Genomic DNA, 57,671 nt, shown 5'->3' on the forward strand with positions numbered 1-57,671 from the left:
GGACCTGATACCGAGCAGGTGTGGGTTCTCCGGACATTGCCGAACCGGGAGCGGTACCTCTGGCGACCCTCAGCCGTTCTCGAGCTTCACGACGGGTGATGCGCAACGTGTCTACGAGGAAGTCGAGAATGCCGCGATATTGCGGCCTGTCCGGCTCCGCGCTAAAGCCAAAGGAGTCGCCTAAGGGCACGGCAGCGACATGCTCTCGCTCCATCGCGCTCGTCAATGCGAGCTGGGCAGAGTTCAGGGCGCGGGACACGCTTTCAAGTTCGATGGCGAGAGCTGTGAGGTCCTTGCGCGGTGCGCCGTGAGTACGAGTATCTATTTGGTCGGTGAGCCTGAGAAGGGCCTGACGAGTGGAGTCTAGGTCCAGAGCATCGAAAAACTCGGGCTGCGGCTCATTGAGAACTGAATGTCGGAGCCAGGACGTAGGGTCTGTGGTATCGGTTTCACGGGGCACGGAAGTCTCGCCCACGAGGGGCGCTTCTTTCGATTCGGGTGAAACGTCTTCGTCCATAGTTTCATGATATCAGCGGAAGAGGTGAGAAGTGAGATATGGACAACGATTAACAGGTAATTAACAGGAAACAGGTGAGTCACTAATTGCGCATAATTATTGTGATTTGTTGCGCCTAATTCCAGGACATCGCTCTCGGATACACCGGGTGCCGGGTGCCGGGTGGCTCGGGGCGCGGGAGTATCGGCGTGCGAGATGGCTCGGGCATCGGCTCCGCGGATTGCGCGGTCCGGTCTCGGTGAATGCCAATTATCTGTGCGCCAGTGTGCCGATCGTTTTCGCTTAATCATCGGAGCCGATATTTACCAATGCACAGTGCGCCCTGGCAAAGCGGGTAATGTCTCGGAACAGCATTTTACCGCGCACCCGAATTCGCGCCCTAAAACGCGCCCAAAAAACCCTTCAGTTATCGTGCCCGCAATATTGTGGGAACCGAGCCGCGATGCGGGTCAAGATACCATTTAGAGGTGACTGAGAATCAAGGCGAACCCGTGGCTCCGCTCTTGGGCGCTACCGAGATTCGCCGACTTGCCGCCGAGCTGGATATCCGCCCCACCAAGAAACTCGGACAAAACTTTGTGATTGACGGCAACACCATCCGCCGCATCATCGACGCCGCACAGATCGACCCAGGCGAAACGGTGCTAGAAGTGGGCCCGGGGCTCGGTTCGCTGACATTAGGCATTCTCGACGCGGCCAAGCATGTGGTCGCGGTCGAAATCGATACGCGACTTGCCGAACGACTCCCCACGACCATCGCCGAAATGCGCCCGGACCGCGCGGGCGACCTCACCGTCATCACCAAGGACGCGCTGAAACTGAGTGCAGAGGACCTGGGCGCCCTCGGCGGCCAAAATAGCGCCCCCAGCGCCCTCGTCGCGAACCTCCCGTACAACGTTGCAGTGCCCGTCGTTCTGCACCTACTCGCGACCGTCCCGACCCTGAAGCACGGACTTGTCATGGTCCAAGACGAGGTCGCCGATCGCATGGTCGCCACCCCCGGAAACAAGATCTACGGCGTCCCCTCGGTCAAACTCGCCTGGTACGCCGCGAGCCGCAAAGCCGGCATCATCGGCACCAATGTCTTCTGGCCCGCCCCGAATATTTCCTCCGGGCTGGTCGCCTTTGAGCGCCGCGAACCGCCGCGCACCGGGGCGGGCCGGGCCGAGGTCTTCACGGTCATCGATGCGGCCTTTGCGCAACGCCGCAAGACACTGCGCGCAGCGCTCGCCGGTTGGGCCGGAAGCGGCGCCGAAGCAGAACGCATCCTTCGAGCCGCCAACGTCGACCCGAGTGCACGCGGCGAAACCCTGGACATTGCGACCTTTGCCGCCATCGCCGGGGTGAACCATGCCAATGCTTAGGTTCACACCCCCTGACCACCCGCCGACTCCCGGTGAAAAGGTCCGCGTCCGTGCTCCCGGCAAGATCAATCTCGCGCTGGAGGCAGGCCCCAAAGAACCCAGCGGCTACCACGAGCTCGCTACCGTGTTCCTTGCCGTCGACCTCTATGAAGACCTCACCGTCACCCTGACCGAAGAGCCCGGAATCGAGATTGCCATTAGCCCGGCAAGCCAAGCCTATGGTGCCTCTTCCTCCACGCCCTTGGGCGATGACAACTTGGTCGCTCAAGCCGCCCGCGCACTGGATTCCAACGGGTACCTGGATACATTCGGCCTGCACATCGAGATCACCAAGAACGTGCCCATAGCCGGCGGTATGGCCGGTGGCTCCGCCGACGCCGCAGCCACGCTCGTCGCCTGCGATTACCTCTGGCGGCTGAACTCCAGCCGCGAGGACCTTGACGCCGTCGCGCGCGAACTCGGCGCCGATGTCCCGTTCTGTCTCCTCGGTGGCCTTGCCCTTGGCGTCGGCCGCGGCGACCAACTCTCGCCAATTTTGAGCCGTGGACACACCCACTGGGCACTGATCTTTTCCGACAAGGGCCTTTCCACACCCAAGGTCTTCGCCGCTCTCGACCGCCTCCGCGCGGAGCGAGGGGAAGACCCGGGCCGCCCAGAGATTAGCCGGGAGCTCTTGAGCGCGCTCAATCACGGCGATGTCGAAGAGATTGCCGCGTACCTGAACAATGACCTACAAGCCCCGGCCGTCAAGCTGGACCGCAATCTTGGCGGCGTGATGAATTTCGCGGAAGCGATGGGTGCTCTGCGCGCAATTATTTCCGGCTCGGGCCCGACCATCGCGTGCCTCATGGACGGCGAAGAGGACGCCCATGAGTTTGTCGCCGAGCTCCTTGAGCAGAACGTCAATGCCCTCCAAGCGTCCGGACCGGTGCCCGGCGCGGCCATCATCGCCACCAACTGAGGCAGCGGGCCACCCCTGGGCACCGTGCCGTGCCCCAGCCCCAGCCTAAGAGCCCGGCCTAAGAGCCCAGACTAAGAGCCCAGACTAACTGCCCGTACTAAGCGCCCAGGCTCAGCGCCCCACCCGGCCAAACAGCGACGCGATCGGCGCAATCACCAGCGCCCGCGCGGCAAAAACCCCGCCCACAATGACGCCGAGCGAGAGCACAAACAGCCAGAACCCGACCCAACTCACCTCGGACGTGCCGGTGTACATATGGTTCAGGTTGCGCAGCGCTCCGGTTGAGAGCACGAGGAATACGTGCGTGATGATGAACACCACAAAGTAGATCATCACCGGGAAGTGCACGGCTCGCGCGGCCTCGATCGGGTACGCCTTATTGAGCGCAGGTTTATTCGGCCAGAGCCCGGACATCCGCACCCCGGTCACCACCGCGAGCGGCGCCGCCACAAACACGGTCGCAAAATACGTCAGCTGCTGCAGCGAGTTGTAATTGACCCACCCGTCCTCGATCGGCCAGTCGAGGGACACGTACTGCAACCCCGCAGACAGCGCATTCGGGAACACTTCCCAGCTCGTGGGCACAATCCGCATCCACTGCCCGGTCGCGAAAAGCAACACCACAAACACGGCGCCATTGATCACCCAGAGCAAATCCAACGCCTGGTGAAACCACATGGTGAGGCTGATCTTTCGCTTCTTATTCCACTTCGGCGTCCAATACGCCTGCGGCTTCTTCTCGGTCCGAATTTGCCACCCGGACCGGATAATCAGCACCATCAAAAACACATTGAAAAAGTGCGACCAGCGCAGCCAGGCGGGGAACCCCTCGGGCGCATTTGCCGGCAGCTCGTACTGTCCGGGATAGGTCGCGAGGAAATCCTGCATCGCTTCGGTCCCGAGCCACCAGCGCACACCAAACACCGCAATGAGCGCCACCACAATGAGCCCGCCCACGCTCAGCGCACCGAAGCGGGCCCACTCGGCCAGGGTCTTGCCGCGGTACAGTTTGGCCACGGGCTTGGCTTTCTGATGTCCGACGGCGTCTCCCGCACCGGTTGCCCCGGCCCCCTTGGAGGCCGGTACAGACATTCCGCTTCGCCCAGCTGTGCCCGCGGTACCTGTGGGCCCAGTCTGTGCGGCAGTATTCGCGGCAAGTCCATCGGTGGTGCCGGTAGTTTCGGCCGCCGTGGAAGTCTCGTCCTCGTCAGTCGTCGCCGCGGCACGGGTCGTGGGGCTCGCTTCCGGGCGAGACGTGTCGACGCTCCCGGCACCTGGAGAATCTGTGCCCGAGTCCGCCGTCGCATTCCCGGCGGCGGCCGCTGTGCCGGAAAGCGCTCCAGCGCCCGGAAGCGTTCCTGCGCCCGGAACTGCTTCCACACTTGCGGCAATGTCGGAGTCAGTAGGCCACGCCTCGCCGCCGACCTCGCGCGGCAGTCCGCGTCGCATCGCACCGACGCCAGAAGTCGCAATCGCGGCGGCAGCGGCACTCGCGGGGACACCGTCTCCGGCGGCGGTCGCGGCGGTCGTTCCGGAACCATCGGCATCGGATCGGACTGATCCGGCTGATCCGGTCGATTCTGCGGTTACCTGAACATTGGCAACAGAGTTTTCCGTGACGCTGACTGACGAGGACGACACGTCCACGCCGGCCGTACTCCCGGTGTTCGTGGCCGCAACGACGGGCCACGGCTCACCGCCCGGCTCGCGCGGAAGACCCCGTCGCAGGACCGGCACCGAAGGCAAGGAGCCATTCGCATTCGCGCCGGTTGTTCTCGTACTGACCTCAGCCGCAACCCCGGTACTCGGTGCGCTGCGCTGGGGGGAGGCATCGCCGTCGTGCATCTGGGCGGGCGCGCTCACGGTGCCCGCGGGCGGCCACGGCTGGCCGCCGGGCTCGCGCGGAAGGCCGCGCCGGAGTGGGAGCTCGCTCACGCTTGGCCCTTGCCGCCGAGCGCGTCGATGAGTTGCGGGACGACCGTGAAGATGTCGCCGACAATGCCGAAGTCGGCGATCTCGAAGATCGGGGCGTCCGCATCTTTGTTAATGGCGACGATGGTTTTTGCGGTCTGCATGCCGGCGCGGTGTTGGATGGCGCCGGAGATGCCGAGCGCGATGTACAGTTGCGGCGACACCGAGACGCCGGTTTGCCCGACCTGTTGCGAGTGCGGCACATACCCGGAATCGACGGCCGCGCGGGAGGCGCCGACGGCCGCGCCGAGGGTGTCCGCGAGCCGTTCGACCAGGGCGAAGTCCTCGGCCGAGCCGAGCCCCTTGCCGCCGGAGACCACACGCTGCGCACCGCGCAATTCCGGCCGGGTGGACTCCTTTTGCTCCGTCTCGAGAGCGTCAATGGTGGCGGCCGGGATGGCGCTGGCGGTCACCTCGAGTGTGGTGACCTCCGGGGAGGTGGCGTCAAGCCGTTCGTCAACGGCGCCGCGACGCAGGGTCACAATCAGCGTGCCGAAGGTCGGGGCGGAACTGGTCAGGAAGTTGCCGCCGTAGACCGAGTGCTGTGCCGTGACGCCTTCCTCGTCGCGGGCGAGTCCCACCGCATCCACGGCGAGCGCGCTTGTGGTGCGCACCGCGAGGCGCCCGGCAATATCGGCGCCGTCGGGGCCATTGGAAATGACCACGGCGTCCGGGGTTTCGGCGGTGATGGCGGCCGCGAGCGCGTCCACGGCAGGGGTGGTCAGGGTGGTTTCGGCCTCCGGGTTTTCGGCGAGAAGCACCCTTGCCGCGCCGAGTTCGCCCGCCGCTTTAGCGGTGGCCTCGCCTTGGCCTGGCGCGGTTACGATCACGGCTACGGGTGTCCCGGCCTGCGCTGCGGCGGCCATAACTTCGCCCGCGCTGGGTGCCAGTTCGCCGCTCGGGAGCACGTCGAGGAATGCCAGAATTGTTTCGCTCACGATCACACCAACTTGTTTTCTTTGAGGAATGCGGCGAGGCGTTGACCCGCGTCGCCCTCGTCCACGATCTTGACACCGGCTTCGCGCGGCGGCTTCTCGCTCACCGAGAGCATGATCGAGCGCGGGATCTCCACGCCCGCGCTGATGCCGAGGTCCGCGAGAGACAGCGTCTCGACAGGCTTCTTTTTCGCGGCGACAATGCCCTTGAAATTGGGGAAGCGCGCATCCGGCAACTGCTCGGTAATCGACACCACGGCGGGCAGCGGGGCGGACACTTGCTGATTTCCACCGTCCGCCTCCCGGCTTCCGGTGACCTTTCCCTCGTGAAGTTCGACGGCGGTCAGCCGGCTCAGGCTCGGTACCTCCAAATGCTCGGCCACCATGGCCGGGATCGCGGCTGCGTTGCCGTCGGTGGAGGCGTCGCCGGTGATGACGAGGTCAAAACCGTTGTTCTTGATAGCGGCGGCGAGTGCTTCTGCGGTCAGGGTGAGGTCTGCGCCCAGGAATGCCGGGTCGGTGATGTGCACTGCCTTGTCCGCACCCATGGCCAGCGCCTTTCGCATCGCCGTCGGCGCGGTTTCCGGGCCCAGGGTCATGACCGTGACTTCGGTGTCCGTGTCTCCGGCGCTCTTGGCGGCGTCGCTAAGGGTTAGCGCCGCTTCGGTGGCGCGCTCGGTGATTTCATCGAGCACCCGATCATTCGCGTCGCGATCGGCCAACCCGGTTTCTAGGTTGAGCTTTCGTTCCGCGTACGTGTCTGGTACTTCTTTGACGAGCACCACGATCTTCACGCTAGGCCTCCTTGGTCACGTGTTCGGCAACTCTTCGAACTTAGCTCAAAGTCTACGGGGATTTGGTGGCGGGGCCCTTACAGTGAAGTCATGCGGGTGGTGATAGCGCCGGATAAGTTCAAGGGGACGCTCAGCGCGTCCGAGGTGATTGCCGCGCTGTCCTCCGGTATCGAGTCGGCGCGGCCGGGTGCAGAGATTTTTGGGGTCCCGATGGCCGATGGCGGCGAGGGGACCCTGGATGCCGCGCTCGCCGCCGGGTTCGAGGAGCGTCGTGTCACGGTGACCGGGCCCTTGGGTGATCCGGTTCAAACCAGTTTTGGAAAACGTGGCTCGGTGGCGCTCGTGGAAATGGCACAGGCCTCCGGGCTTGAGCTAGTGCCCGAGAGCCGGCGCGACCCGTTGCGCGCGACGTCTTTCGGGACCGGCGAGCTGATCGGAGCGGCGCTCGACGCCCTCGGCGCTGACTCTGAGGAGACCGTGGATATTGTGCTGGCCATCGGCGGGAGTGCGAGCACCGACGGAGGAGCGGGACTGCTTCAGGCGCTCGGCGCGACACTGCTGGATGCTCGGGGCGATCCCATTGCCCCAGGCGGCGTGGGGCTACTTGACCTTGCGCGCCTTGACCTTGCCGGCCTGGATCCGCGACTGGCCCGCGCAAATCTCACGCTCGCCACCGATGTCACGAACCCACTTCTGGGGTCGCGCGGAGCGGCTGCGGTGTTTGCGCCGCAAAAAGGAGCCGACCGAGACCACGTGCGAGAGTTGGAGCGCGGCCTTGAGAACTGGGTCGATGTCCTCGCCGCCGAAATTGGCCCGGATGCGCGTGGTGCCGCCGAACGGCCCGGTGCCGGTGCCGCCGGTGGCGTGGGTTTTGCCGTCATGGCAGTTTTGGGTGTGCTAGCCCGATCTGTCTCGGTGCGGCCCGGCGTGGACGTGGTGCGCGAACTGACCGGACTGGACGCACAGCTCGCGCAGGCCGACCTCGTCATTACCGGCGAGGGATCCTTGGATGGGCAAAGCCTCTCCGGAAAGACGCCCGTCGGCGTCGCGCGCGCCGCTCGCTCGCTCAACCCGGGCGTGCCGGTCCTCGCGGTGTGCGGCCGCAACGCGCTCACCGACGAGCAATCCCGGACCGCCGGATTTGGCGAGGTGTACGCGCTCGCCGATCGGGCCAGCGAAACTGACGCCCTCTCCAACCCGGTACCGCTGCTGAAAAGCATCGGAGCCGACATTGCCCGCCAAAAAAGTTGACGCAGATCACCGAAGTTGAGCGGGATCCCGCACACTTTTGTTAATCTGCGCCAACTTTTCTTGGGGTACCGGTTGGGGTGAGAGGGTCAGCCCTCGATTTGCTCTGCCAACTCCAGCCAGCGCATCTCGAGTTCTTCCGCCTCGGCCAGCGCGGCGTTCAGCTTCTCCTGCAACGCCGCCAGACCCTGGAAGTCGCTCTGATCGAAGGCCGCGAATTCGGCGTGCAACCCCTCAATCCTTGCGTTGACCTTTTCGAGGCGACGCTCCACCGCGCCCGTCTCCTTAGTAGCCGCCCGCAACTGGGCGCCGGACAGCTTCGGTGAGTCACCGCCGTCGTTCTTCCCGGGCGCATCGGAACCGGCGGCACCCCCGGACGCCGCGGCAACCAGCCCGCCACCCGCCTCCTGCTTGGAGCGCAAGTGCAAATACTCGTCCACGCCGCCGGGCAAGTGGCGCAAATGCCCGCCGAGGATCGCGTACTGCTGGTCGGTGACGCGCTCCAGCAGGTAACGGTCGTGAGAGACCACGATCAACGTCCCACCCCAGGTGTCCAGCAAATCCTCCATGGCTGCGAGCATGTCGGTGTCCAGGTCATTGGACGGCTCATCCAACACCAGCACGTTCGGCTCATCCAGCAGCACGAGCAACAACTGCAGGCGCCGCCGCTGCCCGCCGGACAGCTCCGCGACCCGCGTATTCAACTGCTCGCGGGTAAACCCGAGCCGCTCCAGCATCTGCCCGGGCGTGAACTCCTTACCCTCGGCCCTGTAGCTGGTGCGTTTGGATTCGATGACCTCCCGGACCCGGAGCCCCGCGATCTCATCTAACTCCCGCAACTCCTGCGAGAGCGTGGCCACCTGCACGGTCTTGCCGCGCCTGACACGCCCCGACGTTGGAGCCAGGCGCCCGGTAATCAGCCCGAGCAGCGTCGACTTCCCGGACCCATTTACCCCGAGAATCCCGGTGCGCTCACCGGGCGCCAACCGCCACGTCACGTCCTTTAAGACCGGCCGATCGGCAAAGGTCACCGAGGCGTCCAGAATGTCCACCACATCTTTGCCGAGCCGGGTGGTCGCCAAACGCGTCAGCTCCACCGTGTTGCGCACCGGCGGCTCCGACTCGATGAGCCGATTCGCCGCCTCGATCCGGAACTTCGGCTTGGACGTGCGCGCCGGAGCCCCGCGGCGCAACCAGGCGAGCTCCTTGCGCATCAAATTCTGTTCCTTCGCAAAGGTCGCGGCCGCCTGCCGATCCCGCTCGACCCGTTGCAACACATACGCGGCGTACCCGCCCTCAAACTCGTCCAGGGTGCCATCATGCACTTCCCACATGGCCGTGCACACCTCGTCGAGGAACCAGCGATCGTGCGTGACCACGAGCAGCGCCCCCTGATTCGCCGCCCACCGCCGCTTCAAATGCGCGGCCAACCAGGCGACGCCCTCCACATCCAAATGGTTCGTCGGTTCGTCCAGGGCCAGCACGTCCCAGTCGCCAATGAGCAGAGCGGCTAATGAAGCACGACGGCGTTGCCCGCCAGAGAGCGTGGCAACCGTGGCATTCGGGTCAATATCTTTCGCGAGCCCATCCAAAACCTCGCGGATGCGCGGGTTGGCGGCCCATTCGTGGTCATCGACATCGCCGACAAGGGCTTGCTTCACCGTGATCGCGGGGTCCAACTCGTCCTGCTGGGAAAGCATCCCGACGCGTGTGCCGCCGCGGCGCGTGACGCGGCCCGAATCCGGGGTCATCGCGCCGGTGAGCAACTTCATGAGCGTGGACTTGCCGTCCCCGTTCTTGCCGACAATGCCAATGCGGTCGCCCGCATCAACGCCGATGGTGAGGCCGTCAAAGAGGGTGCGGGTGGGAAAGTGCAGGGAAATATCGTGAGCGCCGATGAGATGAACCACCGGATAAGTTTATTTGAATGTGCATGTGAGCGCCGGGCATGGCAAACTAGATAGTCGTGTTAGCAAAGCTCCCGCGAGCAGCGCATACACTCCGCTCTGGTGTAATTGGCAGCACCCCAGCCTTTGGAGCTGTGGAGTTTAGGTTCGAGTCCTAAGGGCGGAACGCGCAAGTGAAGTGCATGAGGTTCCATCCCAGCAGGAGAGAGCGTGAGCCAAGGGGCAACCAACCCGGAGAAGACCGAATCCGAATCCGGCCGGCCCAGAGCGGTCATCCTCCTCGCCGCAGGAGCCGGGACCCGGATGAAATCCAAAACCCCCAAGATTTTGCACCGCATCGGCGGCAACACCATGGTGGGGCATGCGCTGGCCGCAGCCCGCACCCTCAACCCGCAAACGTTAGCCGCCGTCGTTCGCTTCGAACGCGACCTGGTGGCGTCCCACATCTCTGAACTCGACCCCGAAGCGCTCATTGTGGACCAGGACGAGGTTCCCGGCACCGGGCGCGCCGTCGAGGTGGGACTGGATGCGCTCGGGCCGGATGTCACCGGCACCATTGTGGTCACCCAGGGCGATGTGCCCTTGGTCAGCCCGGATCTGCTCCGCCAACTCGTGGCCCAACACGAAAAGGGCGGCAACGCCGTCACCGCCGTCACCACCGTTCTGGACGATGCCGGCATGTACGGCCGCATCCTTCGCGACGAGAACGGGATGGTCAAGGGCATTCGCGAATTCAAGGACGCCAGCGACGCCGAGCGCGAGATCACAGAAATTAACGCCGCGATCTACGCCTTCGACGCTGCAACGTTGCGCGAGGCGCTCACCGAAGTCACCCTGGCCAACGCGCAGGGCGAAAAATATCTGACCGACGTGCTGGCCCTTGCTTATGAAAAGGGTGGGCGCGTCGAGGCGCTTGTCTGCGAGGACAACTGGCAGGTCGAGGGCGCGAATGACCGCGTCCAACTGGCGGACCTCGCCCGCGAACACAACCGCCGCACCCTCGAGCGCGCCATGCGCAACGGCGTCACCGTCCTGGACCCGGCAAGCACCTGGGTTGACGAAACCGTCACCTTCGACCGCGACGTCACGCTCCTGCCCGGCACCCACTTGCACGGGGCCACCCACATTGGCGAGGACGCCGTGATCGGGCCGGACACGACCATTAAGGACAGCCAGATTGGCGAAGCGGCCCAGGTTCGCCGCTCGGAAGTGTATGGTTCGCGCATTAGTGCGGGAGTCGCCGTCGGACCTTATGCCTACCTGCGCCCGGGTACCGAGCTAGGCGAGGGCGCAAAGATCGGCACCTTCGTGGAAACCAAAAATTCCAGCATTGGCGCCGGAACCAAGGTGCCGCACCTGAGCTATGTCGGGGACGCGACGATTGGCGAACAGTCCAATATTGGCGCGGCGAGCGTGTTTGTGAATTACGACGGCGTTAACAAGTCCCGCACGCACGTGGGCTCCCACGTGCGCATGGGAAGCGACAATATGTATGTTGCCCCGGTCACCATTGGCGACGGCGCCTACTCGGGCGCCGGGACCGTGATTCGCAAGGACGTGCCCGCGGGCGCGCTCGCGATCAACGTGGCCCCGCAACGCAATATTGAGGGTTGGGTTTTGGAAAAACGCGCCGGGACCGCGGCGGCAGAGGCGGCCGAGTCAGCTCAGTCCGCGCGGGCGGCTGATGCTACTGCCAGTGAGGGAGAAAAGGCATGAATGAGATCACCGCACACGGTGAAAAGAAGCTAGTTCTCGCCGCTGGTCGGGCGCACCCGGAGCTGGCCACCGAGATTGCCGAGGCGCTGGGCAGCGACCTGCTGCCGATGAACATTTACGATTTCGCCAACGGCGAGATCTACGTGCGCTCGGCCGAGAGCGTGCGAGGCACCGACGCCTTTGTGCTCCAAGCGCACCCGTGGCCGACCAATAACTGGCTTATGGAACAGCTCATCATGATCGATTCGCTCAAACGAGCCTCGGCCAAGCGCATCACCGTGGTGTCCCCGTTCTACCCCTACGCCCGCCAAGACAAGAAGGGCCGCGGACGCGAACCGATTTCGGCGCGACTGGTCGCGGACCTGTATAAGACCGCCGGCGCGGACCGCATCATGAGCGTGGATCTGCACACAGATCAGATTCAAGGCTTCTTCGACGGGCCGGTGGACCACCTGATGGCTACCCCGCTCCTGGCCGATTACATTCGCTCCCGCGTGGACGTTTCCGAGATCACCGTCGTGTCCCCGGACACCGGCCGCGTGCGTGTGGCCGAGCGCTGGGCGGATCGTCTGGGCGGGGCGCCCATTGCTTTTGTGCACAAGTCCCGGGACCTGACCAAACCGAACCAGGCGGTGTCCAAGGCGGTAGTGGGGCAGGTGGAAGGCCGCACCTGTGTGCTCATCGACGACATGATCGACACCGGCGGGACCATTGCCGGTGCGGTGCAGATTTTGAAGGACGCGGGCGCCAAGGACGTCATCATTGCTGCCACGCACGCGATCTTCTCCGATCCGGCCGCCCGCCGTTTGGCCGAGTGCGGCGCCCGTGAAGTGGTCGTCACCAATACCTTGCCGATCCCGGCGGACAAGCGGTTCTCGAATCTGACCGTGCTCTCGATCGCACCGCTGATCGCGCGGGCGATCCGTGCCGTCTTTGATGACGGCTCAGTCACGAGCCTCTTTGACGGGGACGTTTAGCCCCTGCGCGGTGCCGCCTGCTAGAGTAGAGGTTGCCTAGGCGAGGAAGCGCGCGTATTTTGCGCTTCGTTATCGACGAAGGATTTGTGGTTTTGCCCGGCCTGTTTATTGCGCTGTGAAGCGCGGGCGCGTGGCAGTGACTCCTATTCGTGTTGACATCTTGCACTGGCTCACCGATGGATAAAAGGAGAAAAACCATGGCAGACAAGGTTGTGCTTGTTTCCACCACCCGTACCGAATTCGGCAAGGGCCCCGCGCGCCGCGATCGCGCCGCCGGACTTATTCCCGCAGTCATTTACGGCCACGGCGCCGAGCCGTTGCACGTGAACCTCCCGGGTCACGAAGCAATGATTGCTCTCCGCGTGCAGAACGCGTTGATCACCATTGACCTGGACGGCGAAGAGCACCTGGCCCTGGCCAAGGATGTTCAGCGCGACCCGGTTCGCCAGATCATTGAGCACGTGGACCTGCTGACCGTTCGCCGCGGCGAAAAGGTTGAGGTTGACGTTGCGATCGTTCTGGAAGGCGAGGTTGATCCTTCGGCTGCCATGAACCTCGATTCCCCGACCGTCACCATCGAGGCCGAGGCGACGCACCTGCCCGAGGGTATCACCGTGGACATCGAAGGCCGCCAGATCGGCGAGCACGTCTACGCTTCCGATCTGGTTTTGCCGCGCGGTGTTGAACTGTTGACGGACCCGGAGACCCTGATTGTGAACATCTCCGCTCCGGTTGAGCAGGATCTCGGCGAAGAGCCTGAGGCCGAAGAAGGCGCCGAAGGCGAAGAGGGTGCTGAGGGCGCCGAAGAGGGTGCCGAGGGCGAAGAGTCCTCCGAGGAATCCTCCGACGAGAACTAATCTCACCCACTCATGAGTGAAACCTGGTTGGTAGTCGGGCTTGGGAATCCCGGGCCCGACTTCCACCACACCCGGCACAATGCCGGCCAAATGGTTCTCGACATTTTGGCCGAGCGAATGGGGGCACGGTTTAGCCCCAACACCCGCGCACGCGCGGCCGTTGCCGCCGGACGGCTTTCTCCCGGCGGCCCTAAGGTGATCCTGGCCAAGCCGCTCACCTATATGAACCTTTCCGGCGGCCCCACCAAGGCGCTCGCCGCATACTTCTCCATCCCGCTGGATCACATTGTGGTGGTCCATGACGAGGTAGATATCCCCTTCGATACGCTCAAACTCAAGCGTGGCGGGGGAGAGGGCGGACACAACGGCCTGCGCGACATCTCCAAGGCGATGGGCAGCAAAGATTATCTGCGAGTCCGCGTCGGCGTGGGACGCCCGCCCGGGCAACAGGACACCGCCGATTATGTGCTGCGCCCCTTTTCTAAGGCCGAATCCAAGGACCTTCCGCTGCACCTGGATCGCGCCGCGGACGCCGTTGAAGAGCTCATTACACACGGTCTCGCGCTCACGCAAACCAAATTCCACTGACCCGGTCGGTGTGGCGTGGGCGACAAAAGGCGCCAAAACGATACTAATTCGTCTACACTGTTAGTTAGGGTACCTAAGCCCCCAAATTGGGTGCCCGCTGGGGGTCGACGCGGGGTGCCGTTATGGCCCACCCATGTTTTTCGGAGTGGATGCCACGGCAATCCCCCATTCCCGCGTCGGCCCTCTTTTCTATGCCTTCGCTGCCTGGCTCGGGTGCGCCCGCTCAGTCATCGTTTTGTTCAAACTTGTCCGGAATGCCGTCCTGGTTTGCATCAACTTTTTCGGATTCCTCCACCAACCGGTAGTGCCGGTTGCGTGTCCGCAGCACGATCGTGGCCAAGAGCGCGGCGAGAAGCGAGCCCACGAGAATCGCGACCTTCGCGTGATCGTCATGCGGGGATCCGGACCCGTAACTGAGATCGGATACGAGCAGTGACACGGTAAACCCGATCCCGGCGAGCAAGGAGAGCCCGAGCACATCAACCCAGGCGAGGTCCTCATCCAGGTTCGCGCGGGTTGTCTTGGTCACCAGCCAGGTGGCGCCAAAGACGCCAATGAGCTTGCCGAGCACGAGGCCGAGCACAATACCGATCGTGACCCGGTCACCCAGCGCGCTCTGGAAACCTTCCCAGCCGCCCAAGGCCACCCCAGCGGAGAAGAACGCGAAGACGGGTACCGCGAATCCGGCAGAGAGCGGACGGAGCCGGTGTTCCAGCATTTCGGCCAACCCGGGCCCTGCTTCCGGTCCGCCGTTCGCTTCAGAGCGCAACACCGGAACAGTGAAGGCCAATAGAACGCCCGCAACCGTGGCGTGCACGCCGGATTCGTGAATGAAGACCCAGGCAATGAGCGCGAGCGGCACCAGGAGGTACCACTTCACGATGCGTTTTTGCACGAGGAGGCCAAACAGGAAAATTGGGAGCACCGCCAGGAGCAGATACTGGGGCTTGAGGTCGGTGGTGTAGAAAAGCGCAATGATCGTGATAGCGATCAAGTCATCGACGATTGCCAGGGTCAATAAGAAGGTTCTGAGCGCCGAGGGCAAGTGCGAGCCAATGACGGCAAGCACCGCCAACGCGAAGGCAATGTCTGTGGCGGTGGGGATGGCCCAGCCGCGGACGGTGTTATCCGAGGTGCCGAGATTGGTCAGGAAAAAGATGAGGGCCGGAACCATAACGCCGCCAAATGCCGCGGCCACGGGGACGATCGCGCGGGACGGCTTCCTCAGGTCCCCGGCCACGAACTCGCGTTTGAGCTCTAACCCGGCCAGGAAGAAGAACAGTGCCAGCAGGAGGTCGGAAGCCCACGCCCCAATCGACAGCTCTAATTTGAGTTCGGAGCCGAAAAAGGGCACGTAGCCGCCGAGCTTGAAGTCACGGATGCTGAAATAGGAATCCGCAAACGGCGAATTTGACCACACCACCGCAATCACGGTGGCAATGAGAAGCAGTGCGCCGCCAACGGTCTCCAGACGGAGAATCTCGGCAATACGCAGCGACTCGCCGTAGCTGGAGCGGCCCAGTACCGATCGCTTTTTGGGTGGCGGATTGAGCTGTGGGCTAACGGGGTTCTGTGAATCGTTCATGATTCTCCTCGCTGGTTGTATTTTTCACATGCCAGTTCCCTGACATCGCCGACCAGACTTCCCGGCACACCGCTAAAAACTATGACGAGCCGAGCGTGCGAATGCCGATCACTAATGTCGCCACACCCAGGATAAGAGACGTGGACACGAGCATCGCATGCACCCAGAAAAACTTGGTGTAGGCGCCGTTGTCATCTTTGGCCCGGGGGTCCTTCATGACGCGTCGGAAAAACGCCGGCCACACGATGAGGTTCCAGGCTCCGGCCAGCACGAGCACCAGCGCGAGTACGAGCGGCAACTGCATTTACTTGCTCTCCTTAGCGAGCCATTTGCTCGCCTGCTCGGCCTGAATGTTGAGCGCCTTGGACACCATCGGCTCGGCGGCCTTGGCGATTTTCGGGCCCAAGAGCGGAACCGAGGACTTTACTTCGCCTTCGACCTGCACACGCGTCGCGCCCTCTTCGGGAACGAGCACTTCGCGGGCGGAAGCCGATACCGGCACACCTGATACCGAGATCTCAATCTCCGCGGTGCGCGAGCCGAGCGCATCGGGGGCGCTCCAGCGCTCCACCTGGGTGACATTCAGTGTCTCGCCAACGACTTTGCGCGCAATATCGGGCAAACGGTTGGTCGGGATGGATCGCACCAGTTCTACGGTGCATGCGCCCTGAGGATCGCCGGAGAGTTCGAACTTCTGAAGCGAGCCCCCAACCAGCTCCGCCGTGTGTTCCTGGAACGCCTTGTCCACGAGCGTTTCAAAAACCTGCTGGGTCGGGTACGTGACAAGGGTGGACGCGGACATGGCCATAGAGCACTCCAATGGGATAGGGGTTTCCCATCCATCCTAGGTGAGCCGCGCGCCCATTTCACCTTTGCCGTAACACCCCGCCCCTCTCACGGTACGTTTTGGGACGCAGACGCGTAAAGTATTAAAAGTTCGACCCGGGGTCTCAAAAAGACTTCGGGATGTTTGCGTTGCACGCGCGGTATGTGTGAGGGAGTTTGTCGTGTCATTGAATGGGTTGCGTACCGCGCTAGCCGAGGATCAGCCGCTCGCCCGGGTGCGGCGTCTCGCTGGGTCCATCGGGGCCTCCTCTGGTGCGGCCGCGAGCAGTGACGAATCGGAACTGGCGGTCAGCGCTCCTGCCGGTCTGCAGCCTCTCCTCGCCGCCGAGATCGCGGACGCATTAAGCGAGGGCGGCAGCGGCCAGGACCGCGAGCGTACCCCGATACTTTTGGCTGTTACCGCTACCGAACGCGAGGCGGAGGATCTGGCGGCGGCGTTGGAAAGCTATCTGGAGCCGCAAGACATCGAGCTGTTTCCGAACTGGGAGACGCTCCCGCACGAGCGGCTTTCACCGCGTTCGGACACCGTGGGACGCCGGCTCAGCGTGCTGCGGCGGCTCAAGCACGGCAGCCCGCCACGGGTGGTGATCGCGACCATTCGAGCCGTGCTCCAACCCATTGCGGCCTCTCTCGCCGATCTTGCCCCGGTCAGGTTGCGCGCCGGAGAATCCGTGCCCTTTGAGGAGGTCGTCAAAGCGCTCGCCGATGCCGCCTATGCCCGGGTCGACATGGTCACGCACCGGGGCGAGTTCGCGGTGCGCGGCGGCATTTTGGATGTGTTCCCGGCCACCGAAGATCACCCTATCCGCGTCGACTTCTTCGGAGACGAGGTGGAGAGCCTGCGCTATTTCGCCGTTGCGGACCAGCGCACCATTGAAGGCAAGGACGCTCCCGAGGTGCTGGACGCTTCGCCAAGCCGAGAACTCTTGATCACCCCGCAGGTCATGTCCCGGGCGGCGCAACTAGCAAAGACGATGCCCGCTGCCGAAGATATGCTCCAAAAGATTGCCGGTGGAATCGCGGTGGAAGGCATGGAATCGCTGACGCCGCTCTTGGTCGACACCATGGTGCCGCTGGTGGCGGAGTTTCCCGCTTCCAGCATTGTCCTGTTGGTCGAACCGGAAAAGGTGCGCCGCCGCGCCCATGACTTGGTGGCCACCAATGAGGAATTCTTGGAAGCGGCCTGGGCAAATGCCAGCGAAGGCGGAAACGCCCCGCTGGAGGCGGCCAGCTTCGCAAGCCTCGCCGACACCCGCGAGCACGTCAAAGAGCACGGACTGGCCTGGTGGCAACTGACAACGCTCGCCCAAGACGAAGAGCTTGCCACCGACATTGACACGATTGCGATCGACGCCCGTGAACCGCGCGGCTACCAGGGCGATGTCGCCGAAATGATGGAGTTCATCGGCTCCCGGGTCCGGGACGGCTGGCGCGTCACGGTGTGCACCGAAGGACCCGGCCCTGCCGGTCGTCTCGCGGACCTCTTCCACGACGCGGACATTCCGGCGCACCGGATCGAGACCCTGGACTCGCCACCGGACCCCGGCATTGTCGAGATCACGACCGCGCAAGCGGGCCACGGCTTCGTGTTCGACTCGCTCAAACTCGGCCTCTTGACCGAGGCCGACCTGCTCGGCCGATCCAGCGCCGCCGGGACCCGGGACATGCGCAAGCTCCCCAGCCGACGCCGCAACGCGGTAGACCCGCTCACCCTGAAAAACGGCGACTTCATTGTCCACGAGCAGCACGGCATCGGTAAGTTTATTGAATTGGTGCAACGCCGGATTGCCGGAGCCCGCGGCGCCGACGCGAGCCGCGAGTACCTGGTCATTGAATATGCGCCCGCAAAACGCGGCGGACCCGGCGACCGGCTTTTTGTCCCCACAGACCAGCTCGATCAGATCACCCGGTATGTGGGCGGCGACGTTCCGGCACTCTCCAAAATGGGCGGGAGCGACTGGGCCGCCACCAAGAGCAAGGCCCGGCGCGCGGTCAAGGAGATCGCAGGCGAGCTCATCCGTCTGTACTCGGCACGCATGGCGAGCAAAGGATACGCCTTTGGGCCGGACACCCCGTGGCAACGCGAACTGGAACAAGCCTTCCCGTACATTGAGACCCCGGACCAATTGACCACCATTAACGAGGTCAAGGCGGACATGGAAAAGGAAGTGCCCATGGACCGCCTCATTTCCGGCGACGTCGGTTACGGCAAGACCGAAATTGCGGTGCGCGCCGCGTTCAAGGCCGTCCAGGATGGGAAACAGGTTGCCGTCCTGGTGCCCACCACACTCCTGGCGCAACAGCACTTTGAAACGTTCTCGGAACGCTTCTCCGGGTTCCCGATCCGTATCCGCGCGCTCTCCCGCTTCCAATCCGCTAAGGAAGCGAAGGACACCCTGGAGGGCTTAGCAAACGGTAGCGTGGACGTTGTCATCGGGACGCACCGGCTGCTGAGCAAGGAAGTGCGGTTCAAAGACCTGGGGCTCGTCATTGTCGATGAGGAGCAGCGCTTCGGTGTGGAGCACAAGGAAGCGCTCAAAAAGATGCGCACCAACGTCGATGTGCTGGCCATGAGCGCCACGCCCATCCCGCGCACACTGGAAATGAGCCTGACCGGTATTCGGGAAACCTCCACGCTGGCCACCCCGCCCGAGGAACGACACCCCGTACTGACCTACGTTGGCGCGTATTCGGACAAGCAAGTGAGCGCCGCGATCAGGCGAGAACTCATGCGCGAGGGGCAGGTCTTTTTCGTACACAACCGCGTGTCCTCGATTGAACGCACCGCCGCCCACATCGCCCAGCTCGTTCCCGAGGCCCGCATCGCAGTGGCGCACGGGCAAATGAGCGAGTCCCGTCTAGAACAGATCATCGTGGACTTTTGGGAGAAACGATTCGACGTGTTGGTGTGCACCACCATCATTGAAACGGGTCTGGACATCTCCAACGCCAACACGCTGATCGTGGACCGCGCGGATCAGTACGGCCTGTCCCAGTTGCACCAGTTGCGCGGTCGAGTTGGCCGCGGACGTGAGCGGGCGTACGCCTATTTCCTCTACCCCGCCGAGAAGCCGCTCGGCGAGGTTGCCTTGGAGCGGCTCAAGGCCGTCGCCGCCCACAACGAACTCGGCGCGGGCATGCAACTGGCGATGAAGGACTTGGAAATTCGCGGTGCGGGGAATCTGCTCGGCGGCGAGCAATCCGGGCACATCGCCGGGGTCGGTTTCGATCTGTATATCCGCATGGTCGGGGAAGCAGTGGCTAACTTCCGGGGCGATAAGGAAGAAGAAGCGGCGGCCATCAGCATCGAGCTTCCGGTCAACGCGCACCTGCCGCATGACTATGTTCCGGGGGAGCGGCTGCGGTTGGAGGCCTACCGCAAACTCTCCGCCGCGACGACACCGGAAGCCATTGACGATGTTGCCGCCGAACTCACCGATCGTTACGGCGAGTTGGTGCCGGCGGCGAAAAACCTCATCGAGGTGGCAAGGTTCCGGCTGCGTGCCCGCGACGCCGGGCTGACCGATGTGGCAAGCCAAGGGAACTTCATCAAGTTCGCTCCGGCTCAGCTTCCGGAATCGCGGCGCATGCGCCTGTCGCGAATGTATCCGGGGTCCTCCTACAAGGAGGCGATGAATGCGGTGCTGATCCCGAAGCCCAAAACCGCCCGAATCGGCGGCCGCGACCTGCAGGACGAAGAAATCCTGGAGTGGGCCGATCAGGTCCTGAGCGCGATCTTCGCCCCCGAACCCTCAACTATGTAGCGCGACACGCCGAGGGAAAGCGCGTTTCCTCGGCGTGTCGCGCTACACAGACGGGAGGGGTTATTAGTGGGAGGCGGGGATGCCTTCCGGACGGGCGGCCTCCGCAGCGAGTGCACCCTTTTGCACGTCGGGATCCTCGGTACCACCGGTGTCGGAGCGGCCCAAGATGGTTTGCGGGATCCAAAACGCAAGGAACGCCAGGCCAAGGCACACCGCGAACGGCCAGATCACGGTGAAGTTGGCAAAGGAGAGAACCCAAATTGCGGCAAGGAACATGGCAAAAATAATGATGAAGGTGATGGCGTTTTCGGCGCCGCGTCCCTCACCGGCGTGCCTGCGTTGTTGATTGTGAGCCATGGGTGTTTCCGACTTCCGTATTTCGATTGGGGCCAGCGCTAGTAGCTGGACGTTCCTTGTTCACCTTTAACAATAGCGATTCCTGAGCTGGTTCCGATCCGGTTGGCCCCGGCCTGGATCATTTCGATCGCCTTTTCGCGTGAGCGCACCCCGCCGGAGGCTTTGACGCCCAAGGCGTCGCCAACCGTCTCGCGCATGAGCGTGACGTCTTCCACGGTGGCGCCGCCCCCGTTGAACCCGGTCGAGGTCTTCACGAAATCGGCATCCGATTCGGCCGCCGCCTGGCACGCCAAAATCTTTTGATCGTCGCTGAGCAGCGAGGTTTCAATGATGACCTTGAGGATTGCACCGCCCTCATGCACGGCGGACGCAACGGCGGAAATATCCTGAATCAGCTTGTCCCGATCGTTCGCGCGCGCCGCGGCGATATCGATCACCATGTCAACCTCGTTGGCGCCATCCGCGACGGCGCCTTGCGCTTCGAACACCTTGGTCTCGGTGGGGGTCGCGCCGAGCGGGAAGCCCACGACGGCGCAGGTCAGCACCCCTGAGTCCTTGAGCGCATTGTGCACCGTGGATACCCAGATGGGGTTCACACACACGGCCTTGAAGCGGTACTCTTTGGCCTCTTCGCAGACCTTGAGGATGTCTTCTTTGCTGGCCTCGGGCTTGAGCAGCGTGTGGTCAATGTAACTGGCGAGTTCGAGGTCTTCGCTCATTGGGGGTCTCCCGTCGTGGTGTCTTCGCTAGTGGGTGCGCCCAGCAGGGCGCGCAAGTCTTTGGTGATCGCATCGAGACGGCGGCGCGCGTCCTCGCGTGCGGCACTCAAATCGGCGGCATCCGGGCGCCCGGCCACTTCCAAATAGCATTTGAGCTTGGGCTCGGTGCCGCTCGGGCGGATGATGACGCGGGAGTTGGCCTCGGTCAGGTATTCCATGCCGTCGGTGGGCGGTAACCCGTCCGATCCATCTGCCAAATCAATGACCGCCGTGACTTTCTCCCCGGCCAACTCGAGCGGGGGAGAGGTGCGCGCCCGCTCCATCATGTCCTGAATGAGCGCAAGTTCTTGCACCCGAATCGAGAGCTGATCGGTGGCATACAGCCCGTCCCGCAACGCAATTTCGTCCAGAAGATCGCCCAGCGTCTTGCCCTCCGCTTTCGCTGTTGCCGCCATTTCGGCAATCAACAGCGCCGCGGAAATGCCGTCCTTATCCTTCACCAGATCCGGCGCCACGCAATACCCGAGCGCTTCTTCGTAGCCGTAGACGAGCCCGGGAACTCGCGAGATCCATTTGAACCCGGTCAGTGTTTGCCGGGTAGGCATCCCCGCGCCCTGTCCAATGGCCGCCAACTGGCGCGAGGACACAATCGAATTCGCAAACGTCGCCTCGGCGCCGCCGGACGTCTCGTCGGCGGGCCAGGCACCGGCCGCGCCCCGCCGCGCCAGCATGTGCGCACCCAGCAAGGACCCCACTTCGTCGCCGCGCAGCATCCGCCAGGTATTCTCCCCCGCGCCGCCGGCCCCCGGATCGGGTACGGCGACGGCAGCCCGATCCGCATCCGGATCATTCGCAATAATAATGTCGGCACCGACCTCCCGGGCGAGCTCCATCGCCAGGTCAAGCGCCCCGGGCTCTTCCGGGTTCGGGAACGCCACCGTCGGGAAATCGGGGTCCGGCTCTTCTTGCGCAGCCACCATGGTGATGTCCTTAAATCCCGCGCCGCCGAGCACGTCTTGCGCGATCCGACCGCCCACGCCGTGCATCGGGGTCATCACAATCTTGAGATCCCGCGCGCCGAAAGCCGAAGGCATGGCCAGGCCGCGGATTGCCGATTCATAGGTTTGTGGATAGTCGGTGGGCAGCACGTCCCACCCGGACGGCGCCAGTTCAATGTCTCCGGTGTTGCCCTCGGAGTAAATACGGTCCGCAATTTCCTGGTCAAAGGGCGGCACAATCTGCGCGCCGCGTCCCTCGGCCGGAACCGCGCGTCCGCCCAAATACACCTTGTAGCCGTTGTCCTGCGGCGGGTTGTGGCTTGCGGTCACCATGACACCCGCATCCGCGTCCAGATTTCGCACCGCAAACGCCAGCACCGGGGTCGGCAGCGCCGAGGGCATGAGCATCGCGTCGATGCCGCGCGCGGTAAAAATGGCCGCGGTCTCGGCGGCAAAAACATCGGAATTGTGCCGGGCATCGTAACCGATCACGGCTCGTGGCCGGTAAGAGCCACCCGCGCTGTCATTCAAAAAGTCGGCCAGTCCAGCTGCGGCGCGGCGCACCACCACCCGGTTCATCCGGTTCGGCCCCGGCCCCAGTTTGGCCCGTAGCCCGGCGGTCCCAAATTCCAGGCGCCCGCTAAACGCGTCGGCGATCTCCTCACGCGCCGCATCCGCCTCAACTCCGGTGCCGCGCGCCGTGGAAATCAACTCGTGCAGTTCCGTCTGCGTTTGCGGATCGGGGTCCCGCTCGGCCCACTCCTCGGCATGGCGCAATAGCGCCTCGTCCCCCTGCCGGCCCGCGCCCTCGGCGCCGTGTTCGCCCAACTGTGCCATCGCCGTCGTACCTCTTTTCCTAAAGTTTGCCCACAATGTCCGCCAGCAGTGCCGAAATCCGAGGCCCGGCTTCGCGCCCGGCCTCAATGACCTCCTCGTGGCTGAGCGGTTGGTCGGAAATCCCGGCGGCGAGGTTGGTGACCAGCGAGATGCCGAACACCTCCATGCCGGCCGCGCGGGCCGCGATGGCCTCGAGCGCGGTGGACATGCCGACCAGGTCGCCGCCGATGATTTTCGCCATCTGCACCTCGGCCGGGGTCTCATAGTGCGGGCCGGGGAATTGCACGTAAACGCCCTCGTCCAGGCTCGGATCGACCTCCTTGGCGATCGCGCGCAGCCGCGAGGAATACAGATCGGTGAGGTCCACGAAGGTCGCCCCCTCGAGCGGGGAGGTCGCGGTCAAGTTGATGTGATCCTTGATCAGCACCGGGGTGCCCGGCCCGCAGGCCGGGTTGAGCCCACCGCAACCGTTGGTCAGGATCATGATTTTGCATCCGGAGGCAGCGGCGGTCCGGACACCATGTACGACGGCGCGTACCCCCTTTCCCTCGTAAAAATGAGTTCTTGAGCCAATCACCAGGGCGTTTTTTCCCTGCGGGGTGCGAATCGATCGGATGGTGCCGACGTGGCCTTGAACGGCGGGCGCGCTGAAGCCGGGAATGTCGGCGGTGGTGATCGTGGCGGTGGTTTCACCGATCATTTCGGCCGCCCCGCCCCAGCCGGAGCCCAATACCAGGGCGAAGTCGTGTTCGGGGATGCCGGTCGCTTCGGCTATCGCGGCGGCCGCGTCCTGGGCGAGTGCCATGGGGTCGGTGTGCGGGAAATCGAGCGGGGTTTGATCTGCTGTGCTCACGAGTCCAACATACTAGCTTTGCGATCGGTGCGCGCGGTGCGCAAAAATGAAAGGTGTGAGTACACAGAGCGAATTGCGGCGACCACGTTTGGCGATCCTGGGCGGCGGCCCCGGCGGATACGAGGCAGCGAGCGTCGCAGCCGCTCTGGGCGCGGAAGTCACGCTCGTGGAGCGCGCCGGGATGGGCGGCTCTGCGGTGCTCACGGATGTGGTTCCGTCCAAGACGCTCATTGCCACCGCCGACATCATGAACCGGCTCGGCGACGCGAACCGCATGGGCGTGCATTTCCAACACGACGCGCCATCCGACGCGCCCCAAGAAGACTTGGCCCAAGAGGTCGCCAACGCGGATATGGCCGAAGTCAACGGCCGTCTCTTGGAGCTTGCCAAGGAACAGTCCCGCGACATTAAATCCGCGCTGGAGAGGGCCGGAGTGCGCATTGTCCACGGCGAGGGAGTGCTGGTGGACCCGCATCACATTCGCGTGAGTGAGCCGGAGAAATCCGGTGCCGAGGCCACCGACCCGATCACCGAGCAGGCCGATGTCGCCGCCACCGGCGAGGAATCGGGGGAGGTCATCGAGGCGGATGTCATTCTCCTGGCCGTGGGGGCGCGCCCGCGCGAACTTCCCTCCGCGATGCCGGACGGCGAACGCATCTTCAACTGGACCCAGATCTATCAAATGACCGAGGTCCCCGAACATCTCATTGTGGTCGGTTCCGGTGTCACCGGTGCCGAGTTTGCCTCCGCCTACAACGGTCTGGGCGCCAAGGTCACCCTGATTTCCAGCCGTGACCGGGTGCTTCCGGGTGAGGACGCGGACGCCGCGAAGGTTTTGGAAGACGTGTTTGAAAAGCGCGGCATGAGCGTGCTCGCGCAGTCCCGCGCAGAGTCCGTGGAACGCACCGAAGACGGGGTGCGCGTCACGCTCTCCGACGGGCGGACGGTGGATGGCAGCCATTGCCTTGTGGCGGTCGGCTCGATCCCGAACACCGCCGGTATCGGTTTGGAAGAGGCGGGGGTCAAGCTCACCGATTCTGGGCACATCCGGGTGGACGGGGTCTCCCGCACCTCGGTGCCCAACATTTACGCGGCCGGAGACTGCACCGGTGTGCTCGCGCTCGCCTCGGTTGCCGCGATGCAGGGTCGCATCGCGATTGCGCACCTGATGGGGGACTCGGTCAAACCGCTCAAGCTGTTCCAGGTGGCCTCCAACATTTTCACCTCCCCGGAAATCGCGACGGTGGGCGTCACCGAAGCGGACATTGCCTCCGGGCGCTACCAGGGCGACGTGCTCAAGCTCGCACTGAAAACCAACCCGCGCGCCAAGATGATGAACGTGGAGGACGGGTTTGTGAAAATCATTTCGCGCCGCGGCTCCGGCACCGTGATCGGCGGGGTCGTGGTGGGCCCGCGCGCCTCCGAGCTGATCTTCCCGATCGCCATTGCGGTCACCCAGAAGCTGCACGTGGATGACCTTGCCAACACCTTCACGGTTTATCCCTCTCTCACCGGATCCATTTCCGAGGCGGCGCGGCGTCTGCACGTCTACCTCTAAAAGCGTCCACATAGTGGACAAATGAGTCCGGTGGGCGGACACCCTCATTTACGATGTAGCAATGTCAGCACACTCCACCACCGCAGAGCCGGTTAAGAAGAACAAGCCGGGCCGCGTCATTTTTGCCAGCCTCATCGGCACCACCATCGAGTTTTACGACTTCTACGTCTACGCCACCGCCGCCGTCCTGGTGTTCCCGGCGTTGTTTTTCCCGAAAGCAGACCCGGTTACCCAGCTTTTGAGCTCCTTCGCCGTCTTCGGCGTCGCGTTCATTGCCCGCCCGATTGGCTCCATCCTCTTTGGCCACTTTGGCGACAAGATCGGGCGCAAAGGGACGCTGATCGCCTCGCTGCTCACCATGGGTCTGGCCACCTTCTTCATCGGCCTGCTCCCCACCGCCACCGTCCCCGGTTGGGAAATCGCGGCCCCGGCACTGTTAACGCTCATGCGATTCGCGCAAGGTATCGCACTCGGCGGCGAATGGAGCGGCGCGGCGCTGCTGGCCACCGAGAACGCCCCGGCCGGGCGCCGCGCGGTCTACGGAACCTTCCCGCAACTGGGCGCACCGCTCGGCTTCATCCTGGCCAACCTGCTCTTCGTCTGGCTGAACGCCGCGCTCTCCCCGGCCGATTTTGCCGCCTGGGGTTGGCGCATTCCCTTCCTGGCCTCAGCCATCATGGTGGCAATCGGGCTTTACGTTCGACTGCAGCTCATTGAGAGCCCGGCGTTCCAGAAGGTCGTGGACAATAACAAGGTCTCCTCGCTGCCGCTCGGCACCGTGTTCAAGACCTCTTGGCGTCCGCTGATCTTGGGCACATTCATCATGCTCGCGACCTACGTCCTCTTCTACATCATGACCGCGTTCACCCTCACCTACGGCACCGCGCCAGCCAGTGCGGAAAAGGCGCAAGCGGCGGCCGAAGCGGCCGGAAAGACGTTCAACGCGGCCGCGTTCACCCCGGGGCTCGGCTATCCGCGCGGCGAGTTCCTGACCATGCTCATTATCGGCGTGGTGTTCTTCGGCATCTTCACCCTGGTCGCCGGCCCGCTCGCCGAGAAGTACGGACGCCGCAAAACCCTGATTTTCGTCACCGCGGGAATCATTCTCTTCGGCCTGAGCTTCGCACCGCTCTTTGGCGCGGGCACGGTCGGCACCATGGCGGCCCTCATCCTGGGGTTCACCTTGATGGGCCTCACCTTCGGACCGATGGGCGCGCTCTTGCCGGAACTGTTCCCGACCAATGTGCGCTACACCGGCTCAGCGGTCAGCTACAACCTCGCGAGCGTCATTGGCGCGGCACCGGCACCCTACGTCGCGGTGGCGCTCTGGCAACTCGCCGACGGCAGCACCTGGCTGGTCGGCGTCTACCTCAGCCTCGCCGCGCTCATTACCCTCGTCTCGCTGTTGATCCTCAAAGAAACCAAGGACACCGACTACGAGGGCAACATGTCCTAATCCGCGATCGTGGCAATCACCGCGCCGGCCGACACGGTCTCACCGGGCGCAATTGTGAGCCCGGTCAGTGTCCCGGCGCGGTGTGCTGTGATGGGCTGTTCCATTTTCATGGCTTCAAGTACGACGACGAGATCACCTTCGGCGACCGCCTCACCGTCCTTTGCGGCTACTTTGACGATGGTGCCTTGCATGGGTGAGGTGAGATCGTTGCTATTTGCGGTGGCGGTGGCGCCCGAGGTGCGCCGCGCACCTTTTCGCCGCGATGCGGCGCCCGGCTTGGCACCTGCGGTGCGGGAGGCCGCCAAGGCGCTTGGCAGTGTCACTTCTAGCCGTTTGCCACCCACCTCCACCGTCACGGATTGGCGAGCATCGCCGTCGTTCTCGCTGGTGGCGTGCGGTCCTGCGTAGGGTTCGATGTCATTGTCGAACTCGGTTTCGATCCACCGGGTGTGCACGCTAAAGGGCTGATCCGCGGTCTCGGGGCTGAGCTCGGGAGCGTAGGCGGGGTCCTTGACGATCTTGCGGTCAAAGGGGACGACCGTGGGGACGCCCTCGATTTCTAGTTCATCGAACGCGCGGGCCGAGCGCTCCAAGGCCTGCTTGCGAGTCGCGCCGGTGACGATGAGTTTGGCGAGCATCGAATCGAAGTTGCCGCCGATTTCCTGACCGGGTTCCACACCGGAGTCAATGCGCACGCCGGGTCCGGACGGCGTTTTGAAGGTGGTGAGTTCCCCCGGGGCGGGCATGAATCCGCGGCCGGCGTCCTCGCCATTAATGCGGAACTCGATGGAGTGGCCGCGGACTTCGGGGTCGTCATAGCCGAGCGCCTCGCCCTCGGCGAGACGGAATTGTTCGCGGACCAGGTCGATCCCGGTGACCTCTTCAGAGACGGGGTGTTCAACCTGTAAGCGGGTGTTGACCTCCAGGAAGGAAATGGTGCCGTCTTGACCGACCAGGAATTCGCAGGTTCCTGCGCCCTGGTATCCGGCCTCTTTCAGGATCGCCTTGGAGGATTCGTAAAGGCGCGTGATCTGTTCCTTGCTCAGGAAGGGTGCAGGTGCTTCCTCCACCAGCTTTTGGTTGCGGCGCTGCAGCGAGCAGTCGCGCGTGGACACGACGACGACGTTACCCTCGGCGTCGGCGAGGCACTGGGTTTCGACGTGGCGCGGGGAGTCCAGGAAGCGTTCGATGAAGCATTCGCCGCGGCCAAACGCGGCCGTTGCTTCGCGAACCGCGGACTCGTACAGTTCGGTGATGTCTTCGCGGTCCCGAACCACCTTGATGCCGCGGCCCCCGCCTCCGTAGGCGGCCTTAATGGCAATGGGCAGACCGTATTCATCGGCAAAGGCGAGCACCTCTTCGGCGGAGTTGACCGGGTCCTTGGTGCCGGGCACGAGCGGCGCGCCGACCTTTTCGGCAATATGGCGGGCCTTGACCTTGTCGCCGAGCTTGTCGATTGCCTCGGGGGAGGGGCCGATCCAGGTAAGCCCGGCGTCGATGACCTTTTGGGCGAATTCGGCGTTTTCGGAAAGGAAACCGTAGCCCGGGTGAATCGCGTCGGCGCCGGACTTTGCCGCGGCGTCCAGAATCTTGTCGATGACAAGGTAAGACTCGGCGGCGGTGTTTCCACCGAGCGCGTACGCCTCATCGGCCAATTTCACGTGGAGTGCGTCTCGGTCCGGATCTGCATAGACCGCGACGGAGGAAATGCCTTGGTCTTTTGCGGCGCGAATGACGCGGACCGCAATTTCGCCGCGATTAGCGATGAGGACTTTAGAAATGGCCAACGGGACTCCTTTGCTTCGACAAAGAGCCTAGCTGTTTTTGTGGCAATCACGCAGTTTGAAGCACGTGTTAAGCCGTGACGCCCGCATTCTTTGTAGGTTTTCTACAAGGAATGCGGGCGGTGTGCCGGTGCTGGATCGCTCCTAGGCCGCTTCGCGGCGCGCCATGAACTTTTCGGCCCACGCGCCGTAGAGCATGATCGCGAGGACTGCGGCGGCGAGAACAAGGCCAAGGGTAAGGCTGGGGCCGCCGAAAGCGTTGCGGCCGAGCACGGGGCCGAGCGCCGCTACCAGGATTGCCGGGGTGAGGAATGCGCCGAGGCGGCCGTTGCTTTTTGCACTCAGGCGGACTCCCTTGGAGCGGTGGTAGCTCGTGACGGCGATGACCGCGATCGCATAACCGCCAACGAGGGTGCCGATGGCAATGAAGTAGTTGGCATCGATCGAGATGGAGCTTGCGATGAGGGCGACCATGCCGAAGGCGATGGCGCTGATCGTGTAGAGCGCGGTGGTGAGATTCTGGGTGTGAGTGTTCATTGTCCTGCTCCTTTGAAAGTGTTTGTTGCGGTGTAAGTACTTTCCATTATGGAAACTGCTTTTGGTCGAGTCAAGACCTTGGGCGAAACTTTTTTTGGAGCGGTTAACCCGCGATGGAGCGCAGGGCGGCGAGGTGGGACTTCCAGGTCTCGGCGCCCTGGCGAGACAGCGTTGCCGTAGTCAGGGGGCGTTTGCCGACGAATGACTTGGTGATCTCCACGATTCCGGCTTGCTCCAGCAGGGACAGCTGTTTACTCAAGACCGAGTCGCTAACGTCCAGCGTCTCCTTGAGATTCTTGAAGGAGAGCGGATCCTTGCTGCTGGCCAGGGCTGCGACAAGCGAAAAGCGCACCGGGTGCATGAGCGAATCGTTGAGCTGGTGCCGCGGATGGCTATCGGACACGGCGCAGCTCCGCCAGGATGAAAATGACCGTCACGGCGAGGACGAGTGCAGCTATGGCAAGGCCCACCCATGACGCGCCCTCCAGGGTGAGGCGCAAGATGGTGCCGATACCGGCGGCCAACACCACCACGATGGCCGTATAGATGGAGAGCCAGGTGTTTTGCCGTCGGCTGCGCGGGATTTCGGCGCGTTTGGCGAACTGGGATAAGAGCACAATGGCGACGACATACCAAGCCATGGTGATGAGAAAGGCCGCCAGCCACAAGAACACATCGGTGATCAAGAAGAGGTAGATGGATACTGCCGAGAGGGTCGTGCCAATCAGGCAGTAATAGATGCCGACCATGGTGGCACCGAGCGACTCGACCTTAGCGGTGCTCTGATCTGCTGCTGCCAGAAGCGCGCGTGCGTCCTCGGCGCTCGGAGTGTTTGCCATGCCTGGCCCATCTACTTGAAGGAACGGCTACTAATTTCCATTATGGAAACCGGCGGCCTCGGGGTCAAGAGCCGTGGTGGGCTAGGCGGTCGGGTTCCAGAAATCGGTGATGGAAAAACTCATTTCGGCCAGGAGGGATCGCAGCGTTGAGACACTCAATCCGACCACGGTGTGCGGGTCGCCTTCGACGCCGTTAATAAATGCTGCGCCGCGCCCATCGATCGTGAATGACCCCGCCACCCAGAGCGGCTCCCCGGTGGCCACGTACGCGTCAATCTCGGCATCGCTCAAGGTGCCAAACTGTACCGACGCGCTGGCGAGCCGGCCCGCGGTAGTCGGGGACTCGCCGTCGTACGTATTAATAAGCCAATGCCCGGTATGCAAAATCCCGGTACGCCCGCTCATGGCGCGCAGGCGCTCGCGGGCGAGCTCGGCGGTGAGCGGTTTGCCGTACGCTACGCCGTCCAGTTCGAATACCGAGTCGCAACCGAGCACGAGCGCATTCTCGGTGTGTTCGGCGACGTTTTCGGCCTTGGCGCGGGCAAGGAGGAGCGCGGTTTCGGCCGGGTCCTTGACGCCGCTATTGGCAACCAGTTGCTCTTCATCGACCTCGGAAACCTCGACCGCGTGCGCGATCCCCGCCTGTGCAAGCGTGGCCGTTCTGGCGGGAGAGGCGGAGGCAAGGATCAGGCGGGGCGCGGCGGACGCTTGGTTCATGACTCGGGGGTGGGTTCGGGGACCAGGGCGCGCTTGAGGGTGTCCAGCCCGACCGATCCGAGTTTGAGCGCGCGGGTGTGGAAGGCTTTGAGGTCAAAATTCTCGCCCTCGCGCTCCTTGACCTGGTCGCGGATTTGCTCCCACAGCCGTTGCCCGACCTTGTAGCTGGGCGCTTGGCCGGGCCAACCGAGGTAGCGGTTGAACTCGAAGTCGAGTTGGCCCTTGCTCACGGCAAAGTTTTGGCGCAAGAACTCGTAGCCCTTGTCCGGATCCCAGGTGCCCGAGCCCCAGCGCTCCGGGACTTCGAGCTCCAGGTGCACGCCGATGTCAAAAACGACGCGGGCCGCGCGCATGCGTTGCGCGGAGAGCATACCCATTTTGTCTCCCGGGTCATTGAGGTAGCCGAGCTCGTCCATGAGGCGTTCGGCGTAAAGCGCCCAACCTTCGCCGTGTCCGGAGACCCAGCAGAAGTTGCGGCGCCAATTGTTCAGCTCATCCTTGTTGTAGATAGCGGTGGCGCACTGGAGGTGGTGGCCAGGAACGCCTTCATGGTAGACGGTGGTGGTTTCTTGCCAGCCCAAGAACTCGTCTTCGCCCTCCGGGATGGACCACCACATGCGCCCGGCGCGGGCGAAGTCATCCGAGGGCGGAGTGTAGTAAATGCCGCCCTCATGGGTGGGGGCGATCATGCACTCCAGCTTGTTCATCGGGCCGATAATGTCGAAGTGGGTTTCGCCGAGTTCCTTGAGGGCGCGGTCGGAGAGTTGTTGCATCCACTCTTGCAGTTCCTTGGCGCCGCGAAGCTTGCGGGCAGGGTCATTGTTGAGGATTTCGATTGCCTCATCGACGCTGGCGCCGGGTTTGATCTGATTGGCGACCTTTTCTTGTTCGGCAATGATCCGGTCCAGTTCGGCGACACCCCAAGCGTAGGTGTCATCAAGGTCGACCTTTGCGCCCAGGAAGTCTCGAGATGCTAAGGCGTAGCGCTCGCGGCCGACCGCGTCTTTTTCAGGAGCGTCCGGAAGCAGAACCTCGGTCAAAAAAACGGCGAGGTTGTTGTAAGCGGAGCGGGCATCCTCGGCGGCTGCGGAGAGTTCCGTGCGCAGCTCGTCACTGAGTTCGCCCTCGGTGGCGCTGGCATTGGCGGCAAGCTCGGCAAAGAACCCGTCTTCGGCGCCGATGCGTTCGGCCTGTTCAATCACATTGCGCACCTGGCGGGCGGCAGCGATGAGCCCGCGATTTTTCGCTTCGGTGAGAGACGCAATATACCCGGTGATCGCATCGGGGACGTTCCGCATGCGCCCGGCAATGTGCTGCCAGTGCGTCGGCGTATCGGTGGGCATGAGGTCAAAAACCTCGCGGATGCCCTGTGCGGCGGAGGCAATGTTGTTCAGTTGGGCCAGTGCCTGCCCGGATTGAATGAATTCCAGTTCCAGGCCGAGACGCTCTTGGAGCGCATCCTTGGTGACGGCGTCCGTTTCATCCCGGACCGCCACATCTTCCAAGCGCTTGAGCGTCTCTTGGTTCAAGGCGGCGAGTGCATCGATGCCGACGGGTGAATAATCGCCATATTCGGTTTCGCGTCCGGGGAGGCCGAGGTGCACGTCCATTTCTGGAAGGAGCAGCCGATAGTTCTCGGCATGGGACTCGGCAATCGCGTCGATGGGAGTGGGGATCCGGGTACTGTTTTCTGCTGTTGTCTGGGTCACATGACGAGCCTAGTCGGTGGCCCGGACATTTTGAATTTTGGCGCCGACCCACGCGGCTTGCGGACACTAGGCGCTCATCGCTGTCAAGGTGCATCCGGCGAGTTTTATCCACATATTTAAAAGTTTCTAGTGAAAAACAAGAGCAACATTGGTAACATCGACTCTGGAAGCTACAGGTGCGGGGGGACACTGTGCCAGTTCTTCTGGTTGCGTGTACTTGTGCATTCCGTCCACAACGTCGCTCTTTGGCGTTCCTTCGTTTGAGGGTTTTGTGCATGTGTACGCACACAACCAACAACGAAGGATTTTTTTATGACTAGTTCACACGAGAGCAAACCTCGTATGCGGCGTGCGCGCCTCGTCGGTGTGTGGGTGGCGTTGTTAGCGCTCACGGCCTCGATCATCGCCCCGTTTGCCGCAGCTCAAGCGGCCAACGTTCCTGGTGCGATTACCAATATCAACATCGAGACGAACCGCAGCAGCGATGAGGTCTACCAGTACGAGCAGGTGAATGTTACCGCCGATTGGGCCGTTCCTAACGACGCCCAGCCAGGAGACACCTTCACCATGAACCTGCCGCCGCAATTGGCGGGATTGAACAACTCATTCGAACTCACGAATGAGGCGGGCATTGTCTTCGGCAGTTGCGAGGTCAGCGAAACTCAGGTTGTCTGCACCCTCAGCGATGCGGTTGACCAGTATGACGACATTTCCGGCCAACTCTGGTTCGCTGGGCGCATTACCAGCCAGACAATCCCCGGCGAAGTGAACGAGTTTGTCTTTGAAACCGATGGTCAAACTCAGACCATTGAATTGCCGGTTGAGCCGGGCGTCCCGTTCCCGGGGTTCCCCGATTTCCGCAAGTATGGTGAGCGCATTGGCGATCAGATTCGCTGGCGCATCGAGTTCCCGTTCACCGATGCCAATGGCCTGACGCGTGACCTGCAAAACGTGGTCGTGACCGATTACCTGGGTCCTGACCAGGAGTTCGCAGGCCTGGACGGAATTCAGTTGTACGTGGCCGATGATCTGCAAGAAGGCGGCACGTGGCCGGACTTCAAGCCCGCCGAGCAAATGGGCGTGGCCTATTCCAAGGAAATCGCTGCGGACGGACGGAGCGCGACCGTTCGCATTCCGGAGCTCCAGCAGGGTCGTTACTACGTGATCGAGATTTTCTCGAACCCGGTCCCTGGCACGGTGCCTCCGTATGAGAACCGTGCGACGATCACCGGCGATGACTACGAGGGTGACGACACCGGCGTGGTCGAGTATGACTACAGCGCCGGAGGTAATGGCGACGGTACCGTAAAGCCGACGCCGACGCCGACGCCGACCGAAACCGCGACGCCGAGCGAAACTCCAAGCGAGACGCCGTCGGAAACTCCGTCGGAAACGCCGACTCCGACTGAAACGCCGACTCCGACAGAGACTCCGTCGGAAACGCCAACTCCGACGGAAACCCCGACTCCAAGTGAGACTCCGTCGGAAACGCCAAGCGAGACGCCGTCGGAGACGCCAAGCGAGACGCCGTCGGAGACGCCAAGCGAGACGCCGTCGGAGACGCCTTCGGAGACCCCATCTGAGACTCCGTCGGAAACTCCGAGCGAGACCCCGTCGGAAACCCCGTCCGAGACTCCGAGCGAAACTCCTTCGGAAACCCCGTCTGAGACGCCAAGCGAGACCCCGTCGGAAACTCCGTCCGAGACTCCTTCAGTGACTCCGACTCCGACCCCGACGTCGACGATGCCGTGCATCCCGACTCCGAGCCCGAGCGAGACGCCGTCAGAAACTCCGTCAGAAACCCCGTCTGCGACTCCGACCGACACGGTTCCGCCGTGCCAGCCTTCGGAGACGCCCTCGGAGACGCCTTCGGCAACCTCCTCGCACACCCCGAGCCCGAGCGACACCGCCACTCCGGCGCCGTCCACCACTAAACCCGGTGGCGAACTCCCGGATACCGGCGCCTCGGCCGCGACTCCGTTGATGATTGCCGGCGGCTTGATCGCCCTGATCATCGGTGGCGCGTTGGTGCGCGCACAACAAGTGAGCCGTAAGCACTAGGCGACTCATATCCACAGAGCAGAAAGGCTCGGTCCCTCCTCGGGATCGAGCCTTTCTGGTGTCTGATCGTATCTCGACGCGTTCGCGACTATTTCCAGGCGCTGCGCCTCCACGCGCCCACCCCGGCGCGCGGTCGAAGGTTCAGGGCATCACGCCGCATCCAATAGCGGCTCCCGGGTTCCGCTCCCGGCTCGCCGTCATCGGCGCTTGCCAAAGCAAGTACGACGGCGGTCAGCGCGGCCAGTTCCGCATCGTCCGGTTGGCCCTTGGTCACCGTGAACAACGGCGCCTCGACATCGGTGCTATCGACACTCACAGCGGGATGTTTCCGTGTTTCTTGGCCGGCAGGGCGGCACGCTTGTCGCGCAGTGCCCGCAGTCCCTGCGTGATCTGAGCCCGCGTCTCTGAGGGCGCGATCACGGCGTCAATGTAACCGAGTTCTGCTGCCTGATAGGGGTTGAGGAGTTCGTTCTCGTACTGAGTAATGAGTTCCTGCCGGCGCGCCTCGACGTCGCCGCCCTCTTCGGCTACAGCCTGTAAGTCTCGTCGGTATAAAATGTTGACCGCACCCTGGGCTCCCATGACCCCGATCTGAGCGGTGGGCCAGGCGAAATTGAGGTCGGCGCCGAGTTTCTTGGAGCCCATCACAATGTACGCTCCACCGTACGCCTTGCGGGTAATGACGGTGATCTTGGGGACCGTCGCTTCGGCGTAGGCGTACAGAAGCTTCGCCCCGCGACGGATGATCCCGTTGAATTCCTGGTCCTTACCGGGCAAGAACCCCGGCACATCTACCAGGGTGATGATGGGTACGTTGAACGCGTCGCAGTGCCGCACAAAGCGGGCCGCCTTTTCGGAGGCGGCAATATCCAAAGTCCCGGCAAACTGCATGGGCTGATTCGCCACAATGCCGACCGTATGCCCGTCGACTCGTCCGTATCCGATCACCACGTTGGGCGCGTACAGCGACTGCATTTCCAGGAAATGACCGTCATCCACCACTGCTTCGATGACCGCGTGCATGTCGTACGGCTGATTAGCCGAATCTGGTACCAAGGTATCCAAGGCGAGGTCTTCGTCGGAAAGTGTGGGATCGCCGTCGTACTCCCCAAGGGGGGCCTCGGAAAGGTTGTTGGAGGGCAAAAAGTCCAGGAGCTCGCGCACAAAATCAATCGCGTCTTGCTCATCGGAGGCGAGGTAGGTCGAGGTGCCGGTGGTCGCGTTGTGCTGGCGGGCGCCGCCGAGGGTCTCCATGTCCACGTCCTCGCCGGTGACGGTCTTGATCACGTCCGGGCCGGTGATGAACATGTGGCTGGTTTTGTCCACCATGACCACGTAGTCGGTGAGCGCGGGGGAGTAGGCGGCGCCGCCGGCACAGGGGCCCATGATGAGCGAGATTTGCGGCACGACGCCGGAGGCGTGCACGTTATTGCGGAAGATGTCCGCGAACATTGCGAGGGATGCGACGCCCTCTTGGATGCGTGCGCCGCCACCGTCGTTGATGCCGATGACCGGGCAGCCGTTGCGCAGTGCGAATTCTTGGACCTTGACGATTTTTTCGCCGTTGACCTGGGAGAGCGAGCCGCCGTACACGGTGAAATCCTGCGAGTAGATCGCGACCAGGCGGCCGTCCACGGTGGCGTATCCGGACACAACGCCGTCACCGAGCGGCTTCTTCTTGTCCATGCCGAACGCGGTGGAGCGGTGCTTGGCAAGAGCATCGAACTCGACGAAGGAGCCCTCGTCGACGAGCATGTCGATGCGTTCGCGGGCGGTGTGCTTACCGCGCTCGTGTTGCTTGTCAATCGGCGCCTGTCCCGAGGGTTTCTCCGCCTCGGCCATGCGTCGCCGGAAATCCTCCAGCTTGCCTTGAGTGGTGCTCAAGTCGATGGTGTCATCGCTGGACATTCCGCCTCCGGATCTCGGCATTTAAGTAGGAAGTACACAATGAGAGTGTGCGTCGGGTCTAGTCTAGTGTGCGGCTGCGGGGCCGTGGTTGTAGGAAAGCTACAAGTTTGCGTGATGACACCTGCATCCGCATGTTACTGGCGAGTAACAAAGTGTCCTGCATTGTCCTAAGCTGGGACCATGAGCAATGACGCCACCACAAATAGTCATGAATCGAGCCTTGAGGGCCACACCATTTTGATGTCGGGAGGCAGCCGCGGAATTGGGCTGGCCATTGCGCTACGCGCGGCCCGCGACGGCGCCAATATTGCGATCCTCGCGAAAACTGCCGAGCCGCATCCCACTCTCGAAGGCACCGTGCACACCGCCGCCGCGCAGATCGAAGAGGCCGGCGGCCGGGCGCTCGCCATAGCCGGGGACGTGCGTAACGATGCGGACATTCAGCGAGCCGTCGCTCTCACCGCCGAGACTTTTGGCGGCATCGACAAGGTCATCAACAACGCCTCGGCGATCAATCTCGTTAACACCGAGTCGATCGACATGAAGCGCTACGACCTCATGCAGGACATTAATGCGCGCGGAACTTTCGCCTTGTCCAAGTTTGCCCTGGAGCACCTCAAGGGTGGGCGCAACCCGCATATCCTCACGCTCTCGCCGCCGCTGAACCTGGACCCGAAGTGGTTCAAGGACAACCTTGCATACACGATGGCCAAGTATGGAATGTCCATGGTCACCCTCGGTCTCGCGGCGGAACTGGCCGAGGCGGGGATTGCGGTCAATTCGCTCTGGCCGCGCACCCTCATCGACACCGCGGCGGTGCGCAATATGCCCGGCGGCGCCGAACTGGTCAAGCGCGCCCGCACCCCGGAGATCATGGCGGATGCGGCGTATGCGATCCTCACCTCCCCGAGTTCGCTCACCGGAAATTTCCTGATTGACGACGACGTGCTCACCTCCCGCGGGGTGACCGATCTAGAGAAGTACTCTCCCGGAGTGGCCCAAGCCGACCTGCTCCCGGACTTCTACTTGTAGGCGCACTGCTCTTCAACTTATGCTCACTGGGGACCGCCGTCGCTGAGCATAAGGACTTATGCTCACGAGGTCGCCCGCGAAACGGGCATAAGTTCGGCCCCGCCAAGGATGAGGGTGAGATTTGTGGATATTCTGCGCATTAGCGAGCAAGTTGCCCGCCGTAGCGAGACATACGCAGATGTGTACGGTTTTGAACGCACACCGGAGTGGTTCATGCTCAAGCTCCAAGAGGAAGTTGGTGAACTTACTCAAGCGTTCATGGCGATGGAGGGGACGGGCCGCGCGCGGAACCAAACTCCCGCGGAACTTAAGCAGAAGTTTCGGGACGAAATTGCAGATGTACTCTGCCATACCTTGTTGCTTGCCGACCACTATGGCGTGGATCCAGTCGCAGCGATTGATGCGAAGTGGTTCAAATATGACGACGGACTGTCCCTGCGCCAGAGCGATGCGTGAGAAGTACTCTCCCGGGCTGGCCCAGGCCGACTTGCTCCCGGACTTCTACCTGTAGGCGTACCGCACTTCAACTTATGCTCACTGGGCGCCGCCCTTGGTGAGCATAAGGACTTATGCTCACCGGGCCGCCTGCGAAACGGGCATAAGTTCGCTAGCGGTGCGGCGGCGGGGGAGCGCTGAACCCGTTTCGCGGTCACAGAAGTTCGGGCGTGGGTGAAAGAATTGGAGACATGGCACCTATTGCGCGCGCACCACTGGATGAAAACTGGTTGGCGGATAATCTGACCGGCCCCGGCAACAGTTTTAGCAAGCTGGACGTGCGTGACCGGTCCGCATCGACCAACGCGGAGCTCGCCGAGGCGCTGCGTCGCGATTGGGGCGCCTGGCCAGACCTCTCCATCCTGACTACCCAGCATCAAACCGCGGGCAAGGGCAGGCTCGAGCGCGCCTGGGACTCGCCGGCCGAAACCACGATCGCGGTCAGCCTCGTCCTCAAACCGACCAACAAGCACGGCCGCCCGCTCCCCACGCAAAGCTACGGCTGGTTCACCCTCCTTGCCGCACTCGCGCTCGCCGAGACGTTGCAGCAAACCGCCACTGTCTCAGCCAGCATCAAGTGGCCCAACGATGTCCAGGTGGACGGTAAAAAGATCTCCGGGATCTTGGCGCAGCTTGTCGCCGACCCCACCGGCAATCCGCCCGCCGTGGTGCTCGGCACCGGAATCAACGTGAGCCAAACCGAGGAGGAGTTGCCCTTAGATACGTCCACCTCGATCGCGCTTGCCGCCAGCGACCCTGCCAACAGCGACGCCGCCCTGCCGACCCGGGACCAGTTCCTCGCCGATTACCTGAACAACTTTGCGCGGCAGTACCGCGAATTTTGCGCCAATGATGGCAACCCGACCGCAGGCACCCCGTCGGTCCTGGCCAGCGTCAGCTCGATCATGAACACGCTCGGTGCCACAGTCGACGTCACGCTACCCAGCGGCGACATTCTGACCGGACGCGCCACCGCCCTGGACCAGACCGGTGCGTTGATCGTTCTCGATCAGGCGGGCAACCCGCAAGCCATCAGCGCCGGAGACGTGCAACGCGTGAGACCCAGCGGTAACGCAACATGAAACTCCCCTTAGCCCAAGGCGAGCAAACCCTCGTGGTGACCAAGCTCAAAGCCCCCGCCCAGTTGTTCGGCACGGTGGTAACCTTTCTCGCGCTCCTGTTTATCGCCGTCGCACTTCTTGGCTGGTTTTCGGTGGCCCGCACAAAACTGCCGGCCGCGACCCAGCCCTGGCTGCCCTTTGCGCTTATCGCGGTGGAGGCAATCCTGGCGATCATTGCGATTCGCGCGTGCCTGGTGCCGCTGATGCGCTGGAGCGCCACCCGCGTCATTTTGACCAACCAGCGTCTCATTCAGACGCGGCGGCAGTCGGGTCGGAAGTTCCGCGCCGTGCCGCTCGAGGTCATCTCCAGCGCGGAAATGAGGCAAAGTTTATGGCAACGCCTATGGAATTGTGGCAGTCTTGAAATTTGGTTGCATAACGGTCAGAAACTGCGTATTGATGACATTCCGCATGTGCACGTATTTCATCAGATTCTGACGCAATATTTGCATCGAAGCGCGCCGTTTGCGCCCATGATGCCAGCGAACGCCGAGAGGGGACGTCTTGAGTACTGGTCACGATCTTCCCCGCCTGGCAGATCCCGTCACCTCCCCGATGACCCTCTCGATGCCGCGCATTAGCGACGAGGTGATCGACGCGGCAAACCTCGCCGGGGACGAGTGGCAGGAGGCGATCCGTTCGCTCGAGTTGCAGCTACTCGGCGGCGATCGCATCCTCAAGCGCCGCGAGGTTGCGGCCGCCGCGGGCGTCTCGCTGCTCTCCGCGCGCAAGCTCTGGCGCGCCATGGGCTTCCCGAATTTCGACGACGATGACATCGCGTTCACCAAAAACGACCTGCGCGCCCTGACCAACATCATTGACATGGTGCGCGCGGAAAAACTCAACGAAGAGGCAGCCATCTCTATCACCCGCGCGATCGGCCGCATGACCGACCGGATGGTCGTATGGCAGATTGAGGCGCTTGTCGAAGAGTTGATTGCCAACCACGGCTACACGGACGCAGGAGCACGACGGCGCGTGGTCACCCAGTTGCCCGAGCTCATCGAACCGCTCGAAAAGGCCATGGTGTATGGCTGGCGCCGCCAAATGGCGGCGGCGGTGCAGCGGCTTGCGGTGCGCGCCGAGAACGAGGGCGAGAACGACGGCGGTGACGGTCCCCTTCCCTTGTGGCGCGCGGTTGGCTTTTGCGATTTGGTGTCCTATACCTCGATGTCCCGGCAAATGAACGAGCGGACGCTTGCCCAGATGGTGCAGCGTTTTGAGAATGTTGCCTCCGAAATCATTACCGTGGGCGGGGGATGGCTGGTCAAGACGATTGGCGACGAGGTGCTCTTTAACGCGGAGACACCGGAGGCTGGCGCGCAGATTTCGTTGGCGCTCGCGAAGGCGTTTTCCGAGGATGAGGTGTTGCCGGAGGCCAGGGTGTCCCTGGTGTGGGGGAGAATATTGTCACGGTTGGGCGACATTTACGGGCCGACGGTTAATTTGGCCTCGCGCTTGACAGCGATTGCGGAGCCGGGGACCGTGCTGACCGACGCCGCGACTGCCGCGAAGCTGGCACATGATGAAAGGTTTGTCTTGCTACCGCAACGAATTCGTACCATTCGAGGCTTTGGGGAGATTCAGCCCGTGACGCTTGCGCGCGGGAGTGGGGAAGGGCTGGTGATTGACTAGTGGGTTTGTCGCCGAAAGACGCCGTGATCGATGTCGGATACGCCTCCGACCGGGGACAGGTACGCGAGAACAACGAGGACGCGCTCATAGTAGCGCCGCCCCTATTCATGGTCGCCGACGGCATGGGCGGGCATCTGGCCGGGGAAGTTGCTTCCCGGATTGCCGTCGAGTCGATGGCGCAGGATTTGAGTGCGGAAGAGACCGCGCAATTGGGTTTGCAGGAACTAGTGGACCGCGCGGATGTGGCGATCCGGGATGAAACCCTGGGACTTGCCGGGACCACCGTTACCGGCGTGGTGTTGCGCAATCCGGATGACCAGTTGGTCTGGCAAGTTTTTAACGTGGGCGATTCGCGAACGTATCTGTACCGGGGCGAGGAACTAACCCAGGTCACCGAAGACCACAGCCAAGTGCAGGAAATGGTCAAGCGGGGCCAGATCACCCCGGCCGAGGCGCTGGTGCACCCGCGGCGCAACGTTGTCACGCGGGCGGTGGGGACCGGGGGCGATCACGAGGTCGAAGCCTGGGACATTCCCGCCGAAGACGGTGACCGGATTCTGGTGTGCTCCGACGGGCTGACCAATGAAGTGGCAGACAAGGTCATCGCGAAACTTCTCAAGGAGAATTCCGGGGCGCAGGACGCGACCGACGCACTGATTGAGGCGGCCATGAAGTCCGGCGCCCGGGACAACGTATCGGTGATTGTTATTGGTGTGGACGCCTCCGGTGGTGACGGCGAAGCAGCCGACAGCGAAGGCGCCGCCGCGGACAGCGCAACCCAGGATTCCGAGGCGTAGCGTGGTCGATCCCGAGATTGAGATGCGCTCCGAGGACATCGCCTCGGATGAGTTGCGCGCCGAGTACAACGACCTGGTAGAAAAAGTTCGAAAATATCGGCATGCGTACTACCAGGAAGACGCACCGCTGGTCGATGACGCCGAATTCGATCGGCTCTTTTCGCGGCTTGAAGAGATCGAGGCGCTCAACCCGGAACTGGTGTCCAATGACTCGCCAACCCAGGAAGTGGGCGGTGAGGTGTCCGCGGCGTTTGCCCCGGTGGAACACCTGAGCAAGATGTACAGCCTCGAGGATGTGTTCTCGATTGAGGAACTCACCCATTGGCTCTCCCGCACCGACACCAACGTGGAGGCGTTACACCGCCCGAAACCCGAGTGGCTGACCGAGCTCAAAATCGATGGGCTCGCGATCAATCTGCTGTATATCAACGGGAAATTGGTGCGCGCCGCCACCCGCGGCGATGGCACCACCGGCGAAGACGTCACCCACAACGTGCTCACCATTAAGACGATTCCCACCGAATTGCGCGGCAAGAACATCCCGGCCGAAATGGAAATTCGCGGCGAGGTGTTCATCCCCTCCGACGACTTCCGGAAACTCAACGAGTCCATGGTCGAGCAAGGCAAGGCTCCCTTTGCGAATCCGCGGAATGCCGCCGCCGGGTCGCTGCGCCAAAAGGACCCCGCTCTCACCGCCGAGCGCCCGCTGGCCATGTACGTGCACGGGATTGGTGTGCGCGAGGGGCTGGACGCGACCACCCAGTCGGAGACCTATGAGCTCCTGAAATCCTGGGGGCTGCCGACCTCCCCGTACTGGAAGGTGCTGGACTCCACCGAGGCGGTGCTGCACTACATTGCCGAGTTTGGCGACAAACGGCACTCGCTCACCCATGAAATCGACGGGATCGTCGTCAAGGTCAATGACTATGCCACCCAACGCGCACTCGGGTACACCTCACGCGTGCCGCGCTGGGCGGTCGCCTACAAGTACCCGCCGGAAGAGGTCAACACCAAGCTCTTGGACATCCGGGTCAACGTTGGGCGCACCGGCCGCGTCACCCCGTATGGAGTGATGGAACCGGTCAAGGTGGCCGGCTCCACAGTAGAAATGGCCACCTTGCACAATCAAGACGTCATTAAGGCCAAGGGCGTCAAGATTGGCGATATTGTGGTGCTGCGCAAGGCCGGGGACGTCATCCCGGAAATTGTTGGCCCGGTCATGGCGTTGCGCGATAAGCAACAGCCACCGGTCCATGACTTTGTGATGCCCACCCATTGCCCCAGTTGCGGAACCTTGTTGGCACCGGAGAAGGACGACGACGTTGACCTCCGCTGCCCCAACTCGAAGTCTTGTCCCGCTCAGGTCACTGCCCGTGTGGAACACCTGGGCAGTCGCGGCGCATTCGATATTGAAGCGCTCGGCGAGGAAGCGGCCAAGGCGCTGACCCACCCCGATGCACCGGATGTGCCGCCGCTGACAAGTGAAGCTGACATTTTCGACCTCACACCCCAGGCGCTTGCCGACGTCAAAATTACCCGCCCAAAGCGGGTTAAGGGTGAAGTGGTTGGAACTGAACTGGTGCCATATTTCTACACGAAAGCCACCGCGAAGAAACCGAGCGATCCCACCGCAAACACCCGCAAGCTCTTTGAAGAATTAGAGAAGGCCAAGTCGCAGCCGCTTTGGCGAGTGCTTGTTGCCCTGTCGATTCGTCACGTGGGTCCCACCGCGGCGCGTTCGCTGGCCACCGCGTTTCGGTCGCTGCCGGCCATCGAAAATGCGAGCGTCGAAGAACTGGCGTCGGTGGATGGCGTCGGGCCCACGATCGCCGAGGCGCTGACGGCGTGGTTTGCCGAGGACTGGCACCGCGAAATCATTGAAAAGTGGGCTCGTGCGGGGGTCCGGATGGAGGATGAGGTTGACGCCGACCGTCCGCTGACCTTGGAGGGCTTGACCGTGGTGGTCACCGGGAGCCTCGAGGGATTCAGCCGCGACGAAGCGAAGGAAGCCATCTTGACGCGCGGCGGCAAGGCGGCAGGCTCGGTCTCCAAAAACACCGATTACGTGGTGGTGGGGGAGAACGCCGGGTCCAAGGCCGATAAGGCCGAGCAGCTCGGGCTGCCGATCCTGGATGAAGCAGGCTTCCGGGAGTTGTTGGCGAACGGACCCTCGATCAAGGAGCCCGCAAGTGAGTGACTCTGCAAACCCGAGTGTCGACGAGTTACTCGACATTGCCCGCGGCGCGGCGGCGGCCGGAGCCGATGTACTGGCCGGACGTGATCCCAATGCGTTTCACGCCGAAAACAAGAGCTCGGACTCCGACTGGGTGACCGCGTTTGATCGAGATGCCGAGAATGCGGTGCGCAATTACATTCTGGAACGTCGGCCGAATGACGAAATCAGTGGCGAAGAGTACGGTACCTCCACGCCGGAACATCCGACCGGATATCGCTGGTCCATTGACCCGTTGGATGGCACCACGAACTTTATCCGCAATATTGCCTATTATGCGACTTCAGTTGCCGTTGCCGACCCGGCGGACACCTGGCTCGCCGGCGTGGTCCATGCCCCCGCACTCGGTCGCGTCTACAGTGCCGGCAAGGGCCGCGGCGCGTGGCTAGAAGAGCAGTTCGCGGGTCGCGCGCGCACGCGGGGGCTTTCGGGAACCAGCGGTGACGGACGCGGCGCGCTTCTCGGCTTTGGCCTGGGGTATGACGCAGGGCAGCGGGCTCGTTCGGTCCAGATGCTCACCTCGCGGCTCGAGAATTTCGGCGACGTGCGGCGCCTCGGTGCAGCCTCGCTCGATCTGTGCGCGGTCGCCGACGGCGGACTCGATGCTTTCGCAGAGCAGGGTCTCAACGAGCACGACTGGTCGGCGGGCCTGCTGATCGCTGCCGAAGCGGGATGTAGCGTGCGCCGCCCCGGAGATGGGGAACGCGCCACCCATTTCAGCGATGAGCGCCGCCTGAACGAATGGACTGTCGCCGCCCGCTCCAGCCTGTTCGAGTTGCTCTGGCCGCCTGCGGGCACATGATTCGCAGGTTCCATCACCGGTGAGCCAGGCGGTATGGCGGGAGTGTCCACGAGTCGGGGCGGAATCGTTCGAGCGCTCGCCTATGAGGGCGGCATCGAGTCGACGCTCTGGGCGGGCCCCGAGAGCATTTCCCAAGGTATGCGCAGCGGTCTACACGAGGTTCAAGGCACGCGGCGTCGCGGGCCTGTTTCACTCAGGATGGGGTTTGCCGCCGACGAGTTGGGCTACCTCATCGACCTGGGCATGCCGATCCCGGATCCTGGACTCGGTACCGACGGCGGACCGCTCCCACCGAGCCTGTTCAACCAGGACCCCGCCATCAAGCAAGAAATCATCTTCACCGGGACGCATGTGCGCGGCAATAACGTCCTCGTGGAACGCAAGGCGCAGCATATGCGGTTCCGCAATCGAGACCACCGATGGGAATCCGCGCCCCGGACCCTCGCATCTTTTGACAGCATTCTCACGGACCTTGCCGGGCATGAAGCCTCAGAAATTATCGGAATAGGCAGAACGCTCTCCAGTTGGCGCTTCTATGACCACTTTCGCACCGACCCGGAAGCACCCGCGCGAAAACCGCATCTTGCCACGAGAACGCGGATCCTCTCCTCAGACGGTCACGATCTGGGCTCCGCGTTGCAAACCATTCGAGAAACGGCCGCAACTGACCCGCTTGGAAACGCCATCACCTCGGCGTTCCCGGGCAGCCAGCTAGAACTCACCCTTCAGGACGGGCGCATCCAGGTCGCGTTGAAGCAACCGGGAATGCTTCGATCCATTGCCGCCCATGAACTCTCCGACGGCACCTTGCGCTACCTGTTGCTCGTGGCGGCACTCTTGAGCCAAGAACCGCCGGAACTAATGATCCTCAACGAACCCGAGACCAGCCTGCACCAAGACCTCATCCCTGCGCTCGCCGAACTGATTGTGGATGCGAATCAGGAAAGCCAGATTGTGGTTGTCTCGCACTCGCATGCACTCGTTACGGCATTGGAGAAGGCCGGCGCCACCCGCCACGAACTGATCCGGGACCTGGGCGAAACCAAGATTGAGGGGCAGCTCCCGCTCGAAGCCCCGCCGTGGCACTGGCCCAAGCGCTGAGCCGCCGCAGTTTATGTGGCAGTTTCAGCCGCGAAAGTGCCACGGAATCGATTATGTGGCAGCACCGGCGCCACAACTGCCACCGAAAAACCCGCCTCGATGGGAAATAACCCGGAATCGCCCCAGGTTGCCACCAGTGAAAGCAGTTCACACCAACACAGGGAGTACTCATGAGCGACACCTACAAGGCAGTGGAATACACCGAGTTCGGCGGACCGGACGTGCTGACAATCGTCGAAAAAGAGCTGCAGGACCCGGCACCGGGCGAAGTGCAGATTAAGGTCGCGGCCGCAGGTCTCAACCCGGTCGACTACAAAATCTTTCACGGCGGCCCGATCGCTCAGGCATTCGGTGCGCAACTTCCTTCCGGAGTTGGCAATGACCTTGCCGGTGTCGTCGAAAAAGTCGGCGACGGGGTCACAGAATTCACGGTGGGCCAAGAGGTCTTCGCAGGCAAGCGCAACGACGCCATTGCCGAATATGTCAATGTTGCCGAGGGCAGCGTGCTTCCCGTCCCCGAAGGACTGGATTTGACCACCGCCTCCACGCTCTGGATCGCGGCCCGTACCGCCGCGGCCGCCGTCAAGGCCGCCAACCTGAGCGACAAGGACACCGTGTACATCAGTGCCGCGGCCGGCGGGGTCGGTGTCATTGCCAGCCAACTCGCACTGGAAACCGGCGCCAAAGTCATCGGGAGCGCCGGAGAGCGCAACCAGGAGTTCTTGAAGGAACTCGGCGTGATTCCGGTCACCTACGGCGAGGGTGAAGTCGATCGGATCAAGGCGGCCGCGGCTGACACGCCTGCCGGGAAAGTCACCGCCGTCATCGACCTACACGGCCCGCAAACCATCCAGACTGCGCTCGACCTCGATGTGCCGACGGACCGGATCGTGTCCATCGCGACCTACGGCAATGACCTCAAGGGCGCGATAGCGACCGGCGGCGCGGACGCCAGCAACGAGGAACTCGAGGCGCTCGCGAAGAAGGTCGCCGACGGTTCCCTGGTGATCGCAGTTGACTCCACCTTCCCGCTCGAGGACGTCGCACAGGCGTACCAAAAACTCGAGGGCTCTCACGTTCGTGGCAAGATCGCCATTGTGCTCGCCTAAGCACCCCCGCGTTGGCGCGTAAAATCGGTGAGGCGATTAACGCCGTCGAACATCATGAAATGAGGGGAAGCATGGCACTCACCTTTCGCGAGGCCACCGAAGAGGAGTACGACGACGTGCGGCGAGTCACGCTCGACGCGTACCTTGGCGCGGGGTACTTTGGTGCCGATAATCCGTATGTGAGTACGCTCGCGGATGTGGAGGATCGGGCGAAGTCCGCGGTCATTTGGATTGGCGAGTTGGACGGGAAGGTCGTGTCGGCGGCGGCGCTTGTGCAGGCGGGGGATCCGTATGCCGATATTGCGCGCGAGGGTGAGCTGGAGTTTCGGATGCTGGCGGTCGATCCGGCCGCGCAGGGTCAGGGAATTGGGCGTAAGACGGTGGAGTCGATTGAGGACTACGCGCGGACGTTGCCCGGGGTGCACACCGTGTCGCTGACGAGCGCCGAGCAGATGCTGGGCGCGCATCGGCTGTATGCGGCGATGGGTTTCGATCGAGTGCCCGAGCGCGATTGGCTGGTGCCGAATGAGAACATCAAACTGTTGGTGTTCACCAAGTCTGTTGCACGGTAATTGCCGGAGCCTGCTCGAACTCCAAGGCGAAAACGGCGGGATGCTCGGGCGCGAGGCTTCCGCGCGAAACCTGCTCGGGAAGGTGTAGCCAGAGGTCGCCCTTGAGTGTGCGCGGAAACATGTCCGGGGTGCTGTCCGGGTCGTTGAGAAGCGTGATGCGGGCCGGGGTCTCGGTCATGCCCGGGAGGATGACGAAGCCGATCGCGGGTTGCTCGAATACGTGCAGGAAGATGGTGGAGCCGTCGCTGTTGGTGGTGATGCGGCCCCACTCCGGGATGCCTGGCCACGGGCTCGGTTTACTCGCATGGATTGCGGCTGCGCAGGTGGCCATCCAGGCGCCGATCTCTTCCAGTGTTTCGCGCTGCCAATCCGCTACTTCGCCGGTGGGTTTCGGGCCGATATTGAGTAGGTAATTGCCGCCCTTGCGTGAGAGGTCGCTGAGGTTGCGGGTAAAGACGTGTGCCGGTTTGGGCTCGTCATAGCTGATGTACCCCCACGCCTTGCCGATTGTCATGCAGGCCTCGAAAAGGCGATCGCCCGGTTGGTCGGGAATGTGTTGCTCGGGGGTGGAAAAGTCACCGAGTCCGGCGCGGTTGTTGACGAGCAGTTGCGGGTTGATTTCGCGGAGTTGGGCGATGAGGTCCGCTGTGCCCAGGACGTCGGCGCGGTCGCGGCCTTCGGGTTTGAAAACGTCGAAGTCGCCGTCGTCAAACCAGAGAATCTTGGCACGGTACTTTCCGACGAGTTCTTTGAGCTGGCCGATCATGAACTCGCGGTACTTTTCCACTGAGGCGCTCGGGTCCCGCTGGCTGTGATACTGGTAGGTGTTCATCTCTTGCGGCATGGTTTTTTCGTGCCAGTCGGGGAGCGAGTAGTAGACGCCGAAGTCGATGCCGTGGCGCTCGCAGGCGTCGCGGAGTTCGGCGACCGGGTCGCGGCCGAAGGGAGTGGCCTTGGTGATGGTGAAGTCGGTGAAGTCGCTGTCGAACATGCAGAAGCCATCGTGGTGTTTCGCGGTGACAACGAGGTAGCGCTGGCCGGCGGCTTTGGCGAGTAGGACGATCTCTTCGGCGTTGAATCCATCCGGCGTGAACGAGCGTGCAGCGTTGCGGTAATCCGCGGCCGGGATGTCGGCGAAGAGTTGGATCCAACAGTCGAATCCCCAACTCGAAGGCTTATTGTTTCGGCCCTTCCATTCGCCTTCAAATGCCGAGTAGAGGCCCCAATGGATGAACATGCCGAAGCGATCGTCGCGCCACCAATTGGCGTCTGGGGTAGTTGGCTCGGGCAGTGGGATGGTAGGCATGGGTGCTCTCGGGATCGCATCGTTGGCCGGGTAAGGCTAAATCTACGAGATATTGGTCAGATGTTTCAACAGATTCTGGCAATCGGTCGGCTGGTTGTTCGGGGTGGGGCGGTGGATTTCCGCATCGCCGCGGCGCCGTTGACTTGCGCTGGTGGGCCTTGGGTTCTGAGGTTCGACGGCGTGTTCCCGGCTTGTTCGCGCGTGCGTACCTTGGTTCTGGGGTGCTTGAGTAGAGAGTTCGGTTGGCGGCGCGGTTGCTGTGGGGCGCCGGAATCGTGAATTCGTCTGGTTTGGAAGGCTACGCTGTTTAGAAGGGCGCGTCTGAGAAGTCGGTGGTGGCGTATTCCTCGGGGGTCATGCCCCACGGGTCCCGGGACGAGACAGCCTCAGCCCTCGCGTCATTCCCTGAGTTGGTGCCAACGTTCGAGCGGTTGCCCTCACTCGCCTCCGAATGGTGATTAGCGTCCGGGGAACCACCTGTCCCCGAGGTGTAGATGCCGCTCGGTTCGGCGATGTAGGTGTTGCCCAGGGGTGAGGTCCATTGGATCGTGTTGGTTTCAGGGTCTAGGACTTTGGCTTGCCAGCCGTGGTGGGTTTTGAGGTTGTGGTGTTTGCGACACAACAACTGCAGATTCTCCGGGTTGGTTTCGCCGCCGGTGTCCCATTCGGTGATGTGGTCGGCGTCGGTACGGCGGGCGTTGACACCGCACCCGGGGAACTGGCAGGTGTCCGAGCGTAGTTGGAGGAATTCTCGGAGCTGGGTGTCTACCCGGTAGCTTGAGCGGCCCAACGCGAGCGGCCTACCCGTGTTGGGGTCGGTGAATATCCGGTACAGGGTGTGTGCGGTTCCGGCGAGTTCCCGGACCGCGTCGGCGGTGATGGGACCGTACCCGGAGAGCATCCCATCCTGATCATCCAACCCCGCCAGAGTGGTGGCCGGGATCGTCACAAAAATTTTCGCTTCACCGCGCAACCCCGACCGCGAACCCGAGGCAGTTTCCGGTTCCGGGCTACCGTCCGGATGTGAACCAGTGTGCGGAGCGGTTTCCGGTTCGGCACCGCCAGCGGAGCGGGCAGCCTGTGATGCGCCGGCGCCGGTCCCGGTGTCAGTGTGCACCGAGGCGTCACCAGGATTTGCGGGGTGGTCGTGGATGACGCCGTCGGGGTCGACCCAGTAACACTCCTCACGCTCCCAGTCGTTCTCGGGTGCCGAACCATTTCCAGAATCGGGCACACCTGTCCCCTCAGACCTATCGTCGGGCGTAGCTGTCCCCTCACGCCGGGTGTTGGGCGCAGTGGTCCCCCGGGACCCGGTTGCGGTCCTGGGTTTGGGCGTAGTGGTCCCGTCGGCTCTGGCTGTAAACGTGGCACCGGGCTGACTGGTGGTGTTGAACACGTGGTGGATGGACTCGAACGACAACCCCACATCCGGCGCGTCCGCACACGAGCCCGCACCCTCGGGTGCATTCTCGGCCCGCGAACGCGAGGCAGGTTCCTCGGACTGGCCGGAAGGTGCTTCCGGCGTGCTCGTGGCGCTGGCTCCGTCGGTGGACGGTTCCTTGCCCGTGGAATCACCGGTTCCCGCCGCCGGCCCAGAATCGGCTCCGGGCGCACTTGTCCCCTCAGCCCCGGCTGTGTCAGGCACGGCCGTTCCACTGGTGGGCGCACTCGTCCGCTCAGTCCCGCCAGTGGCGCCAGTGCCGTCCGGTCTGGCGGGGTTGGGTGGGGTGTTCGGGTACGACTGGTTGTAGTTATGGGTGATCAGGTCGGTGAACACATCCGCGATCAGTTGTTTCAATGTACGAGTGTCGTGCTCGGTTTTGGCGGTGATCGCGAAATCGGTGAGGGTGTTCATGAACCGGTGCGCCGCCGTCGCCGGCAACAACCCACTGATGGAGCACATGCCGTTCGACTCGTTAGTGATGGACACGTATCGGTGCTTCATCTCCCGCCGCTCCCGCACCGCCAGTGGCTCAGCGTGTAACCGGTTCCGGGTCACCTCCGCGAACTTCGCCACATCATTCGCGGAGCGCACGGGGTATTGGCCGGTCACATCATATTTCACGGGGAAAATAAACTCATGCAGGCGAGCGTCATAACTAGCGGCTTGCTCATCGGTCAGCCCGACACAATGTTTCACCGCGGTTTTCACTAACCGGCTGTTCAACATTCCTGTGATGAATCGTGCTTCGAGTTTCGGGAGCCGGGACAGTGTCGCGGTGTCGAGGAGCATCCCGGTGGTCACGAACTCGCTGCGACCCCACAACAACGCCAACTCACTGCCGAGCCCCCAGAGCGCTTCGTCCATCGCCTTGACGCTGACACCACACCACACCTTGGGGAACTCGACCTCACTGTCGGCCACATCATGACTGCTAAAACCCGGGATAAACGCCGAACCCCGCGCGAACCCAGTACCAGTACTGGATGCCGGACCGGCACTCGTGCTCGACGAGTCAGCGCCGGTGCTCGAGTTAGCAGTGCTAGAGGAGTCGGTGCCCGTGCGGTTGGCGCCGGTGGGGTTGGCCGTAGCCGTTGGGCCCGTAGCCGGACGAGCGTTCGCGTTGGTGGGTGGGGTGACGGTGAACGCATCCTGGTGCTTGCCTCGCCCCGAACCGCGACGTCCTTTGTTCCGTCCGATCTTCTCATCCAGGGGAAGGTCCAGGAGTCGTTCTTGTTCCTCGGCCTCCACGCTCAACGCGACACCCGCGGCCAGGTGCATTGCTGCCTCTACTTGTACCTGAGCACGCTCCAACACGCGCACCGCCTCAAGTGCTTGCCGCTTCAACACCTCCGGGGTAGGCGAAGCTCCCGCAGTGCACGGGTGTCCTTGAGCGCGCGACCGCCCTAGATCCGGGCGCTCTGGCCGCGACCGACCGCCATCCGGAGAAGCATCGGGCGTTTCGGCGCTCTCCGTACCAGCACCGTTGCCAGCACTCTTGCCGGTGCGTTTATTGCCGGCTTCAGTGTGGTCCGGTGTATGGAGCAGGGTCGTAAAGTTTTCTGACGCTTCCGCCAGCGCAGCGGCGAGCTCAAGGACCGCACTGGTGCGGGTCTCAAGTTCGGTATGCGCTAACGGAAAGTTCATACCACCACGCTATAACCCGGCACTGACATTGAGCACCCGAAAAACCCCAAATGTGGATAACTTTGCCAAATTTCTTAAAAGTTTTTCCCTGTGGAGGAGCATCCACCCCAGCGACCGTCGCGTGACACAGGATGATCAAGGCAAGACGCGTGGAACTTGCCCCGGAATCCTGCGATCAAGCCCTGGCTACGCTGGGTCCGAAACTCAATGTCAGAGGGGGGTGCTAGCGTTCAGGTATCGGTTTGATACTGCTCAGAGATTCAAAAAACATGCCGACCGATAGGTAATTATTCTGTGCCTGTTTCCAGGGCGAAATCCGGGAGCAAATATTGCATAAATACCAATAATGAGGTGAGATGTTGAATTGTTTCATCGCCGCCCGAGCGGCCCATGAGCGGCGGCGCAATGACCAGCCACAGTCGGCGGCTAGGGCGCGTTCCCCACTCGCACTAGACTGGTTACCGAAATCAAACCCTGTTGACGTTGGGAGTACCCTTGTCTGCCATTTCCCGAGATGACGTTGCCCACTTGGCATCGCTTTCACGGATTGCCATGAGCGACGCGGAGCTGGACAAGCTCGCCGGCGAACTCGATGTGATCGTGGATTCCATCAAATCCGTAAGCGAGGTCGCTTCGGCAGATGTCCCACCGACCTCGCACCCGCTCCCATTAAAAAACGTGTTCCGCGAGGACGTCCCCGGCACTACACTCACCAACGAGGAAGCGCTCTCCGGCGCCCCCGAGGCGACCGACGGCCAGTTCAAAGTCCCAGCAATTCTTGGGGAGGACTAAATGAATCCCATCCTCACACTTTCGGCGGCGGAACTCGCCCAGAAAATCCACTCCGGCGAACTCACCTCTCTCGAGGTCACACAGGCATTTCTCGACCGCATCGCAGACGTTGACGATCAGGTCCACGCGTTCTTAAATGTCAATGCCGAGGAGGCCTTGGCCGTCGCCGCCGAGGTAGACGCTGACATCGCCGCAGGTCGCGAAGTGCACCCACTCGCCGGCGTGCCCATTGCCATCAAGGACCTCATTGTCACCAAGGGGCAGCCGACCACTGCCGGATCCAAAATTCTTGAAGGCTGGGTCAGCCCCTATGACGCCACCGTCATCGAAAAGATCCGCGCCGCAAAGCTCCCGATTCTTGGCAAAACCAACCTCGACGAGTTCGCCATGGGCTCCTCCACCGAACACTCGGCCTACGGTCCCACCCGCAACCCCTGGAATCTCAACAAGATTCCGGGCGGCTCGGGCGGTGGCTCCGCCGCGGCGGTCGCCGCTTTCGAAGCCCCCTTTGCCCTCGGCACCGATACCGGCGGGTCAATCCGCCAGCCCGGCGCAGTCACCGGAACCGTGGGCGTAAAGCCCACCTATGGCGGCGTTTCCCGCTACGGTGCGATCGCCATGGCATCCTCGCTGGACCAAATCGGCCCCGTCACGCGAACCGTCGAAGATGCGGCGATGCTCCAAGAACTCATTGGCGGACATGACCCCAAAGACTCCACCTCGCTCCCGGACCCTCTCGAAGGTCTGGCCGAGGCTGCGCGCAACAGCGACCTTACCGGCCTGCGCGTCGGCGTCATCACCGAACTTGGCGGCGAAGGCTACCAAGAGGGCGTCAAGAACCGCTTCGACGAATCAATCGAACTCTTGCGCAACGCGGGAGCCGAGATTGTCGAGGTCTCTTGCCCCAGCTTCCAATACGCCCTGGGCGCCTACTACCTGATCATGCCGAGCGAGGCATCCAGCAACCTCGCTAAGTTTGACGGCATCCGTTACGGTCTCCGCGTCCTCCCAGAAAACGGCCCGGTCACGGTGGAAACCGTCATGTCCGCCACCCGCGCCGCCGGATTCGGCGACGAGGTCAAGCGCCGCATCATCCTGGGCACGTACGCCTTGAGCGCCGGATACTATGACGCCTACTACGGCTCGGCCCAAAAGGTGCGCACCCTCATCCAGCGCGATTTCGATAAGGCCTTCGAGCAGGCCGACGTGCTCGTCTCGCCAACCGCCCCCACCACGGCATTCGACCTTGGCGCGAAGCTTGACGACCCGCTAGCCATGTACCTGAACGACATTGCCACCATCCCGGCAAACCTCGCCGGCGTCCCGGGCATCTCGATCCCAAGCGGCCTCGCCGAGGAGGACAGCCTGCCCGTCGGCATTCAGTTCCTGGCACCGGCCAAGGAAGACGCACGCCTATACCGAGTCGCCGCCGGGCTGGAAAAACTCCTAGAAGAGAAATGGGGCGGCCCGATCCTCGCCCAAGCACCAAGGCTCGATGCGGCTGGAAGCCAGGCATCGCCGTCGAACATCACCGCCGGCGCAACCCAGGAAGGAAACTAACCATGAGCACTCAAGAACCCCTTGTTTCCTTCGACGAAGCGATCGAAAAGTACGAGCCGGTTCTCGGTTTTGAGGTCCACGTGGAGCTCAATACCAAAACCAAAATGTTCTCCGACGCGCCCAACCAGTTCGGCGACGCGCCGAACACAAACGTCACCCCGGTGGACCTCGGGCTGCCCGGCGTGCTACCGGTCGTCAACAAGACCGCGGTCGAGTCCTCGATCAAGATCGGCCTCGCGCTGGGTTGCCAGATCGCGCCGGTCAGCCACTTTGCGCGCAAGCACTACTTCTACCCGGATCTGCCGAAGAACTTCCAGACCAGCCAATACGATGAGCCGATCGCCTTTGACGGATCGCTGGACGTGGAACTGGAAGACGGCACCGTTTTCACCGTCGAGATCGAGCGCGCGCACATGGAAGAGGACGCGGGCAAGCTCAATCACGTCGGCGGCGCGACCGGACGCATTCAAGGCGCCGAATATTCGCTCGTGGACTACAACCGCACGGGCGTGCCGCTCGTGGAAATTGTCACGAAGCCGATCACCGGGGCAGGGGAGCGCGCGCCGGAGCTCGCTAAGGCCTACGTCGCCGCAATTCGCGAGATCGTCAAGGCCCTGGACGTATCCGAGGCGCGCATGGAGCAAGGCAACGTGCGTTGCGACGCGAACGTCTCCATGATGCCTAAGGGCTCCACCACCTTCGGCACCCGCTCGGAAACCAAGAACGTCAACTCCTTGCGCGCGGTGGAGAACGCGGTGCGCTTCGAGATGCGCCGCCACGCCGCCGTGCTGGACGCGGGGGAGAAGGTCGTCCAGGAAACCCGCCACTGGCACGAGGACACCAAGTCCACCACCAGCGGGCGGCCGAAATCTGACGCGGATGATTACCGCTACTTCCCCGAGCCGGACCTGGTACCGGTGGTCACCGATGCGGAATGGATCGAGAGCCTGCGCGCCCAACTCCCGGAAATGCCGTGGGTGCGCCGCAACCGGCTCAAGGCCGAATGGGGTTACTCCGACCCCGAATTCCGCGACGTGGTCAACGCCGGAGTCATGGATGAGATCGAAGAGACCATCGCCTCCGGCATGAGCGCGGCCACCGCCCGCAAATGGTGGATGGGCGAGGTGGCTCGCCGCGCCAAGGTCATGGACGTGACCCCGGCCGAGGTCGGCGTCACCCCCGCGCACCTGGCCGAACTCCAAGAGCTCATCGACGCCGGCACCATCAACGACAAGATCGCCCGCCAAGTCCTCGACGGCATGCTCGCTGGCGAAGGCAAAGCCGCGGACATCGTGGAAGCGCGCGGACTCGCCGTTGTCTCCGATGACGGCCCGCTGCTCGAAGCCATCGACGCCGCGCTCGCCGAACAACCCGACGTCGCCGACAAGATTCGCGGCGGCAAGGTGCAGGCGGCCGGCGCGATCGTCGGCGCGGTCATGAAAGCGACCCGCGGCCAGGCCGATGCCGGTCGCGTTCGCGAACTGATCCTGGAGCGCCTCGGCGTCGAGGGCTAGCCCAGTAGCGCACAGTTAGCGCGCGGGCATCGCACGGGAAAGGCCTAGGCAACACGAACCATGGGTGAAATTCCGCCGCCGGACATTGACGAGGACATCGAGCGTGTCCGGCGGCTCCTGGTTGACCAAGCAACCGGGCTCGGCGACCCGCACGCCGAGTTGGAACTGGTCGCCAACGGCTGGGACAACTTCATCTACCGTTGGCGCGCCAGGCCCGCCCGCACCCTGGCGGTCCGGGTTCCGCGCCGCTTGCTCGCGATCGAGCTCACCCTCGCCGAGCAACGCTGGCTCCCCGAATTCGCCACCCACCTCGACGCCGCGATCCCCGTGCCGCTGCTGGCTGGAAGCCCCACCGCCTACTTCCCGCACCCCTGGTCCGTCACACCGTGGTTCGAGGGCGTCGAGGCGATGACCCAGTCCGCGGCCGATAACCGAGGCATCCTCGCCCCGCTGGCAACGTTCCTCACCCAGATGCACCGCCCTGCGCCCCCGGACGCGCCGCTCAACACCGCACGCAACGGGCACATCGGCTCACCCGAGCAACGCGCCGCGGTGGATCGCTGGCTTGCCGACGACGCCTTCCTCCCTGCCAACCTCGCCAACCCCGCCGAGGTTCGCGCCCTTTGGCAGCGACTCATCAACACCCCGACTTACCCGCACGCCCCCAGCTGGATTCACGGCGATCTGCATTCGGGCAACATTCTCGTCAATGGCGGCGAGCTCGTGGCCGTCGTGGACTTTGGCGACCTCACGGCAGGGGACCCGGCCGCGGATCTCGCGATCGCCTATGAGCTTTTCGAAGCCCCGGATCGCGCCGAATTCCGCGCCCGCGTTGACGCGCGCAGTGCGGCGAGCAGCGCCGCGCGTGCCAACCCCCGCACCAGCCCGCTCGACACGCACGCTTGGGACCGCGCCCGCGCCTGGGCGCTCTACTTCGCGCTCATTTCCTTCGCCTACGGCGCCCCCGGCGAGGCCTTTTATGACCGCGGCATTTTCGGCCTCACTCAAGTCTTGGAAGGCTAAGATGCCCTGGAATCACCGCACTCATGCCAGCATCGAGGGCGACTCGCACGTCAACGAAGACACCGCTGGATTCGCTGGCAACATCGCCTGGGTTATCGACGGCGCCACCCCGCTCTGGGGCAGCATCGGCCTGCTCGCCGCCAGCGACCCCGCGTGGTACGCCCGCGAATTCGCTCGCCTGCTCGCCGAAACCGACCTTGAGCGCGTGGCCTGCCAGCTGAAGCACGACGGCGGTGTCCCCGCCTCTTCCGCTGATGGTCGCCTTGCCCGCGAGGTACTTCGAGATGCCCTGGTGCGCATGGACGCGCTGGCAGGCTCGATCGTTGGCGAGGAGCGCGAACTCTTCCCCAGCGCTGCGGTGACGATTGCCCTTAGCGTGCCAGGGGGAATCGAAGTGGCCGCACTTGCGGACTGCCAGGCCGTGATTCTTGGGGGTGCCGGCGCCAGCGACCTCGGCGGTGTAGACCAAACCGTGCAGCACTTTGGCTCCGGCACCTGGGACCGCACGAGCGGCAAGCAAACCTCGCTGAGATCCCGCCCCGCCGAGGAGAGAGAGCGCCTCACCCAGGAACGCCGCGACCGGAATAAGCCGGGCACCGTGTGGGTCGCCCGGCGCGAACCGGAAGCCGCCGACCACGCCCGCGCGGCCTTCTTTCCCGGGGCCACCGGCGTGGTCTTGGCCAGCGACGGTGCCTGGCGCGCGGTCGAGTTGGGGATCGTGGATGGTGCCCGCTTTTGCCACCGCTGCCAGCGCGCAACCCGGCCTTACAAACCTCCTGGCCGAATTGCGTAACGCTCAGTGGGATCGCGGCGAGGCCGCCGATGACACCACGGTACTTGCAGTAGACACCGTCCTGAACCCGACATTCCCGGACGCCGAATCCGGCGAATTGTGGGAGCGAGCCGCCACCCGGTAGCGGTTGCAGTAGGAGTCATGGCAAAGGTAGGAGCCGCCGCGCATGACCCGGCCATTGCCAATGGTGGGGCCCTCCGGGTCACTCACCGTGCCTGCGCGCACACAGGTCGCGTAGTATTTCGGCAAAAACCAATCGGCACACCATTCCCACACGTTCCCCGCGCTTTGAAACACACCAAATCCATTGGGTTCAAAAGTTTCCACCGGCGCCG

Annotated in this window: 50 protein-coding genes and 1 tRNA gene (2 of these 51 running past the window's edge); 28 read left to right on the plus strand and 23 right to left on the minus strand. The window is 63.1% G+C overall.

Annotation, left to right across the window (positions count from 1 at the left end; translation table 11 throughout):
- A protein-coding gene (locus O148_RS0103500) for a DUF222 domain-containing protein (protein ID WP_026529802.1) crosses the window boundary here: on the minus strand, positions 1-517 show its start. Its footprint begins 1,124 nt before the window's first position; the window shows 517 of its 1,641 coding nt (coding positions 1-517); the start codon lies at positions 515-517; its stop codon lies off the left edge, out of view.
- A 467-nt stretch (positions 518-984) separates the two neighbouring features.
- Here O148_RS0103500 and rsmA point away from each other — a divergent pair, with 467 nt between their 5' ends.
- A complete protein-coding gene (gene rsmA, locus O148_RS0103505) occupies positions 985-1,881 on the plus strand; it encodes a 16S rRNA (adenine(1518)-N(6)/adenine(1519)-N(6))-dimethyltransferase RsmA (protein ID WP_026529803.1) in 897 nt (298 codons plus the stop codon).
- Entirely contained in the window at positions 1,868-2,842 is a 975-nt protein-coding gene (locus O148_RS14620) for a 4-(cytidine 5'-diphospho)-2-C-methyl-D-erythritol kinase (protein ID WP_240470780.1), read from the plus strand. The genes rsmA and O148_RS14620 overlap by 14 nt, the downstream gene beginning before the upstream one ends.
- A 111-nt stretch (positions 2,843-2,953) precedes the next feature.
- Here O148_RS14620 and O148_RS0103515 read toward each other — a convergent pair whose 3' ends face one another.
- From O148_RS0103515 to O148_RS0103525, 3 genes are read right to left on the minus strand one after another with little or no spacing between them, the layout of a single operon-like run.
- Positions 2,954-4,777: a cytochrome b/b6 domain-containing protein gene (locus O148_RS0103515; RefSeq protein WP_026529804.1), complete on the minus strand. Its 1,824-nt coding sequence runs from the start codon at positions 4,775-4,777 to the stop codon at positions 2,954-2,956.
- The gene (locus O148_RS0103520) at positions 4,774-5,754 is read right to left on the minus strand and encodes an electron transfer flavoprotein subunit alpha/FixB family protein (RefSeq protein WP_420805744.1); all 981 of its coding nucleotides are present in this window, start codon (positions 5,752-5,754) and stop codon (positions 4,774-4,776) included. The genes O148_RS0103515 and O148_RS0103520 overlap by 4 nt, the downstream gene beginning before the upstream one ends.
- Entirely contained in the window at positions 5,754-6,542 is a 789-nt protein-coding gene (locus O148_RS0103525) for an electron transfer flavoprotein subunit beta/FixA family protein (protein WP_026529806.1), read from the minus strand. Before O148_RS0103525 ends, O148_RS0103520 begins: the two co-directional genes overlap by 1 nt.
- Positions 6,543-6,632: 90 nt before the next feature.
- Here O148_RS0103525 and O148_RS0103530 point away from each other — a divergent pair, with 90 nt between their 5' ends.
- Complete coding sequence (locus O148_RS0103530; RefSeq protein ID WP_026529807.1) at positions 6,633-7,793, plus strand: glycerate kinase; 1,161 nt, start codon at positions 6,633-6,635, stop codon at positions 7,791-7,793.
- A gap of 86 nt (positions 7,794-7,879) precedes the next feature.
- Here the strand turns inward: O148_RS0103530 and O148_RS0103535 are convergent, their stop codons facing one another.
- Positions 7,880-9,700: an ABC-F family ATP-binding cassette domain-containing protein gene (locus O148_RS0103535; protein ID WP_026529808.1), complete on the minus strand. Its 1,821-nt coding sequence runs from the start codon at positions 9,698-9,700 to the stop codon at positions 7,880-7,882.
- Between the two features lie 90 nt (positions 9,701-9,790).
- Here O148_RS0103535 and O148_RS0103540 point away from each other — a divergent pair.
- The 5 genes from O148_RS0103540 (at position 9,791) to pth (ending at position 13,835) form a co-directional block, all read left to right on the plus strand.
- Positions 9,791-9,863: transfer RNA gene (locus O148_RS0103540), tRNA-Gln, on the plus strand.
- A 44-nt stretch (positions 9,864-9,907) separates the two neighbouring features.
- Positions 9,908-11,413: a bifunctional UDP-N-acetylglucosamine diphosphorylase/glucosamine-1-phosphate N-acetyltransferase GlmU gene (gene glmU / locus O148_RS0103545; protein WP_051619787.1), complete on the plus strand. Its 1,506-nt coding sequence runs from the start codon at positions 9,908-9,910 to the stop codon at positions 11,411-11,413.
- The gene (locus O148_RS0103550) at positions 11,410-12,390 is read left to right on the plus strand and encodes a ribose-phosphate diphosphokinase (RefSeq protein WP_026529810.1); all 981 of its coding nucleotides are present in this window, start codon (positions 11,410-11,412) and stop codon (positions 12,388-12,390) included. Before glmU ends, O148_RS0103550 begins: the two co-directional genes overlap by 4 nt.
- Before the next feature lie 197 nt (positions 12,391-12,587).
- Entirely contained in the window at positions 12,588-13,247 is a 660-nt protein-coding gene (locus tag O148_RS0103555) for a 50S ribosomal protein L25/general stress protein Ctc (protein WP_026529811.1), read from the plus strand.
- 12 nt (positions 13,248-13,259) lie between these two features.
- On the plus strand, positions 13,260-13,835 hold the full coding sequence (gene pth, locus O148_RS0103560; RefSeq protein ID WP_026529812.1) for an aminoacyl-tRNA hydrolase: 576 nt from the start codon (positions 13,260-13,262) through the stop codon (positions 13,833-13,835).
- Between the two features lie 223 nt (positions 13,836-14,058).
- Here the strand turns inward: pth and nhaA are convergent, their stop codons facing one another.
- The 3 genes from nhaA to O148_RS0103575 form a co-directional block, all read right to left on the minus strand.
- Positions 14,059-15,420 (minus strand): Na+/H+ antiporter NhaA, encoded by a 1,362-nt coding sequence (gene nhaA / locus O148_RS0103565; RefSeq protein WP_051619788.1) that lies wholly within the window; start codon positions 15,418-15,420, stop codon positions 14,059-14,061.
- Between the two features lie 79 nt (positions 15,421-15,499).
- Positions 15,500-15,724 (minus strand): SCO4848 family membrane protein, encoded by a 225-nt coding sequence (locus O148_RS0103570; RefSeq protein WP_026529814.1) that lies wholly within the window; start codon positions 15,722-15,724, stop codon positions 15,500-15,502.
- On the minus strand, positions 15,725-16,228 hold the full coding sequence (locus O148_RS0103575) for a DUF2505 domain-containing protein (protein ID WP_026529815.1): 504 nt from the start codon (positions 16,226-16,228) through the stop codon (positions 15,725-15,727).
- A gap of 199 nt (positions 16,229-16,427) precedes the next feature.
- On the opposite strand from O148_RS0103575, the gene mfd reads away from it, so the two are divergent.
- Positions 16,428-20,030, plus strand: coding sequence for a transcription-repair coupling factor (gene mfd / locus O148_RS0103580; RefSeq protein WP_035744720.1), 3,603 nt, complete (start codon positions 16,428-16,430; stop codon positions 20,028-20,030).
- A gap of 63 nt (positions 20,031-20,093) precedes the next feature.
- Here the strand turns inward: mfd and O148_RS14625 are convergent, their stop codons facing one another.
- From O148_RS14625 to O148_RS0103600, 4 genes are read right to left on the minus strand one after another with little or no spacing between them, the layout of a single operon-like run.
- Entirely contained in the window at positions 20,094-20,387 is a 294-nt protein-coding gene (locus O148_RS14625; protein WP_035744722.1) for a hypothetical protein, read from the minus strand.
- Positions 20,388-20,425: 38 nt separating this feature from the next.
- Positions 20,426-21,106, minus strand: a complete 681-nt coding sequence (gene deoC / locus O148_RS0103590; RefSeq protein WP_026529817.1) for a deoxyribose-phosphate aldolase — start codon at positions 21,104-21,106, stop codon at positions 20,426-20,428.
- A complete protein-coding gene (locus tag O148_RS14630) occupies positions 21,103-22,941 on the minus strand; it encodes a phospho-sugar mutase (RefSeq protein WP_051619789.1) in 1,839 nt (612 codons plus the stop codon). Before O148_RS14630 ends, deoC begins: the two co-directional genes overlap by 4 nt.
- Before the next feature lie 19 nt (positions 22,942-22,960).
- The gene (locus O148_RS0103600; protein ID WP_026529818.1) at positions 22,961-23,746 is read right to left on the minus strand and encodes a purine-nucleoside phosphorylase; all 786 of its coding nucleotides are present in this window, start codon (positions 23,744-23,746) and stop codon (positions 22,961-22,963) included.
- A gap of 103 nt (positions 23,747-23,849) precedes the next feature.
- Between O148_RS0103600 and O148_RS0103605 the strand changes: the two genes are divergently transcribed.
- Positions 23,850-25,352: an NAD(P)H-quinone dehydrogenase gene (locus O148_RS0103605; protein ID WP_026529819.1), complete on the plus strand. Its 1,503-nt coding sequence runs from the start codon at positions 23,850-23,852 to the stop codon at positions 25,350-25,352.
- Positions 25,353-25,413: 61 nt separating this feature from the next.
- Positions 25,414-26,808 (plus strand): MFS transporter, encoded by a 1,395-nt coding sequence (locus O148_RS0103610; protein WP_026529820.1) that lies wholly within the window; start codon positions 25,414-25,416, stop codon positions 26,806-26,808.
- On the opposite strand, the gene O148_RS0103615 is transcribed toward O148_RS0103610, so the two are convergent.
- The 6 genes from O148_RS0103615 to O148_RS0103640 all read right to left on the minus strand — a co-directional run bounded on the left by O148_RS0103615 (position 26,805) and on the right by O148_RS0103640 (position 32,394).
- Positions 26,805-28,595 (minus strand): acetyl/propionyl/methylcrotonyl-CoA carboxylase subunit alpha, encoded by a 1,791-nt coding sequence (locus O148_RS0103615; RefSeq protein WP_026529821.1) that lies wholly within the window; start codon positions 28,593-28,595, stop codon positions 26,805-26,807. The two genes, O148_RS0103610 and O148_RS0103615, sit on opposite strands and share 4 nt — an antisense overlap.
- 141 nt (positions 28,596-28,736) lie before the next feature.
- Positions 28,737-29,129 carry a hypothetical protein gene (locus O148_RS0103620; protein WP_026529822.1) on the minus strand — a complete coding sequence of 131 codons (393 nt, stop codon included), beginning with the start codon at positions 29,127-29,129 and terminating at the stop codon, positions 28,737-28,739.
- Between the two features lie 103 nt (positions 29,130-29,232).
- Positions 29,233-29,532, minus strand: a complete 300-nt coding sequence (locus tag O148_RS0103625) for a transcriptional regulator (protein WP_026529823.1) — start codon at positions 29,530-29,532, stop codon at positions 29,233-29,235.
- Positions 29,522-29,968: a hypothetical protein gene (locus O148_RS0103630; RefSeq protein ID WP_026529824.1), complete on the minus strand. Its 447-nt coding sequence runs from the start codon at positions 29,966-29,968 to the stop codon at positions 29,522-29,524. The genes O148_RS0103625 and O148_RS0103630 overlap by 11 nt, the downstream gene beginning before the upstream one ends.
- 81 nt (positions 29,969-30,049) lie before the next feature.
- A complete protein-coding gene (locus O148_RS0103635; protein WP_026529825.1) occupies positions 30,050-30,685 on the minus strand; it encodes a Maf family protein in 636 nt (211 codons plus the stop codon).
- Positions 30,682-32,394 (minus strand): DUF885 domain-containing protein, encoded by a 1,713-nt coding sequence (locus tag O148_RS0103640; RefSeq protein ID WP_026529826.1) that lies wholly within the window; start codon positions 32,392-32,394, stop codon positions 30,682-30,684. Before O148_RS0103640 ends, O148_RS0103635 begins: the two co-directional genes overlap by 4 nt.
- 312 nt (positions 32,395-32,706) lie before the next feature.
- Here O148_RS0103640 and O148_RS16945 point away from each other — a divergent pair, with 312 nt between their 5' ends.
- Positions 32,707-34,455, plus strand: a complete 1,749-nt coding sequence (locus O148_RS16945; RefSeq protein ID WP_084157019.1) for an Ig-like domain-containing protein — start codon at positions 32,707-32,709, stop codon at positions 34,453-34,455.
- Between the two features lie 88 nt (positions 34,456-34,543).
- Here O148_RS16945 and O148_RS0103650 read toward each other — a convergent pair whose 3' ends face one another.
- Positions 34,544-34,771, minus strand: coding sequence for an acyl-CoA carboxylase subunit epsilon (locus O148_RS0103650; protein ID WP_026529827.1), 228 nt, complete (start codon positions 34,769-34,771; stop codon positions 34,544-34,546).
- Positions 34,768-36,363, minus strand: coding sequence for an acyl-CoA carboxylase subunit beta (locus O148_RS0103655; protein WP_026529828.1), 1,596 nt, complete (start codon positions 36,361-36,363; stop codon positions 34,768-34,770). Before O148_RS0103655 ends, O148_RS0103650 begins: the two co-directional genes overlap by 4 nt.
- A gap of 180 nt (positions 36,364-36,543) precedes the next feature.
- On the opposite strand from O148_RS0103655, the gene O148_RS0103660 reads away from it, so the two are divergent.
- The 11 genes from O148_RS0103660 (at position 36,544) to O148_RS0103710 (ending at position 47,260) form a co-directional block, all read left to right on the plus strand.
- Complete coding sequence (locus tag O148_RS0103660) at positions 36,544-37,395, plus strand: SDR family oxidoreductase (RefSeq protein ID WP_026529829.1); 852 nt, start codon at positions 36,544-36,546, stop codon at positions 37,393-37,395.
- A 114-nt stretch (positions 37,396-37,509) separates the two neighbouring features.
- Positions 37,510-37,851 carry a pyrophosphohydrolase domain-containing protein gene (locus O148_RS0103665; protein ID WP_240470781.1) on the plus strand — a complete coding sequence of 114 codons (342 nt, stop codon included), beginning with the start codon at positions 37,510-37,512 and terminating at the stop codon, positions 37,849-37,851.
- A 230-nt stretch (positions 37,852-38,081) separates the two neighbouring features.
- Positions 38,082-38,972: a biotin--[acetyl-CoA-carboxylase] ligase gene (locus O148_RS0103670; RefSeq protein WP_026529831.1), complete on the plus strand. Its 891-nt coding sequence runs from the start codon at positions 38,082-38,084 to the stop codon at positions 38,970-38,972.
- Positions 38,969-39,592 (plus strand): PH domain-containing protein, encoded by a 624-nt coding sequence (locus O148_RS0103675; protein WP_026529832.1) that lies wholly within the window; start codon positions 38,969-38,971, stop codon positions 39,590-39,592. The genes O148_RS0103670 and O148_RS0103675 overlap by 4 nt, the downstream gene beginning before the upstream one ends.
- Positions 39,579-40,646: an adenylate/guanylate cyclase domain-containing protein gene (locus tag O148_RS0103680; RefSeq protein ID WP_240470786.1), complete on the plus strand. Its 1,068-nt coding sequence runs from the start codon at positions 39,579-39,581 to the stop codon at positions 40,644-40,646. Before O148_RS0103675 ends, O148_RS0103680 begins: the two co-directional genes overlap by 14 nt.
- Positions 40,647-40,651: 5 nt before the next feature.
- The gene (locus O148_RS0103685; RefSeq protein ID WP_026529834.1) at positions 40,652-41,443 is read left to right on the plus strand and encodes a protein phosphatase 2C domain-containing protein; all 792 of its coding nucleotides are present in this window, start codon (positions 40,652-40,654) and stop codon (positions 41,441-41,443) included.
- A gap of 22 nt (positions 41,444-41,465) precedes the next feature.
- Entirely contained in the window at positions 41,466-43,640 is a 2,175-nt protein-coding gene (ligA, locus tag O148_RS0103690; protein WP_035744855.1) for an NAD-dependent DNA ligase LigA, read from the plus strand.
- The gene (locus O148_RS14650; RefSeq protein ID WP_051619791.1) at positions 43,633-44,478 is read left to right on the plus strand and encodes an inositol monophosphatase family protein; all 846 of its coding nucleotides are present in this window, start codon (positions 43,633-43,635) and stop codon (positions 44,476-44,478) included. Before ligA ends, O148_RS14650 begins: the two co-directional genes overlap by 8 nt.
- 42 nt (positions 44,479-44,520) lie before the next feature.
- The gene (locus O148_RS14655; RefSeq protein ID WP_169737496.1) at positions 44,521-45,579 is read left to right on the plus strand and encodes an AAA family ATPase; all 1,059 of its coding nucleotides are present in this window, start codon (positions 44,521-44,523) and stop codon (positions 45,577-45,579) included.
- 170 nt (positions 45,580-45,749) lie between these two features.
- Positions 45,750-46,688 carry an NADP-dependent oxidoreductase gene (locus O148_RS0103705; protein WP_026529836.1) on the plus strand — a complete coding sequence of 313 codons (939 nt, stop codon included), beginning with the start codon at positions 45,750-45,752 and terminating at the stop codon, positions 46,686-46,688.
- 71 nt (positions 46,689-46,759) lie between these two features.
- A complete protein-coding gene (locus O148_RS0103710; RefSeq protein ID WP_026529837.1) occupies positions 46,760-47,260 on the plus strand; it encodes a GNAT family N-acetyltransferase in 501 nt (166 codons plus the stop codon).
- On the opposite strand, the gene O148_RS14660 is transcribed toward O148_RS0103710, so the two are convergent.
- Together O148_RS14660 and O148_RS16950 are read right to left on the minus strand one after the other, a co-directional pair.
- A complete protein-coding gene (locus O148_RS14660; protein ID WP_035744730.1) occupies positions 47,238-48,566 on the minus strand; it encodes an alpha-L-fucosidase in 1,329 nt (442 codons plus the stop codon). The two genes, O148_RS0103710 and O148_RS14660, sit on opposite strands and share 23 nt — an antisense overlap.
- Positions 48,567-48,873: 307 nt before the next feature.
- The gene (locus O148_RS16950) at positions 48,874-51,654 is read right to left on the minus strand and encodes a DUF222 domain-containing protein (protein WP_026529838.1); all 2,781 of its coding nucleotides are present in this window, start codon (positions 51,652-51,654) and stop codon (positions 48,874-48,876) included.
- Positions 51,655-52,149: 495 nt separating this feature from the next.
- Here O148_RS16950 and gatC point away from each other — a divergent pair, with 495 nt between their 5' ends.
- Genes gatC through O148_RS0103745 form a run of 5 tightly spaced genes read left to right on the plus strand, consistent with a single transcriptional unit; the run spans position 52,150 to position 57,336 of the window.
- Positions 52,150-52,446 (plus strand): Asp-tRNA(Asn)/Glu-tRNA(Gln) amidotransferase subunit GatC, encoded by a 297-nt coding sequence (gatC, locus tag O148_RS0103725; protein ID WP_026529839.1) that lies wholly within the window; start codon positions 52,150-52,152, stop codon positions 52,444-52,446.
- A complete protein-coding gene (gene gatA / locus O148_RS0103730; protein ID WP_026529840.1) occupies positions 52,447-54,006 on the plus strand; it encodes an Asp-tRNA(Asn)/Glu-tRNA(Gln) amidotransferase subunit GatA in 1,560 nt (519 codons plus the stop codon).
- A 2-nt stretch (positions 54,007-54,008) separates the two neighbouring features.
- A complete protein-coding gene (gene gatB, locus O148_RS0103735) occupies positions 54,009-55,520 on the plus strand; it encodes an Asp-tRNA(Asn)/Glu-tRNA(Gln) amidotransferase subunit GatB (protein ID WP_026529841.1) in 1,512 nt (503 codons plus the stop codon).
- A gap of 60 nt (positions 55,521-55,580) precedes the next feature.
- The gene (locus O148_RS14670; protein ID WP_051619793.1) at positions 55,581-56,543 is read left to right on the plus strand and encodes a phosphotransferase; all 963 of its coding nucleotides are present in this window, start codon (positions 55,581-55,583) and stop codon (positions 56,541-56,543) included.
- A 1-nt stretch (position 56,544) separates the two neighbouring features.
- A complete protein-coding gene (locus tag O148_RS0103745; protein WP_026529842.1) occupies positions 56,545-57,336 on the plus strand; it encodes a hypothetical protein in 792 nt (263 codons plus the stop codon).
- Positions 57,337-57,339: 3 nt separating this feature from the next.
- On the opposite strand, the gene O148_RS0103750 is transcribed toward O148_RS0103745, so the two are convergent.
- Positions 57,340-57,671 carry the end of a formylglycine-generating enzyme family protein gene (locus tag O148_RS0103750; RefSeq protein ID WP_051619794.1) on the minus strand. The gene runs 655 nt beyond the window's last position, so 332 of the gene's 987 nt are visible here — the last part of the coding sequence; the start codon falls outside the window, past its right edge; it ends in the stop codon at positions 57,340-57,342.

This window comes from Haematomicrobium sanguinis DSM 21259 (genome assembly GCF_000688395.1).
In the GTDB taxonomy this organism is placed as follows: Bacteria; Actinomycetota; Actinomycetes; order Actinomycetales; family Micrococcaceae; genus Haematomicrobium; species Haematomicrobium sanguinis.

What these genes read in the sequence shown, in the direction of transcription:
- O148_RS14620 (WP_240470780.1), top strand. Translation starts at nt 1,868, where the DNA reads ATGCCAATGCTTAGGTTCACACCCCCTGACCACCCGCCGACTCCCGGT.
- O148_RS0103530 (WP_026529807.1), top strand. Translation starts at nt 6,633, where the DNA reads ATGCGGGTGGTGATAGCGCCGGATAAGTTCAAGGGGACGCTCAGCGCG.
- O148_RS0103550 (WP_026529810.1), top strand. Translation starts at nt 11,410, where the DNA reads ATGAATGAGATCACCGCACACGGTGAAAAGAAGCTAGTTCTCGCCGCT.
- O148_RS0103555 (WP_026529811.1), top strand. Translation starts at nt 12,588, where the DNA reads ATGGCAGACAAGGTTGTGCTTGTTTCCACCACCCGTACCGAATTCGGC.
- pth (WP_026529812.1), top strand. Translation starts at nt 13,260, where the DNA reads ATGAGTGAAACCTGGTTGGTAGTCGGGCTTGGGAATCCCGGGCCCGAC.
- nhaA (WP_051619788.1), bottom strand. Translation starts at nt 15,420, where the DNA reads ATGAACGATTCACAGAACCCCGTTAGCCCACAGCTCAATCCGCCACCC.
- O148_RS0103570 (WP_026529814.1), bottom strand. Translation starts at nt 15,724, where the DNA reads ATGCAGTTGCCGCTCGTACTCGCGCTGGTGCTCGTGCTGGCCGGAGCC.
- O148_RS0103575 (WP_026529815.1), bottom strand. Translation starts at nt 16,228, where the DNA reads ATGGCCATGTCCGCGTCCACCCTTGTCACGTACCCGACCCAGCAGGTT.
- O148_RS14625 (WP_035744722.1), bottom strand. Translation starts at nt 20,387, where the DNA reads ATGGCTCACAATCAACAACGCAGGCACGCCGGTGAGGGACGCGGCGCC.
- deoC (WP_026529817.1), bottom strand. Translation starts at nt 21,106, where the DNA reads ATGAGCGAAGACCTCGAACTCGCCAGTTACATTGACCACACGCTGCTC.
- O148_RS14630 (WP_051619789.1), bottom strand. Translation starts at nt 22,941, where the DNA reads ATGGCACAGTTGGGCGAACACGGCGCCGAGGGCGCGGGCCGGCAGGGG.
- O148_RS0103600 (WP_026529818.1), bottom strand. Translation starts at nt 23,746, where the DNA reads ATGGCACTCGCCCAGGACGCGGCCGCCGCGATAGCCGAAGCGACCGGC.
- O148_RS0103610 (WP_026529820.1), top strand. Translation starts at nt 25,414, where the DNA reads ATGTCAGCACACTCCACCACCGCAGAGCCGGTTAAGAAGAACAAGCCG.
- O148_RS0103620 (WP_026529822.1), bottom strand. Translation starts at nt 29,129, where the DNA reads ATGAACACTCACACCCAGAATCTCACCACCGCGCTCTACACGATCAGC.
- O148_RS0103630 (WP_026529824.1), bottom strand. Translation starts at nt 29,968, where the DNA reads ATGGCAAACACTCCGAGCGCCGAGGACGCACGCGCGCTTCTGGCAGCA.
- O148_RS0103635 (WP_026529825.1), bottom strand. Translation starts at nt 30,685, where the DNA reads ATGAACCAAGCGTCCGCCGCGCCCCGCCTGATCCTTGCCTCCGCCTCT.
- O148_RS16945 (WP_084157019.1), top strand. Translation starts at nt 32,707, where the DNA reads ATGACTAGTTCACACGAGAGCAAACCTCGTATGCGGCGTGCGCGCCTC.
- O148_RS0103655 (WP_026529828.1), bottom strand. Translation starts at nt 36,363, where the DNA reads ATGTCCAGCGATGACACCATCGACTTGAGCACCACTCAAGGCAAGCTG.
- O148_RS0103660 (WP_026529829.1), top strand. Translation starts at nt 36,544, where the DNA reads ATGAGCAATGACGCCACCACAAATAGTCATGAATCGAGCCTTGAGGGC.
- O148_RS0103670 (WP_026529831.1), top strand. Translation starts at nt 38,082, where the DNA reads ATGGCACCTATTGCGCGCGCACCACTGGATGAAAACTGGTTGGCGGAT.
- O148_RS0103675 (WP_026529832.1), top strand. Translation starts at nt 38,969, where the DNA reads ATGAAACTCCCCTTAGCCCAAGGCGAGCAAACCCTCGTGGTGACCAAG.
- O148_RS0103680 (WP_240470786.1), top strand. Translation starts at nt 39,579, where the DNA reads ATGCCGCGCATTAGCGACGAGGTGATCGACGCGGCAAACCTCGCCGGG.
- ligA (WP_035744855.1), top strand. Translation starts at nt 41,466, where the DNA reads ATGCGCTCCGAGGACATCGCCTCGGATGAGTTGCGCGCCGAGTACAAC.
- O148_RS0103705 (WP_026529836.1), top strand. Translation starts at nt 45,750, where the DNA reads ATGAGCGACACCTACAAGGCAGTGGAATACACCGAGTTCGGCGGACCG.
- O148_RS0103710 (WP_026529837.1), top strand. Translation starts at nt 46,760, where the DNA reads ATGGCACTCACCTTTCGCGAGGCCACCGAAGAGGAGTACGACGACGTG.
- O148_RS14660 (WP_035744730.1), bottom strand. Translation starts at nt 48,566, where the DNA reads ATGCCTACCATCCCACTGCCCGAGCCAACTACCCCAGACGCCAATTGG.
- O148_RS16950 (WP_026529838.1), bottom strand. Translation starts at nt 51,654, where the DNA reads ATGAACTTTCCGTTAGCGCATACCGAACTTGAGACCCGCACCAGTGCG.
- gatA (WP_026529840.1), top strand. Translation starts at nt 52,447, where the DNA reads ATGAATCCCATCCTCACACTTTCGGCGGCGGAACTCGCCCAGAAAATC.
- gatB (WP_026529841.1), top strand. Translation starts at nt 54,009, where the DNA reads ATGAGCACTCAAGAACCCCTTGTTTCCTTCGACGAAGCGATCGAAAAG.
- O148_RS14670 (WP_051619793.1), top strand. Translation starts at nt 55,581, where the DNA reads ATGGGTGAAATTCCGCCGCCGGACATTGACGAGGACATCGAGCGTGTC.
- O148_RS0103745 (WP_026529842.1), top strand. Translation starts at nt 56,545, where the DNA reads ATGCCCTGGAATCACCGCACTCATGCCAGCATCGAGGGCGACTCGCAC.